The 56,205-nt window shown below is 74.0% G+C and carries 51 protein-coding genes and 1 tRNA gene (1 of these 52 only partly in view); 18 read left to right on the forward strand and 34 right to left on the reverse strand.

The window, feature by feature from the left end; all coding sequences use genetic code 11:
- Window positions 1–239: 239 nt before the first annotated feature.
- The gene (locus ACF1ED_RS22165; RefSeq protein ID WP_391762982.1) at window positions 240–1,574 is read left to right on the forward strand and encodes a UDP-glucose dehydrogenase family protein; all 1,335 of its coding nucleotides are present in this window, start codon (window positions 240–242) and stop codon (window positions 1,572–1,574) included.
- A gap of 67 nt (window positions 1,575–1,641) precedes the next feature.
- Here ACF1ED_RS22165 and ACF1ED_RS22170 read toward each other — a convergent pair whose 3' ends face one another.
- From ACF1ED_RS22170 to ACF1ED_RS22185, 4 genes are all read right to left on the reverse strand, one after another.
- Window positions 1,642–2,562 (reverse strand): membrane dipeptidase, encoded by a 921-nt coding sequence (locus tag ACF1ED_RS22170; protein WP_391762985.1) that lies wholly within the window; start codon window positions 2,560–2,562, stop codon window positions 1,642–1,644.
- 128 nt (window positions 2,563–2,690) lie between these two features.
- Window positions 2,691–3,887 (reverse strand): dipeptidase, encoded by a 1,197-nt coding sequence (locus ACF1ED_RS22175; RefSeq protein ID WP_391762987.1) that lies wholly within the window; start codon window positions 3,885–3,887, stop codon window positions 2,691–2,693.
- Window positions 3,884–4,381 (reverse strand): 5-(carboxyamino)imidazole ribonucleotide mutase, encoded by a 498-nt coding sequence (gene purE, locus ACF1ED_RS22180; protein ID WP_360607843.1) that lies wholly within the window; start codon window positions 4,379–4,381, stop codon window positions 3,884–3,886. The genes ACF1ED_RS22175 and purE overlap by 4 nt, the downstream gene beginning before the upstream one ends.
- 31 nt (window positions 4,382–4,412) lie before the next feature.
- Complete coding sequence (locus tag ACF1ED_RS22185) at window positions 4,413–5,552, reverse strand: 5-(carboxyamino)imidazole ribonucleotide synthase (protein ID WP_391762989.1); 1,140 nt, start codon at window positions 5,550–5,552, stop codon at window positions 4,413–4,415.
- Between the two features lie 184 nt (window positions 5,553–5,736).
- Between ACF1ED_RS22185 and ACF1ED_RS22190 the strand changes: the two genes are divergently transcribed.
- Window positions 5,737–6,267, forward strand: coding sequence for a GtrA family protein (locus ACF1ED_RS22190; RefSeq protein WP_391762991.1), 531 nt, complete (start codon window positions 5,737–5,739; stop codon window positions 6,265–6,267).
- A gap of 21 nt (window positions 6,268–6,288) precedes the next feature.
- On the opposite strand, the gene ACF1ED_RS22195 is transcribed toward ACF1ED_RS22190, so the two are convergent.
- On the reverse strand, window positions 6,289–7,560 hold the full coding sequence (locus ACF1ED_RS22195; RefSeq protein WP_391762993.1) for an ATP-binding protein: 1,272 nt from the start codon (window positions 7,558–7,560) through the stop codon (window positions 6,289–6,291).
- A 283-nt stretch (window positions 7,561–7,843) separates the two neighbouring features.
- A complete protein-coding gene (locus tag ACF1ED_RS22200; protein WP_043232119.1) occupies window positions 7,844–8,521 on the reverse strand; it encodes a response regulator transcription factor in 678 nt (225 codons plus the stop codon).
- Between the two features lie 430 nt (window positions 8,522–8,951).
- Here ACF1ED_RS22200 and ACF1ED_RS22205 point away from each other — a divergent pair, with 430 nt between their 5' ends.
- On the forward strand, window positions 8,952–10,469 hold the full coding sequence (locus ACF1ED_RS22205; protein ID WP_391762995.1) for a peptide MFS transporter: 1,518 nt from the start codon (window positions 8,952–8,954) through the stop codon (window positions 10,467–10,469).
- Window positions 10,470–10,536: 67 nt separating this feature from the next.
- Here ACF1ED_RS22205 and ACF1ED_RS22210 read toward each other — a convergent pair whose 3' ends face one another.
- The 6 genes from ACF1ED_RS22210 to ACF1ED_RS22235 all read right to left on the reverse strand — a co-directional run bounded on the left by ACF1ED_RS22210 (window position 10,537) and on the right by ACF1ED_RS22235 (window position 15,663).
- On the reverse strand, window positions 10,537–11,889 hold the full coding sequence (locus ACF1ED_RS22210) for a hypothetical protein (RefSeq protein ID WP_391763506.1): 1,353 nt from the start codon (window positions 11,887–11,889) through the stop codon (window positions 10,537–10,539).
- 38 nt (window positions 11,890–11,927) lie between these two features.
- Window positions 11,928–12,938, reverse strand: coding sequence for a hypothetical protein (locus ACF1ED_RS22215; protein WP_391762997.1), 1,011 nt, complete (start codon window positions 12,936–12,938; stop codon window positions 11,928–11,930).
- A complete protein-coding gene (locus tag ACF1ED_RS22220) occupies window positions 12,935–13,774 on the reverse strand; it encodes a hypothetical protein (protein ID WP_391762998.1) in 840 nt (279 codons plus the stop codon). Before ACF1ED_RS22220 ends, ACF1ED_RS22215 begins: the two co-directional genes overlap by 4 nt.
- Window positions 13,771–14,451 (reverse strand): peptidase, encoded by a 681-nt coding sequence (locus ACF1ED_RS22225; protein WP_391763000.1) that lies wholly within the window; start codon window positions 14,449–14,451, stop codon window positions 13,771–13,773. The genes ACF1ED_RS22220 and ACF1ED_RS22225 overlap by 4 nt, the downstream gene beginning before the upstream one ends.
- A 343-nt stretch (window positions 14,452–14,794) precedes the next feature.
- Window positions 14,795–15,214 (reverse strand): ATP-binding protein, encoded by a 420-nt coding sequence (locus tag ACF1ED_RS22230; RefSeq protein WP_391763002.1) that lies wholly within the window; start codon window positions 15,212–15,214, stop codon window positions 14,795–14,797.
- 71 nt (window positions 15,215–15,285) lie between these two features.
- Window positions 15,286–15,663 carry an STAS domain-containing protein gene (locus tag ACF1ED_RS22235; RefSeq protein ID WP_391763004.1) on the reverse strand — a complete coding sequence of 126 codons (378 nt, stop codon included), beginning with the start codon at window positions 15,661–15,663 and terminating at the stop codon, window positions 15,286–15,288.
- Between the two features lie 209 nt (window positions 15,664–15,872).
- Between ACF1ED_RS22235 and ACF1ED_RS22240 the strand changes: the two genes are divergently transcribed.
- From ACF1ED_RS22240 to ACF1ED_RS22250, 3 genes are all read left to right on the forward strand, one after another.
- The gene (locus tag ACF1ED_RS22240; protein ID WP_391763006.1) at window positions 15,873–16,766 is read left to right on the forward strand and encodes an RNA polymerase sigma factor SigF; all 894 of its coding nucleotides are present in this window, start codon (window positions 15,873–15,875) and stop codon (window positions 16,764–16,766) included.
- Between the two features lie 230 nt (window positions 16,767–16,996).
- Complete coding sequence (locus ACF1ED_RS22245) at window positions 16,997–18,196, forward strand: DegT/DnrJ/EryC1/StrS family aminotransferase (protein WP_391763008.1); 1,200 nt, start codon at window positions 16,997–16,999, stop codon at window positions 18,194–18,196.
- Complete coding sequence (locus ACF1ED_RS22250; protein ID WP_391763010.1) at window positions 18,193–20,313, forward strand: lipopolysaccharide biosynthesis protein; 2,121 nt, start codon at window positions 18,193–18,195, stop codon at window positions 20,311–20,313. The genes ACF1ED_RS22245 and ACF1ED_RS22250 overlap by 4 nt, the downstream gene beginning before the upstream one ends.
- Here ACF1ED_RS22250 and ACF1ED_RS22255 read toward each other — a convergent pair.
- The 11 genes from ACF1ED_RS22255 to hutU all read right to left on the reverse strand — a co-directional run bounded on the left by ACF1ED_RS22255 (window position 20,310) and on the right by hutU (window position 33,569).
- Window positions 20,310–21,371, reverse strand: a complete 1,062-nt coding sequence (locus ACF1ED_RS22255; protein WP_391763012.1) for a glycoside hydrolase family 26 protein — start codon at window positions 21,369–21,371, stop codon at window positions 20,310–20,312. The genes ACF1ED_RS22250 and ACF1ED_RS22255 overlap by 4 nt on opposite strands.
- Entirely contained in the window at window positions 21,368–21,856 is a 489-nt protein-coding gene (locus tag ACF1ED_RS22260) for a hypothetical protein (RefSeq protein ID WP_391763014.1), read from the reverse strand. The genes ACF1ED_RS22255 and ACF1ED_RS22260 overlap by 4 nt, the downstream gene beginning before the upstream one ends.
- Entirely contained in the window at window positions 21,853–23,775 is a 1,923-nt protein-coding gene (locus ACF1ED_RS22265) for a hypothetical protein (RefSeq protein WP_391763016.1), read from the reverse strand. Before ACF1ED_RS22265 ends, ACF1ED_RS22260 begins: the two co-directional genes overlap by 4 nt.
- Before the next feature lie 133 nt (window positions 23,776–23,908).
- Entirely contained in the window at window positions 23,909–24,700 is a 792-nt protein-coding gene (locus ACF1ED_RS22270; RefSeq protein WP_391763018.1) for a polysaccharide deacetylase family protein, read from the reverse strand.
- Entirely contained in the window at window positions 24,697–25,956 is a 1,260-nt protein-coding gene (locus tag ACF1ED_RS22275; protein ID WP_391763508.1) for a glycosyltransferase, read from the reverse strand. Before ACF1ED_RS22275 ends, ACF1ED_RS22270 begins: the two co-directional genes overlap by 4 nt.
- Before the next feature lie 50 nt (window positions 25,957–26,006).
- Entirely contained in the window at window positions 26,007–27,098 is a 1,092-nt protein-coding gene (locus ACF1ED_RS22280) for a GNAT family N-acetyltransferase (protein WP_391763020.1), read from the reverse strand.
- Window positions 27,099–27,282: 184 nt separating this feature from the next.
- Complete coding sequence (locus ACF1ED_RS22285) at window positions 27,283–28,032, reverse strand: hypothetical protein (protein WP_391763022.1); 750 nt, start codon at window positions 28,030–28,032, stop codon at window positions 27,283–27,285.
- A gap of 84 nt (window positions 28,033–28,116) precedes the next feature.
- Window positions 28,117–29,286 carry an imidazolonepropionase gene (gene hutI, locus ACF1ED_RS22290; RefSeq protein WP_391763024.1) on the reverse strand — a complete coding sequence of 390 codons (1,170 nt, stop codon included), beginning with the start codon at window positions 29,284–29,286 and terminating at the stop codon, window positions 28,117–28,119.
- A 64-nt stretch (window positions 29,287–29,350) separates the two neighbouring features.
- On the reverse strand, window positions 29,351–30,694 hold the full coding sequence (locus tag ACF1ED_RS22295; protein WP_391763026.1) for a formimidoylglutamate deiminase: 1,344 nt from the start codon (window positions 30,692–30,694) through the stop codon (window positions 29,351–29,353).
- The gene (locus tag ACF1ED_RS22300) at window positions 30,685–31,875 is read right to left on the reverse strand and encodes an allantoate amidohydrolase (RefSeq protein ID WP_391763510.1); all 1,191 of its coding nucleotides are present in this window, start codon (window positions 31,873–31,875) and stop codon (window positions 30,685–30,687) included. Before ACF1ED_RS22300 ends, ACF1ED_RS22295 begins: the two co-directional genes overlap by 10 nt.
- Before the next feature lie 17 nt (window positions 31,876–31,892).
- Complete coding sequence (gene hutU, locus ACF1ED_RS22305; RefSeq protein ID WP_391763028.1) at window positions 31,893–33,569, reverse strand: urocanate hydratase; 1,677 nt, start codon at window positions 33,567–33,569, stop codon at window positions 31,893–31,895.
- Between the two features lie 380 nt (window positions 33,570–33,949).
- Here hutU and ACF1ED_RS22310 point away from each other — a divergent pair, with 380 nt between their 5' ends.
- The 6 genes from ACF1ED_RS22310 to ACF1ED_RS22335 all read left to right on the forward strand — a co-directional run bounded on the left by ACF1ED_RS22310 (window position 33,950) and on the right by ACF1ED_RS22335 (window position 38,016).
- Window positions 33,950–35,338 carry a diaminopimelate decarboxylase gene (locus tag ACF1ED_RS22310; RefSeq protein ID WP_391763030.1) on the forward strand — a complete coding sequence of 463 codons (1,389 nt, stop codon included), beginning with the start codon at window positions 33,950–33,952 and terminating at the stop codon, window positions 35,336–35,338.
- Window positions 35,339–35,370: 32 nt separating this feature from the next.
- Window positions 35,371–35,835: an SRPBCC family protein gene (locus ACF1ED_RS22315; RefSeq protein WP_391763032.1), complete on the forward strand. Its 465-nt coding sequence runs from the start codon at window positions 35,371–35,373 to the stop codon at window positions 35,833–35,835.
- Between the two features lie 150 nt (window positions 35,836–35,985).
- Complete coding sequence (locus ACF1ED_RS22320; protein WP_391763034.1) at window positions 35,986–36,393, forward strand: hypothetical protein; 408 nt, start codon at window positions 35,986–35,988, stop codon at window positions 36,391–36,393.
- Window positions 36,390–37,157: a transcriptional regulator gene (locus ACF1ED_RS22325; RefSeq protein WP_391763036.1), complete on the forward strand. Its 768-nt coding sequence runs from the start codon at window positions 36,390–36,392 to the stop codon at window positions 37,155–37,157. The genes ACF1ED_RS22320 and ACF1ED_RS22325 overlap by 4 nt, the downstream gene beginning before the upstream one ends.
- A 41-nt stretch (window positions 37,158–37,198) precedes the next feature.
- Window positions 37,199–37,591 carry a roadblock/LC7 domain-containing protein gene (locus ACF1ED_RS22330; RefSeq protein WP_391763038.1) on the forward strand — a complete coding sequence of 131 codons (393 nt, stop codon included), beginning with the start codon at window positions 37,199–37,201 and terminating at the stop codon, window positions 37,589–37,591.
- A gap of 53 nt (window positions 37,592–37,644) precedes the next feature.
- Window positions 37,645–38,016: a hypothetical protein gene (locus tag ACF1ED_RS22335; protein ID WP_391763040.1), complete on the forward strand. Its 372-nt coding sequence runs from the start codon at window positions 37,645–37,647 to the stop codon at window positions 38,014–38,016.
- Window positions 38,017–38,085: 69 nt separating this feature from the next.
- Here the strand turns inward: ACF1ED_RS22335 and ACF1ED_RS22340 are convergent, their stop codons facing one another.
- Window positions 38,086–38,934, reverse strand: coding sequence for a MurR/RpiR family transcriptional regulator (locus ACF1ED_RS22340; RefSeq protein ID WP_190222519.1), 849 nt, complete (start codon window positions 38,932–38,934; stop codon window positions 38,086–38,088).
- A gap of 233 nt (window positions 38,935–39,167) precedes the next feature.
- Here ACF1ED_RS22340 and ACF1ED_RS22345 point away from each other — a divergent pair, with 233 nt between their 5' ends.
- Window positions 39,168–39,920 carry a DUF4232 domain-containing protein gene (locus ACF1ED_RS22345; protein WP_391763043.1) on the forward strand — a complete coding sequence of 251 codons (753 nt, stop codon included), beginning with the start codon at window positions 39,168–39,170 and terminating at the stop codon, window positions 39,918–39,920.
- A gap of 276 nt (window positions 39,921–40,196) precedes the next feature.
- Here the strand turns inward: ACF1ED_RS22345 and ACF1ED_RS22350 are convergent, their stop codons facing one another.
- Window positions 40,197–41,582 carry a cystathionine beta-synthase gene (locus ACF1ED_RS22350; protein WP_391763045.1) on the reverse strand — a complete coding sequence of 462 codons (1,386 nt, stop codon included), beginning with the start codon at window positions 41,580–41,582 and terminating at the stop codon, window positions 40,197–40,199.
- A 122-nt stretch (window positions 41,583–41,704) separates the two neighbouring features.
- Between ACF1ED_RS22350 and ACF1ED_RS22355 the strand changes: the two genes are divergently transcribed.
- The 3 genes from ACF1ED_RS22355 (at window position 41,705) to ACF1ED_RS22365 (ending at window position 45,406) form a co-directional block, all read left to right on the forward strand.
- On the forward strand, window positions 41,705–42,775 hold the full coding sequence (locus ACF1ED_RS22355) for an SGNH/GDSL hydrolase family protein (protein ID WP_391763047.1): 1,071 nt from the start codon (window positions 41,705–41,707) through the stop codon (window positions 42,773–42,775).
- 111 nt (window positions 42,776–42,886) lie between these two features.
- Window positions 42,887–44,107, forward strand: a complete 1,221-nt coding sequence (locus tag ACF1ED_RS22360; protein ID WP_391763049.1) for an acetyl-CoA C-acetyltransferase — start codon at window positions 42,887–42,889, stop codon at window positions 44,105–44,107.
- Between the two features lie 462 nt (window positions 44,108–44,569).
- On the forward strand, window positions 44,570–45,406 hold the full coding sequence (locus ACF1ED_RS22365) for a hypothetical protein (protein WP_391763051.1): 837 nt from the start codon (window positions 44,570–44,572) through the stop codon (window positions 45,404–45,406).
- Window positions 45,407–45,422: 16 nt separating this feature from the next.
- Here ACF1ED_RS22365 and ACF1ED_RS22370 read toward each other — a convergent pair whose 3' ends face one another.
- The 3 genes from ACF1ED_RS22370 to ACF1ED_RS22380 form a co-directional block, all read right to left on the reverse strand.
- Window positions 45,423–45,752, reverse strand: coding sequence for a hypothetical protein (locus ACF1ED_RS22370; protein ID WP_391763053.1), 330 nt, complete (start codon window positions 45,750–45,752; stop codon window positions 45,423–45,425).
- A gap of 94 nt (window positions 45,753–45,846) precedes the next feature.
- A complete protein-coding gene (locus ACF1ED_RS22375; RefSeq protein WP_391763055.1) occupies window positions 45,847–46,752 on the reverse strand; it encodes a Bax inhibitor-1/YccA family protein in 906 nt (301 codons plus the stop codon).
- A gap of 194 nt (window positions 46,753–46,946) precedes the next feature.
- A tRNA-Leu gene (locus ACF1ED_RS22380) sits at window positions 46,947–47,032 on the reverse strand.
- A gap of 388 nt (window positions 47,033–47,420) precedes the next feature.
- Here ACF1ED_RS22380 and ACF1ED_RS22385 point away from each other — a divergent pair.
- Together ACF1ED_RS22385 and ACF1ED_RS22390 are read left to right on the forward strand one after the other, a co-directional pair.
- Window positions 47,421–48,191, forward strand: a complete 771-nt coding sequence (locus ACF1ED_RS22385; RefSeq protein ID WP_391763057.1) for an ABC transporter ATP-binding protein — start codon at window positions 47,421–47,423, stop codon at window positions 48,189–48,191.
- A 60-nt stretch (window positions 48,192–48,251) separates the two neighbouring features.
- The gene (locus ACF1ED_RS22390) at window positions 48,252–50,783 is read left to right on the forward strand and encodes an ABC transporter permease (RefSeq protein WP_391763059.1); all 2,532 of its coding nucleotides are present in this window, start codon (window positions 48,252–48,254) and stop codon (window positions 50,781–50,783) included.
- Between the two features lie 54 nt (window positions 50,784–50,837).
- Here ACF1ED_RS22390 and ACF1ED_RS22395 read toward each other — a convergent pair whose 3' ends face one another.
- The 6 genes from ACF1ED_RS22395 to eno form a co-directional block, all read right to left on the reverse strand.
- A complete protein-coding gene (locus ACF1ED_RS22395; protein ID WP_391763061.1) occupies window positions 50,838–52,130 on the reverse strand; it encodes a class I SAM-dependent methyltransferase in 1,293 nt (430 codons plus the stop codon).
- Window positions 52,131–52,303: 173 nt separating this feature from the next.
- The gene (locus tag ACF1ED_RS22400; protein ID WP_391763063.1) at window positions 52,304–53,695 is read right to left on the reverse strand and encodes an NAD(P)/FAD-dependent oxidoreductase; all 1,392 of its coding nucleotides are present in this window, start codon (window positions 53,693–53,695) and stop codon (window positions 52,304–52,306) included.
- 370 nt (window positions 53,696–54,065) lie between these two features.
- Window positions 54,066–54,980 carry an exopolyphosphatase gene (locus ACF1ED_RS22405; RefSeq protein ID WP_391763065.1) on the reverse strand — a complete coding sequence of 305 codons (915 nt, stop codon included), beginning with the start codon at window positions 54,978–54,980 and terminating at the stop codon, window positions 54,066–54,068.
- Window positions 54,977–55,513, reverse strand: a complete 537-nt coding sequence (locus ACF1ED_RS22410; protein WP_391763067.1) for a DUF501 domain-containing protein — start codon at window positions 55,511–55,513, stop codon at window positions 54,977–54,979. Before ACF1ED_RS22410 ends, ACF1ED_RS22405 begins: the two co-directional genes overlap by 4 nt.
- A gap of 22 nt (window positions 55,514–55,535) precedes the next feature.
- A complete protein-coding gene (locus ACF1ED_RS22415; RefSeq protein ID WP_351103590.1) occupies window positions 55,536–56,006 on the reverse strand; it encodes a septum formation initiator family protein in 471 nt (156 codons plus the stop codon).
- 102 nt (window positions 56,007–56,108) lie between these two features.
- Window positions 56,109–56,205: the 3' end of a phosphopyruvate hydratase gene (gene eno, locus ACF1ED_RS22420; RefSeq protein WP_351103588.1), read on the reverse strand. Its footprint extends 1,190 nt past the window's final position; 97 of the gene's 1,287 nt are visible here — the last part of the coding sequence; its start codon lies off the right edge, out of view — the gene reads right to left on this strand; it ends in the stop codon at window positions 56,109–56,111.

Raw genomic sequence — 56,205 nt, forward strand, 5'->3', positions numbered from 1 at the left:
ACCGCCGCCGCGAACGGAGCGATCTTCGCCTCCGCCAGCGCACGCACCGACTCCCGGAGCATCTCGTGCTCCTCGGAGGTCCGGTACAGGTCGAATTCAGCCGGTCCCGCCACGTTCATCCACTCCCACGCTTGCTAACTACCGTTAAGTAACCCAAAGGGTAGGGCGTGACCGGGGCCCCTGTCAGGGCCCGACTATGCTCGGGCAGGCAGTTTCGCCCGACGTCCCTGGAGTCCCGCATGGCCCTGAAGATCACCGTGATCGGCACCGGATACCTCGGCGCCACCCACGCCGCGGCCATGGCGGAGATGGGCTTCGAGGTGCTCGGCCTCGACGTGGTGCCCGAGAAGGTCGAACTGCTGGCCTCCGGACGCGTCCCGATGTACGAGCCCGGCCTGGAGGAGCTGCTCGCCCGGCACGTCGCCGGGATCGAGGGCTCCACCGGCCGGCTGCGCTTCACCACCTCCTGGGAGGAGGTCGGCGCCTTCGGCGACGTCCACTTCGTCTGCGTGAACACCCCGCAGAAGCACGGCGAGTACGGCTGCGACATGAGCTACGTCGACGCCGCCTTCGCCTCGCTCGCCGCCGTCGCCCGCCCGGGCTCGCTGGCCGTCGGCAAGTCGACCGTCCCGGTCGGCTCCGCCGAGCGGCTGGCCGGCGTGCTGCCGGAGGGCGTGGAGCTGGCCTGGAACCCCGAGTTCCTGCGCGAGGGCTTCGCCGTCCAGGACACCCTGCGCCCGGACCGGATCGTCGTCGGCGTGCGCGGCGACGACGGCGGGCGGGCCGAGAAGCTGCTCCGCGAGGTCTACGCGGTCCCCGTCGCCGAGGGCTCGCCCTTCGTCCTCACCGACTTCCCGACCGCCGAGCTGGTCAAGACGGCCGCGAACTCCTTCCTCGCCACCAAGATCTCCTTCATCAACGCGATGGCCGAGATCTGCGAGGCGGCCGGCGGCGACGTCGTCCGGCTGGCCGAGGCCATCGGCCACGACGAGCGGATCGGCAACAAGTTCCTGCGGGCCGGCGTGGGCTTCGGCGGCGGCTGCCTGCCCAAGGACATCCGGGCGTTCATGGCCCGGGCGGGCGAGCTCGGCGTCGACCAGGCGCTGACCTTCCTCCGCGAGATCGACTCGATCAACATGCGGCGCCGCGGCCAGATGGTCGAGATGGCCCGCGAGGCGCTCGGCGGCGACTCCTTCCTGGGCCGCCGGGTCGCCGTCCTCGGCGCCACCTTCAAGCCGGACTCGGACGACGTCCGCGACTCCCCCGCGCTCAACGTCGCGGGCCAGATCCACCTGCAGGGCGGCCAGGTGACCGTCTACGACCCCAAGGGCATGGAGAACGCCCGCAAGGTCTTCCCGACCCTCGGCTACGCGGACTCGGCCCTGGAGGCCGTCCGGGACGCGGACGTGGTCCTGCACCTGACGGAGTGGCGCGAGTTCCGCGAGCTGGACCCCGCGGAGCTGGCCGCGGCCGTCTCCTCCCCGGTCCTCCTCGACGGGCGCAACGCCCTGGACGGCGAGCGGTGGCGGGCGGCCGGCTGGACGTACCGGGCGATGGGCCGGCCGCGGGCCTGACGCACGGCGGAAGGGGCGCACCGGACGGATCCGGTGCGCCCCTTCCCCATGGGCGCACGGGGACGGCTCAGGCGGCGACGGGCCTGATCCGGTTCGTCCGGGACAGGAACTCGGTCTCGCGCAGGGCGCGGGTCGTGTTGCCGTGGGCCAGGCCCACCAGGTCCCGGGCCGGCCAGCCGCGCCGCAGCAGCTCCGCGAAGAGCGGTACGTAGCCGGCCGCCGGAGCCGTCAGGTGGGAGAGGCCCGTGCAGGCGGGCCCGGCCCCGTCGCGCACCCGGTCGAGGAGGTCGGCGGCGGCCCCGGGGTCGTCGCCGACGGGGACCATGCAGACCGCGCCGTTCTCGCCGAGGAGCCGCAGCACGTCGTCCGGCAGGGCGTCCGGGGCGGCCCGGGTGAGCAGGGCGGGGGCGCGGGTGACGGCGAGGACCTCGCGGACGGTGTCCTGGTCGGCGCCGGTGAGGTCGACGGCGAGGCCGATGCGGTTCATCTCGCGGACCGCCTCGCGGGCGAAGCGGTCGAAGCGGGTGAGGTTCACGGCCCGCACGCCGAGGGCGTGGTAGGCCCGCAGGGTGGCGGCGGAGCCGCCGAGGGAGGTCCAGCTCACCGGCCCGAGGAGGGCGGCGACCCGGCCGCAGTTGCGGGCGTGGGCCATCTCCGAGGTCGTGTGCGCCAGGCGCAGGTCCTCGGGGCAGGCGGCGACGAGCGTGCGGACGGCGTCGAGGCGGCGCAGGGTGCTGATGACGTCGTCGGAGTCCACGCGCAGCGACCAGAACTGGGCGCCGGCCTCCTCGGCCCGGGCGGGCGGCAGGTCCTCGGGGTCGAGGAGCACGGGGAGTTCGGCGTGGCCCTCGATGACCGGCTGGGCGGCGAGGATCGCCCGGGCGCGGGCGGTCTCGTCGAGCGGCGGGGGCGGTGGCTCCGGGGGTTCCAGCGCGCCGACGGCGCCGGAGGCGGCAGAGAAGGGGGGATGGTCGTCTAGATCTGCCATGGCACTACTCACACTTCCGAACTCGGTGAGGCAGTACTGCCCCGCCGAAGGGGGCGGGGCAGTACCGTCCACCGTGCCGGAGGGGCCCTTCCGGGGCCCGCCGGACTGCGCCGTACGGGTGAGGGCGGTCAGACGCCGTCGAGCTGCGCGATCGTCGCGTGGGAGGCGGGGGTGCGGGCGGTCAGGTCGCGGGCGACGGACTCCGCGTCGCGCAGCGCGCGGAGCGCGTTCGACCAGGTCAGCTTGGTGAGGTCGGTCCGGGACCAGCCGCGGTCGAGGAGTTCGGCGATCAGGCGGGGGTAGCCGGAGACGTCGTCGAGGCCCGCGGGGGTGAAGGCGGTGCCGTCGTAGTCCCCGCCGATGCCGATGTGGTCGACGCCGGCGGCCTCGCGCATGTGGTCGAGGTGGTCGGCGACGGTGGCGGCGGTGGCGACCGGGCGGGGGTCCCCGGCCTCGAAGGCGGCGTGGAGCTCCTTCGCCCTCGGGGTGGTGTCGAGGTGGTGGAGGCCGTGGGCGCGGAGGTTCTCGTCGGCGCGCAGGGTCCACTCGACGGCCGCGGGGAGGATGAACTTCGGGACGAAGGTCGCCATCGCCACGCCGCCGTTGGCGGAGAGCCGCTCCAGGACGTCGTCCGGGACGTTGCGCGGGTGGTCGCAGACCGCGCGGGCGGAGGAGTGCGAGAAGATCACCGGCGCGGTGCTCTCGTCGAGGGCGTCGCGCATGGTCGTCGCGGCCACGTGCGAGAGGTCGACGAGCATGCCGCAGCGGTTCATCTCGCGGACGACGGCGCGGCCGAAGGCGGTGAGGCCGCCGTGCCGGGGCTCGTCGGTGGCGGAGTCCGCCCAGTCGTTGTTCTCGTTGTGCGTGAGGGTCATGTACCGCACGCCGAGGGTGTGGAAGGCGCGCAGGGTGGCCAGCGAGTTGTCGATGGAGTGGCCGCCCTCGGCTCCCTTGAGGGAGGCGATCCGGCCCTCCTCGCGGGCCTTGTCGACGTCGTCGGCGGTCCGGGCGGGCGCGAGGTCGGCCGCGTACCGCTCGACCAGCCGGTCGACGGCGTCGATCTGCTCCAGGGTGGCGCTGACGGCGTGGTCGCCGGTGAGCGCGCCCGGGACGTAGACGGACCAGAACTGGGCACCGACCCCGCCGGCGCGGAGCCGGGCGAGGTCGGTGTGGAGGGAGGCCGAGCGGTCGCCCGCGATGTCGAGCTTGTCGAGGTCGTAGCCGCACTGCTGGCGCAGGGCCCACGGGAGGTCGTTGTGCCCGTCGGCGACGGGGGCCTCCGCGAGGAGGGCGCGGGCCTCGGCGAGCCGCTCGGCCGCGCTCACCGGGCGAACCCGAAGGAGTCCGTGCCCTCGACCTTGGCGCGCAGGCGCTTGCCCTTCTCGGTGGCCTGGGCGTTGAGGTCCTGGAGGAACGCCTCCATCCGGGCCTGGAGCTCCGGGTCGGCGGCGGCGATGATCCGGGCGGCGAGCAGGCCCGCGTTCCGGGCGCCGGCGACGGAGACCGTGGCGACCGGGATGCCGGCGGGCATCTGGACGATCGAGAGCAGCGAGTCCATGCCGTCGAGGTACTTCAGCGGCACGGGGACGCCGATGACCGGCAGGGGGGTGACGGAGGCGAGCATGCCCGGGAGGTGGGCGGCGCCGCCGGCGCCCGCGACGATCGCCCTGAGGCCGCGGCCGGCGGCCTCCTCGCCGTACGCGATCATCTCGCGCGGCATCCGGTGCGCGGAGAGGACGTTCACCTCGTAGGGGATCTCGAACTCGTCCAGCGCCTGGGCGGCGGCCTCCATGACGGTCCAGTCGGAGTCGGACCCCATGGCGATGCCGATGAGCGGGTTGCTCGCCTGGTTACTCAACGATCGTCCCTCGCAGGTAGTCGGCGGCGTGGCGGGCGCGCTCCAGCACCTCGTCCAGGTCGTCGCCATAGGTGTTGACGTGGCCGACCTTACGCCCCGGCTTCACGTCCTTGCCGTACATGTGGATCTTGAGCTGCGGGTCCCGGGCCATGCAGTGCAGGTAGCCCTGGTACATGTCCGGGTAGTCGCCGCCGAGGACGTTGCACATCACGGTCCACGGGGCGCGCGGGCGGGGGTCGCCGAGCGGCAGGTCGAGGACGGCGCGGACGTGGTTGGCGAACTGGCTGGTGATCGCCCCGTCCTGGGTCCAGTGGCCGGAGTTGTGCGGGCGCATCGCCAGTTCGTTGACGAGGATCCGGCCGTCGGCGGTCTGGAAGAGCTCCACCGCGAGGTGGCCGACGACGCCGAGCTCCTTGGCGATCCGCAGGGCCAGCTCCTGGGCCTGTCCGGCCAGCTCCTCGTCGAGGCCGGGGGCGGGCGCGATCACGGTGTCGCAGACGCCGTCGACCTGGCGGGACTCGACCACCGGGTAGGCGACGGCCTGCCCGTGCGGGGAGCGGACGATGTTCGCCGCGAGCTCGCGGACGAAGTCGACCTTCTCCTCGGCGAGGACGGGCACGCCGGCGAGGAAGGGGTCGCGGGCGTCCTCGGCGGTGCGGACGAACCAGACGCCCTTGCCGTCGTAGCCGCCGCGCACGGTCTTCAGGATGATCGGGAAGCCGTCGCCCTCCTCCGCGAAGGCGACCGCGTCGGCCGGGTCGGCCACGAGGCGGTGGCGGGGGCTGGGCGCGCCGATCTCGTCGAGCCTCGCCCGCATCACCCCCTTGTCCTGGGCGTGCACCAGGGCGTCGGGCCCGGGGCGGACGGGGATGCCGTCGGCCTCCAGGGCGCGCAGGTGCTCGGTGGGGACGTGCTCGTGATCGAAGGTGATCACGTCGCAGCCGCGGGCGAACGCGCGAAGCGTGTCCAGGTCGCGGTAGTCGCCGATGACGACCTCGCCGGCCACCTGCGCCGCCGAGTCCTGCGGGGTGTCACTGAGGAGCTTGAACTTGATGCCGAGGGGGATGCCCGCCTCGTGGGTCATACGGGCGAGCTGACCGCCGCCGACCATGCCTACTACCGGGAACGTCACCCTCTTAGGGTATCCGCACCATCGGTGAACACTCTTCCGGCTGTGGATTGACACAAGGCGTGACGGGAGCCGGCCCGGTTTTCCACAGGTTTCGCGGCTACCCGGGCGGGTGACAGGGGAGGCTGGTTAGCATGAGTGGGTTGACGTCGCCCGGACGTCACCCGACGGACGGACCGACCCCACCATGAGCGAACCCGGCGCGCTGCGCATGCGACTCGCCCTGCTCGGCCGAGAGGTCGCCAAGTTCGGCGTGGTCGGCGGCCTCGGTGTCCTGGTCAACCTGGTCGTCTTCAACCTGGTCCGGCACACCACGGAGCTTCCGGTCGTGCGGGCCAGCCTGATCGCCACGATCGTCGCCATCGCCTTCAACTACGTGGGGTTCCGTTACTTCACGTACCGCGACCGCGACAAGTCGGGCCGCACCAAGGAGATGACCCTCTTCCTGCTGTTCAGCCTCGTCGGGCTCGTGATCGAGAACGGCGTGCTGTACGCGGCGACGTACGGCTTCGGCTGGAACGGCTCGCTGGCGAGCAACTTCTTCAAGTTCTTCGGGATCGGCCTCGGGACCCTGTTCCGCTTCTGGTCCTACCGCACCTGGGTGTTCCGGGCGCTGCCGGCGAAGGAGGCCGTGCAGACGGCCGAGTCCTTCCTGGAGCGGGCGGAACCGGTCCCGACGCCCCGGCAGGCGCGGCGGCGGCAGCCCGACCGCGTGTAAGCCCGGCCCGCGTGGGGGGCCTCACCGTACGGGGCGTTCTCCCGGTTCGCCGGTGACGCTGCGGGCCTCCTTGCTCAGGAAGAGCGCGAAGACCGGCGGCTGCTGCTGGAGCAGTTCCAGGCGCCCGCCGTCCGCCTCCGCGAGGTCGCGGGCGACCGCGAGGCCGATGCCGGTGGAGCTGCGGCCGCTGACCGCCCGCTCGAAGATCCGCGCGCCGAGGTCGGCCGGGACGCCGGGGCCCTCGTCGGTGACCTCGATCACGGACTGGTTGCCGGTGACGCGGGTGCGGAGGGCGACCGTGCCGCCGCCGTGCATGAGCGAGTTCTCGATGAGCGCGGCGAGGACCTGGGCGACCGCTCCCGGGGTGCCGATCGCCCGCATGCCCTGCTTGCCGGAGCGGACGATGGCCCGGCCCGCGCTGCGGTAGGCGGGGCGCCACTCCTCGATCTGCTGCTTGACGACCTCGTCGAGGTCGAAGGCGACGGCGGAGCCGGAGCGGGGGTCCCGGGAGTTGGTGAGCAGCCGCTCGACGACGTCGGTGAGCCGCTCGACCTGGGTCAGCGCGATCGTCGCCTCCTCCTTGACCGTGTGCAGGTCGTCGGCGAGGGCGACCTCCTCCAGCCGCATGGAGAGCGCGGTCAGCGGCGTGCGGAGCTGGTGGGAGGCGTCGGCGGCGAGCCGGCGCTCGGCGGTGAGCATCCGGGCGATCCGTTCGGCGGAGGCGTCGAGGACGTCCGCGACCCGGTCCAGCTCGGGGACCCCGTACCGCTTGTGGCGGGGCCGGGGGTCGCCGGAGCCGAGGCGTTCGGCGGTCTCGGCGAGGTCGGTGAGCGGGGAGGCGAGCCGGTTCGCCTGGCGCACGGCGAGGAGGACGGCGGAGAGGACGGCGAGGCCGGCGACGGCGCCGATGATCAGGGCGGTGCTGCCGACCTCGGAGGTGACGGCGGAGCGGGACTCCTCGACGATCACGGTCTCGCCGCGCTCGCCCTCGGCGTAGCCCCGGATGACGCTGCCGGTGGGGCGGGTGCCGATCTCGATGGGCGGGCGGCCGGGGATGGTGACGAGGGCGTACCGCTTCGCGCCGCTCTGCTCCGCGAGGATGCCGGGATTGACGGGCTCGCCGCCGATGAGGCGGCTGTCGACGATCGAGACGATGCGGAGGGCTTCGGCGTCGACGCTCTCCTGGGCGCTGCTCGTGATGGTCCGGGTCTCCACCAGGACCAGGGAGACGCCGAAGACGGCGATCACGACGAGGACGACGGCGAGGGTGCTGGTGATGAGGCGGCGGCGCACGTGCCCTCCCGGGCGGGGTTACGGGGGCCCTGCGGGTGCGGGGCGCGTGGGTGCGGGGCCCTGGGCTCTGCGGGGGTGCGGCGGGACCGGGTGCGGGTTCGGGCGCGGGGCCCGGGCCCGGTGACGGGCGCCGTCCCGTGCGGCCGCCCGCGCCTCCCCCGAGGACCTCGTCCCGGGGGACGCCCAGCGGGACGCCCGCCCGCACACGGGGGGCGGGCGCCTGGCCGTACGGGGCCGGGAGGGCCGGTCGCCGGTCGGGCGGTGGGGCGGTGGGGCGGTGGGGCTAGCTCTTCTCGAAGCGGAAGCCGACGCCCCGGACGGTGGCGATGTAGCGGGGGTTGGCCGCGTCGTCGCCGAGCTTCTTGCGGAGCCAGGAGATGTGCATGTCGAGGGTCTTGGTGGAGGACCACCAGGTGGTGTCCCAGACCTCGCGCATGAGCTGGTCGCGGGTGACGACCCGGCCCGCGTCGCGGACGAGGACGCGCAGGAGGTCGAACTCCTTCGCCGTGAGCTGGAGCTCCTCCTCGCCCATCCAGGCGCGGTGCGACTCGACGTCGATGCGGACGCCGTGGGTGGCGGGCGCGGGGGCGGGCTCGGTGGCGCCGCGCCGGAGGAGGGCCCGGACGCGGGCGAGCAGCTCGGCGAGGCGGAAGGGCTTGGTGACGTAGTCGTCGGCGCCCGCGTCGAGCCCGACGACGGTGTCGACCTCGTCCGCGCGGGCGGTGAGGACCAGGATCGGGACCGTGTGGCCGTCGGCGCGCAGCCGGCGGGCGACCTCCAGGCCGTCCATGCCGGGCAGGCCCAGGTCGAGCACGACCAGGTCGACGCCGCCCTGGAGTCCGGTGTCGAGCGCGGTCGGCCCGTCCTCGCGGACCTCGACCTCGTACCCCTCTCTCCGCAGGGCGCGGGCCAGCGGCTCCGAGATGGATGCGTCGTCCTCGGCGAGCAGTACACGGGTCATGGGGTGATGGTAGTCCGCACGGGTGCCGGGCCGGGGCGGGATCACCAGGCGCCGGGTGACGCCTCCGAAGCAGGGCGCGTAACCTCTACATCACCTTGGAATGGTGCCCGTTGGTTCCTTCGCCACCTGTGATCCATCTCTCAAGTCCTTCCATATCCGGCACTGTCGTGTCGTATGGTGGCGAGACGTCTGTAGCGGTAAACGGGGACCTTTGGCCAGCTTCGTCGGCCAAGGTCCTCTTTTCTGCGCAGGGTTGGCACTGCCAGCCTTGGGACGGTGAACGACCTGTGGGCCGGGTCCCGCGGCGCGAAGACGCGCGGCGGGGCGTGGATCCCGGGCGGGGTGCGAGCCATCCCGGCCGGTGCCGGCCACCCCCCACCGGGCGCATCACGCTCACGAGGCGTCGCGTCCCGACAGAGCAAGGATCGACATGGCGTCCAGCCTGACGACGGCTTCGAACGGAACCTCTGGTTCCGGGAAGACGTTCCTCGGCCACCCCCGCGGCCTGGCCACCCTCTTCTTCACCGAGATGTGGGAGCGCTTCTCCTACTACGGCATGAGGGCCCTCCTCGTCCTGTACCTGGTCTCCGGCGGCGCGGACGCGGCCACCGGCAGCCAGGGCGGCGGTCTCGCCATGACGGCGGCCACGGCCACGGCGATCTACTCCGTGTACGTGTCGATGGTCTACCTGATGGCCATGCCCGGCGGCTGGTTCGGCGACCGCGTCTGGGGCGCCCGCAAGACCGTCACGGTCGCCGGCTTCGTCATCATGGCCGGTCACGCTTCGCTGGCCCTGCCGGGTCAGGCGATGTTCTTCGTCGGCCTGGCGCTCGTCGCCGCCGGTTCCGGTCTGCTCAAGGCCAACATCTCCACGATGGTCGGCCACCTCTACGACGGACCGGACGACCCGCGCCGTGACGGTGGCTTCACCCTCTTCTACGTGGGCATCAACCTCGGCGCGTTCGTGGCGCCGTTCGTCGTCGGCACCGTCGGCGAGAAGGTCAACTGGCACCTCGGCTTCGCCCTCGCCGCCGTGGGCATGGGCATCGGCCTCGCCTGCTTCCTGGCCTTCACCAAGAGCCTGAGCCCCACCAGCAGCCTGGTCCCGAACCCGCTCTCGGCCGAGGAGCGCAAGAGCCTCCTGGTCAAGGTCGCGCTCGTGGTGGTCGCCGCCGCCGTCTTCTACGGCGTCGTCGTGGGCCTGGACCTGTTCACCCTGAACTGGGCCCTGGTGCCGCTGACCCTCGCCGGTCTGATCATCCCGGTCGCCGTCCTGGTCCGCATCAAGCGCGACAAGGACCTGGACCGTTCCGAGCAGTCGAAGATGAACGGCTACATCTGGTTCTTCGTGGCCGCCGCCATCTTCTGGATGATCTACGACCAGGGCGGCTCGACGCTGTCGCTGTTCGCCGACGACAAGACCGGCTCGATCTTCGGCTTCGACCCGTCGGCCACCTGGTACCAGTCGCTCAACCCGATGTTCGTGATGGCGCTGGCCCCGGTCTTCGCGTGGCTCTGGCTGTGGCTGGCCCGCAAGAACCAGGAGCCGAACACCATCGTGAAGTTCTCGATGGGCCTGGTCCTGGTCGGTGCCTCGTTCTTCGTCTTCGTCGTCCCGATGGGCATGGCGGGTGACGGAACCAAGGTCTCCCCGATGTGGCTCGTCTCGATCTACATGATCCAGACCATCGGTGAGCTGTGCCTCTCCCCCGTCGGCCTCTCCGTCACCACGAAGATGGCGCCGAAGAAGTACGCCTCCCAGATGATGGGCGTCTGGTTCCTCGCCGTCACCGCCGGTGACTGCACCACGGGCCTGCTGTCGCTGGCCGGGGTGGACCTCAACGGCACCGGGATCATCGCGCTCCAGGCGGCGCTGGCCGTCGGCGCGGGCTTCGCGGTCTTCATGTACCGCAAGAAGGTCCAGGCCCTCATGGGCGGCGTCCACTGACGCACGTGACACCCGGGGCGGCCCCGGCACACCCCACGGTGTGCCGGGGCCGCCCCGTTCGCGCGTCCTAGCGGTCGCGCCGGGCCAGCCGGCGCCACGGGGTGAAGGTGAAGACGGCGCCGCCGAGGAGGATCACCGTGCCGGCGACCAGGCCGAGGGCGCGCAGGGCGCCGTCGGACTCGGCGCCGGTCTGGGCGAGGCCCTCGCCGGAGCCGCCGTCGCCGCCGCCGGCGGGGCTGCCGCCGTTGCCGGTGCCGCCGTCCTTGCCGGTGCCGCCGTCGTCCGTGCCGCCGTTGTCGCCGGAGCCGGAGGCGCCGCCGGACTGCTTGGCGGTGTCCAGGGTGAGGGACGCCTCGACCGCGCCCTTCACCGTGCAGGGGATCTTGATCGGGTCGGCGCCCGGGGCGAGGACGACGCTGATGGTGAGGGCGCCCGGGGAGAGCGTCGCCTTGCCGGTGGCGCCGGGGCGGTAGGTGCCCTTCATGTCGGTGAGGCTCACCGGGTCGTTCATCTTGAGCGCGGTGGGGTTGGGCGCGCCGGTGACCTTGACGGTGCCGCTGTCGTCCCCGCCGATCTTGATGTCCATGCTGGGCGTGAGGGCGTTCGCGGGCAGCGGCGCGGGGCTGTTCATGACGCCCTTGGCCGTCTTGACCGTGAGGTCGTACGCGCCGCCGTTCTTCCTGGCGTTGATGGTGACCTTGGAGTTGATCGCGTCGGGGCCGGGGGACGTACAGGCGAAGGCCACCTTGACCTCCTTGCCCGGGAAGTCGGTCTGCCCGCCGCCGGAGCCCCCGCTGTCCGAGCCGCCGCCGCTGTCCGAGCCGCCGGAACCGCTGCCCGAACCGGATCCGCCGCCGGAGCCCGAGCCTGAACCGGATCCCGAGCCGGAGCCCGAGCCGCCGCCCGTCCCTCCCCCGCCGTCGGTCACCTTGATCGTGGCGCCGACCGGGACCTGCTCCTTCGGCGCGCACTTGGTGTCGGTGGACATCGGCTTCGACACGTTGATCGTGTACGCGTCGGGCGTCAGGGTGACGTCGCCCGCCTCGGTGAGCTTCAGGGTGCCCTTCATCTCGGGCAGCACCATGTCGGTGTTCTTGGGGATCGGCGGGTTCTGCCGGGGGCCCTCCATGGCGACCGTGCCGCTCTGCGCCCCGGCGACCTTCATGGTGCCGGTCGGTTTGACGGTGTTCGCGTCCAGGTCGAGCATGTCGGGGTTCTTGGAGGCCGGCTTCACGGTCTTCCACACGACCTCGACGGTGTCGCCGACCTCGGCCGTGGCGGGTGCGGTGACGAGCACCGTGGTGGTGCCCCGGACCGGCGGCAGGCCGGAGATCGACGGCGGGACGCACTCCGTCCCGAACGAGATCTGGGCGGCCTGGGCGGGGCCGGCGGAAAGCAGGATCCCCGCGCCGCCGAGCATCAGCGCGACCCCGGCCGCGATCGTCCTCCGTTGCGTGCTCACGAATGTCCCTTCGTCGTCGGACTGTTCTCGGTCGGTGCGGAGTCGGGGAGGAACCACGGCAGCGCCGCGGCCGTCCCGGGGCCGTCCGCGTCCGCCGGTACGGGGACGGGGACGGAGTCGCGGTTCCGGCCGCCGGCCCGGTCGACGAGGACCATGCCGAGCCGGAAGAGGGCGGCGGGCACGACCACGGCGAGCAGCGCCCAGAAGAGGACCACGCCCCAGGGGCGGCCCACCGTCCAGGGCTGCTCGGCCAGGACCTTGCCGCCGTAGGAGACGGAGACCCGGTGGGCGCCGTGGGCGCCGGCGGAGAGCTCGACGTCCAGCTCGATCCGGGCCTTCTGGCCGGGCTTGATGGTGCCGCGCCACTGGTGCTCCTCGTCGCGCGGGGCGAGGACGCCGCGGGCGGTGCCGACGAGGAAGACCGGGTCGCGCACGGGCGCCGTGCCGAGGTTCCCCACGGTGAGGACGACGGTCCGGGCCGGTGGCGCCCCGAACCAGGTGAGGACTCCGCCGGAGCCTTCGAGGCGGGCGGCGGTGAGGACGGCGAGCCGTCCGTCGCCGGAGGCGTCGGGGAGCGGGGCCGTGGGGTGGCCGGTGACGGTGAGGGCGGCGTCGACGACGTCCTGCTGCCCGGTGACGCCGGCGACGTGGACGACGCAGGGGCAGGGCCTGGGCGGGGCGGCGACCGGCAGCTTGACGCTGAAGGCGCCGCGCGGGTCGACGGTGGCGGCCCGGCCGTCGGTGTTGGCGCAGCTGTTGGTGCCGCCGACGACGCCCTCGCCGGGGGTGGCCTGGCCGCAGAGCAGGACCATGAGCAGCGCGCCGGCCTTCCAGCCGGTGCCGCTGACGGTGATCTCGCCGCCCTTGGGCACCTGGCTCTGCGAGACGGCGACGGCGGGGTCGCCGGCGGCGGGGGCGGGGTGCGCGGGGACGGCGGGGAGCAGGGCGAGGGCGAGGGCCGTGAGCAGCGCGGCCAGGGCCGTACGGGCACGGGCGGCCGGTCTCATGCGGGGGCTCCCTTCGTACGGGCCCGGCGCCGGAGCCGGTACGCCGCCGCGCCCGCCGCCGCGAGCGGCGCGGCGGCGGCGGCGAGGGCGGGCGCGGAGGCGAAGACGGTGCCGGTGGCGGCGGTGGCGGGGGCGGCTCCGGGGGCGGAGGCGGTGAGCCGGACGGTGACGGAGTCGAGGGCGGGCGGGTCGGGCCAGGGCTCGGTGCGGGCGGCGCGCTCGCCGGGGCGGAGGGTGACCGGCAGGGCGCGGCCGGGGAGGTCGAGGCGGGTGCCGAGGAGCCCTTCGGCGCGGACGGCGAGGCGGGGCCGGTCGAGGACGGTGCTGCCGCGGTTGACCAGCGTGTAGTGGAGGGTGCCGGTGGCCCGGTCGACGCGGGCGTCCTCGACGGTGAGGGCGGCGAGTGCGGGGCCGCTGACCTTGAGCCGCAGGTCGACGGCGGCGTTCCGGCCCTCGGCCGCGGCCCGTACCGTGCCGCGGTGCTCGCCGGGCGGGGTGGCGGCGGTGACGGTGACGGCGAAGGGCACGTCGGCGCGGGTGCGGGCGGGCACGGTGACGGTGCGGGCGGCGAAGGCGACGGCGGCGGGGCCGTCGCCCGTGAGGGTGACGGTGAGCGGACGCGGACCGGGGTTGGTGACGGAGAGGGTGTCCTCCAGGACGCTGCCGGCCGGGCCTTCGAGGTAGGCGTACGGCCGTCCGGCGGCGGGGGCGGCGGTCCACGGCGGGGCGGCCGGGGGCGCGGCGGCGAGGGTGGAGAGGACCGCGCCGGCGGCGAGGAGGGCGTACCGGGTCCGGGGCGGGACGGCCCGGGCGGCGGGGGACGCGGGCCTGGTCACGGGCGGGCCGGGCGGGGCCGGCGGGTGAGCCAGAGGAGTCCGCCGACGCCGCCGAGGAGGACGGTGCCGCCGAGGGTGCCGAGGGCGGTGGTGGTGGGGAGGCCGCCGGTCCTGGGGAGTTCGCCGCCGGGCAGGGCCTCGTCCTCGGCGGGTTCCTCGGCGGAATCCTCCGCGGGCTCGCCCTCCGGGAGGCCGGTGACGGTGAGGGTGAGGGAGGGGTCGGGCTTGCCGGCGGGCTCGCAGACGGCGGCGTCCATGCCGAGGGCGTGGACGGTGAGCACCCCGGCGGTGAAGGTGACCGTGCCGTTCCGCTCCGGCGTGTAGGTGCCGGTGAGGGTGCCGATGCGGATGGGGGTGAAGGCGGGGACGGCGGCGGAGTTGGGGGCGCCCTTGACCTGGACGGTGCCCCGGGCGTCGCCGCCGAGGACGAGGTCGGCGCGGGGGGTCATGACGCCCTTGGGGAGCTCGACGGGGCTGTCGGAGACGCCCTTGTCGAAGGTCATGGTGATCGCGTAGGCGTCGCCCTTCTTCTCGGCCGTGATGTCCACGGGCGAGACGGCGCCGCGGTCGCCGATCTTCGTGGCGCACTCGTACCTGACGTCGACGACCTCGGCGTGGGCGGCGGGCGCGGCGGCCAGCCCGGCCGGGGCCCAGACCGCGACGGCGGCCGTGAGCACGGCGGCCGCCCTCCTCCGGTTCGGCTTCCTGTCCACCCGTGACCCCTCACCGCATTTTCCTGACGCGCCATCAGATTGGGCGTCAAGGTACGCCCGGGGCCGTACAGAAGGAAGAAGGGCGACGGTGAAAGTCCTGCGGCGGTCGCGGCGGCCGCGGCGGGAGGGAGGCCGGGCGGGACCGGGAGCGGCCGGCCGGGCGCGGGACCGGGAGCGGCCGGCCGGGCGGGACCGGGAGCGGTCAGGCGTCAGGCGTCAGGCGTCAGGCGTCAGGCGTCAGGCGTCAGGCGTCAGGCGTCAGGCGTCAGGCGGGACACAGGAGGCGGGAGGCGGGGTGCGTCAACCGTCAGGCGGGAGCGGCGAGTTCGGCCCAGACGGTCTTTCCGGGGGCTCCCGGCACGCGCTGGACGCCCCAGTCGAGGCAGAGCCGCTGCACGATGAACATGCCGTGTCCGCCGGGGCGTCCGGCCCGGTGCGGGGTGCGGGGCGCGGGCTGGCCGGCGCCCCGGTCGGTGACCTCCAGGCGGATGGTCTCGGCGAGCCGGAGCACCCGGAGCCGCTCGGGCCCCTCGGCGTGCAGGCAGGCGTTGGTGACGAGTTCGGAGACGACGAGCAGGACGTCCTCGGCGGCGGCCCTGCGGTCGGCTCCGACGGCGGGCAGCCAGCCCCACTCGGTCAGCGCGGTGCGGGTGAAGTCGCGGGCGAGCGGGACGGTCCCGCTGGTCTCGCCGAGCGCGAGGGTACGGACGTCGGAAGCCTGGTCCATCAGCACTTCACCTCACCGGTCGACGAGACAGCAGGGGCAGGGACGAGAAGGGGGGCGCGCAGCGGCGGGGGTCAGCCGGAGCCGGGCAGGGCGGTGGCGAGGGTGTCGTGCACGGTGAAGACGGCCTCCGCTCCGGTGATCCGGAAGACCCGGGCCACGGCGGGCCGCATGGCCACCAGGTGGACGGCGCCGCCGGCGGCCTCGGCGCGCAGCCGGGCGCCGAGGAGCACGTTGAGGCCGGTCGAGTCGCAGAAGCCGAGCCCCGCGCAGTCGACGACGAGCAGGACGCGGCCGGCGTCGAGGGCCGCGTCGAGCGGGACGCGCAGGAGTTCGGCGGTGTGGTGATCGAGCTCACCCACCGGCACGAGGAGTTCGGCGCCGCCGTCCACGGTCGTGGCCTCGACCCGCAGGCGCGCGGGCTGCGCGCTGCCGATGTGCTGGCGGTCCATGGCGTGGCCCCCTCCTCGTTCGACTCCGCCGAACCCTACTAGCGGGGCCCCGTTCGGCGCACACGAGCCCACCATAAAACCACCCATAACGGATTATTGCCACTTGCAACGATCGCCGCCGAGCAGGTAGGGCTAGTAGGGAACACCCGATCCAGCCGGCTTTGGAGGCGCCGCACACGCACCCGGACACCCGACCCAGGAGGAGACTCATGTCACCCCGGCTCGACGCCCCGCGCACCCCCACCGCGCCGTCGACACCAGCCCTTCCCCGTCCCACCGACCCCACACCCGCGCTCCCCGCGGCGCTCGACGGCCCGCTCGACAAGGTCGCCCCCGCCGACGCCCGCGCGCTCTCCAAGGACCTCTTCGCCCGGCTCGCCGAGCTGGAGGAGGGCACCCACGAGTACGCGTACGTCCGCAACACCCTCGTCGAGCTCAACCTGGCCCTGGTCCGCTTCGCCGCCTCCCGCTTCGGGACCCGCAGCGAACCCATGGAGGACATCGTCCAGGTCGGCACGATCGGCCTCATCAAGGCCATCGACCGCTTCGAACTCGCCCGCGGGGTCGAGTTCCCCACCTTCGCGATGCCGACCATCATCGGCGAGATCAAGCGCTTCTTCCGCGACACGTCCTGGTCCGTGCACGTCCCCCGGCGCCTCCAGGAGCTCCGGCTCGACCTGGCCCGGGCCGGCGACGCCCTGTCCCAGCGCCTCGACCGGGCGCCCACCGTCGCCGAACTCGCCGCCGAACTCGGCCTGCGCGAGGACGAGGTCGTCGAGGGCATGGCCGCCAGCAACGCCTACACGGCCGCGTCGCTCGACGCCCAGACCGAGGACGACGACCACGGGCAGAACGAGAGCGCCCTCGCCGACCGGCTCGGCTACGAGGACCACGGCCTGACCGGCATCGAGTACATCGCCTCCCTCAAGCCGATGATCGCCTCGCTGCCCGAACGCGAACGGCTCATCCTCTCCCTCCGCTTCGTCACCGGGCTCACCCAGTCGGAGATCGGCACCGAACTCGGCATCTCCCAGATGCACGTGTCCCGGCTGCTCTCCCGCACCCTCGCCCGGCTGCGCCGCGGACTCACCCTGGAGGAATGACCCCCGCGCCGGGCCCCGCCCCGGCCGGCCGCCCCCGCCCGCGGCGATCCGGTGGAATGACCTCCACCGGCCCCCGCGAACCGCCAAGATGGCGACGGAAAGGGCCCGTTCACGGTCTTCGACCCGGACGGGCCCTTCCGCGCGACCACGGAGGGGCGCCGGGCGGGGGCTTGTTGACGGGCCGTCCGGAATGGGCGACATTGAGCCCGGGGACTTGGGGGGAATCTGTCATGGTTTCTGCGTACGCGGACCTGGAGGAAGGCATGCGCGCGCGGCTGGGGGGCCGGGAGTGCCTCTACGTGCCGTCCTGCCGCTTCGGCCTCTACCTCGCGCTCCGCCACTGGTGCCCGCCCGGCGGCCGGGTCCTCATGTCCCCGGTCAACGACGACGTCATCTTCTTCGTGGTGCTCGCCGCCGGCCTCCGGCCCGTCCAGGCGCCGCTCGACCCGCGCGACGGCTCGATCGACCCGGCGGCCGTCCCCGGCTCCGTGTGGTCGGGCCTCTCCGCCGTCCTCACCACCAATCTCTACGGCAACCCCGACCCGGCACCCGCCCTGCGCGAGCGCTGCGACCGGCTCGGCATCCCGCTCCTGGAAGACGCCGCCCACGCCATCGGCTCCACCGTCGGCGGCCGCCCGGTCGGCGCCTGGGGCGACGCCGCCGTCTTCAGCCTCTCCAAGCACACCGGCGCCAAGACCGGCGGCTTCCTCGCCCTCGCCGACCCGGCCCTGCGCGAGGGACTCGCCGCCGAGCGGGACGCGCTGCTCCACCCCTCCCGGGCCACCGGTGAACTCGCCTACCTGGCCCGCCCGTACGCCGAGGCGGCCGCCCGCGCCCTGCGCCTCGCCCGGCCCGCGCACGCCGCCCTGCGCGCCCTCGGACTCCACGAACGGCCCGCCATCCGGATGCCGCTGCGCCCCGACGAACTCGACCGGGCCCTCGGCGCGGCCCCCTCGCTCGACCCCTTCCACTCCTGGGTCCGGGTCGACATGCACGACTACCGGCTCCGCCCCGGCACCGGCCGGCTCGGCCGCACCCGCCGGAAGCTCGCCGCCCTCGACACCGTCCTCGACGCCCACCGCGCCGGCACCGCCCGCCTCCTCGCCAGCGAGTACTCCGCCCAGGGCCTCCCGGCCGACGGCCGGGTCCCGCCGCTGTTCCGGGTGCCGCTCCTCGTCGAGGACCGGGACGCCGCCGTCGCCGCGCTCGCCCGCCGCCGCGTCACCGTCGGCTACCTCTACGACCCGCCGCTCGACGCCTACGCGGGCGAGCGCTTCACCGACCCCTCCCCCGCGCCCGGGCCCGCCGCCTGGTTCGCCCGGCACGCCCTGCCCGCCGACCCGCGCCGCGCCGACGAGGTCCTCGCCGCGCTGCGCGCCTGCGGCGCCCGGCCCGCCGTGCCCTCCCCCGCCCTCGGCGGCGCCCGGTGACCGAGACCGTACGGGCGCGCGGCACCGACCCGGACGCCCCGCCGGCCCCCGGCACCGGGGCCTCCGAGGCGAAGGGCGGCGGCCGGCCCGGCGAGGACTCCGGCGAGGACTCGCTCTTCCGCAACGCCTACGCCCTGATGCTCTCCACCGGCGTCTCCGCCGCCCTCGGCCTCGGCTTCTGGCTGGTCGCCGCCCGCTACTACACGGAGGAGGCCGTCGGCCAGGGCTCCGCCGCCATCGCCGCCCAGCGGATGCTCGCCTCCATCACGGCCACCACCCTCTCCGGCGCGATCGTCCGCTACGTCCCCCGGGCCGGCCGCGCCACCGGACCGCTCGTGGTCCGCCTCTACCTCCTCAGCACGGTCGTGGTGGCCGCCGCCTCCGGGATCTTCCTGCTCACCCTGGACTGGTGGGGACCCTCGTACGCCCCCCTCGGCACCCTCTCCGCCGGGATCTTCTTCACCCTGTCCTCCGTCGGCTGGGCGCTCCTCACCCTCCAGGACGGCGTCCTCACCGGCCTGCGCAAGGCCTTCTGGGTGCCGGTCGGCAACGCCGTCTTCTCCGTCGGCAAGCTGGCGCTGCTCGTCGTCCTCGCCGCCGCCCTGCCCGTCCTCGGCGTCTTCGTCTCCTGGGCGGCGGCCATCGCGCTCTCCACGGTCCCGCTGGCCTGGCTGGTCTTCCGCCGCCTCATCCCCGAGCAGGCCCGCGCCGACGAGGACCGCGAGCCGCCCACGTACCGCGAGATCGGGCGCTTCGTCGCCGGCGACGCCTTCGGCGCCTTCTTCAGCCTGCTCATGATCAGCCTGCTGCCGGTCATGGTCGCCGTCCGCTTCGACGCCGCGTACAACGCCTTCTTCTACACGGCGTACACCGTCGGCGGCACCATGGAGTTCATGGCCATCAACATGGCCTCCTCGCTCACCGCGCACGCCTCCCACAGCCCCGAGTCCCTCGCCGAGGGCGTCCGCGGCGCGCTGCGCCGGATGGTGCTGCTGCTCGTCCCCGTCGTCCTCGTCCTCGTCCTCTTCGCGCCACTGATCCTCGCCCCCTTCGGCCGGGGCTACACCGACAACGGCTCCACGGTGCTGCGGCTGCTCGCCGCCGGGGCGCTGCCCCGGGTCGCCGTCGAGCTGTACATCGGGGTGCTGCGCGTCCAGGGCCGCACCGGGATGCTCGCCGCCGTCCAGGCCGGCATGTGCGTCCTCGTCCTCGGGAGCGCGGCCTTCCTCCTCGGCCCCTTCGGCATCAGCGGCGCCGGGATGGCCGTCCTCGGCGGCATGACCGTGATGGGCCTGGTGTGCGTGCCCGGCCTGCGGGCGGTCCTCAGGGGCCGGGCGAGCGGCGGGCCCGAGCCGACCGCCGCGCGGCCCCCGGCGCCCACCGCCGACAACGACGACGACGGGTACGGCACGCAGTGGGCGCGCCAGTCCGCCTATCTGCGCGGCACGGCGGCGCAGGACACGGTGACCCCGGCGTACGGCATCCCGGTGTACGTCCCCCGGCCGCGCCCGGCCGGGCCCGCCCCCGCCCCGGTGCGCCCCGCCCCGCCGCCGCCTCCCGCCCGCGACCGGTCGGGGCCGGTCCTGTGGGCCCTGCTCGCCGCGGCGGCCGCGGCCTTCTGGCTGCCGCTCGCCGTCGCCGCGCCGCTCGCCACGGCCCGCCTCTCCGGCACGGAGCTGCTCACCGCCCTGCCGGTGCCGACCCTGCTGGCCGCCCTCGTCCTCGTCGCCCTCCAGGGCGTGGCGGTCGCCCCGCGCGCCTTCCGCGGCGGCTACGCGGCGGCCGTGCTCCTCGCCACCTTCCTCGCCCTGCACACCGCCCCGCCGCTCCTGGGCCTGCTCCCGCCGTCCGCCGTCGGCCCCGGCACCGAACTCCTGGGCACGGGACCGGCGCTGTGGGCGGCCCCGATCGTGGCGCAGGCCCTGTGCCTGCTGGTGGCGGCGGCGCTGCTGCGGATCCTGGGGGCCGGCGGCCGGATCACCGCCGGGGCGGTGTGGGTGCTGGTCTGGGCCGGCTGGGCGGCCCAGCAGTCCTTCGCCGCCGCCCCGCTGCCCCTCCTCCTGGGCCTGTCCGGCGTCACGATGGCCGCGTACGCGATCCGGGGGCTGCGTGCCTAGTCCTTCGGCAGCGGCTGGTTGAAGTAGGGGGCCCGGCCGGCGGTGCGGTAGCCGTCGAGGCCCGCGCCGGAGTCGACGGTGAGGTCGCAGCCGGGGCCCGGCACGGGCCGGTTCCAGTGGACGTACGCCTTGGCCTCCGGGAGGGTCGGGGCGACCTCGGGGATCCTCGCGTACCAGTCGCGCTGGCGCTCGGGGTTCTCCGGGTCGGGGGCGGTGGCGAACTCGGCGAGCATGATCGGCTTGCGGTCGGAGACGTTCTCGCGGAGCCAGTCGTAGGTGGGGCGCTGGCTGGCGTCGAAGTCCCGCCAGGTGTCGGTGCCGTGGCAGCGGTAGTAGTTGTACTGGTCCATGCCGATCCAGTCGACGTACCGGTCGCCGGGGTAGAGCCGCTTCATCTCCTCGGCCATGCCGAGGTAGCCGGAGACGGTCCACACCCAGACGACGTTGTCGGCGCCGAGCCTCCGGAAGCGGTCGTGGAGGTGCCGGTAGGCGGCGACGTACTCGGCGGGGGTGCCGGCGCCCTCCTTGATCCGGGCGTCGACCTCCTGGTCGAAGGAGAGGAAGACCTTCTTGCCGTAGGCCTTCACGCGGCGGATCTGCGGGTCGATGATCTCGGCGTCGTACCGTCCGGAGGCGATGTTCCGCCAGCCGAGCTGGGTCTCGGTCCAGCCGGCGTGGTGGGGTTCCTTCCACACGGTGGACTCCCAGGCGAGCATCAGCAGCCGGTCGCGGCCGAGTTCGCGCTCCTCCTCGGTGAGGAGGGTCCCGTCGAGCGCGTTGCCCGACATGTCGTGGTACGTGTACACGAGGTCGAGCCTGCGGCCGGTCTTCCGCTCGAAGGCGTGCACCGGCCGGGTGAGCGAGCCGTCCCGGTCGTAGGGGATGTACGCGCCCCACCAGGCCCCGCAGGGGGCGACGAGGCGGGCGTCGGGGGTGCAGCGGTCGCCGCCCTCGGCGACGGTGGCCCACACCCCTATCCCCGCGGTCAGCGCGCCGACGGCGGCGAGGGCCACCGCGAGCCGGCCGGCGGCCGTGCCCCGGGCGTGCCGCGCGGTCACCGGCCGCCACCGGGCCCTCGTTCACGGGACAGGAAGGACTCGGCGCCCTCGGGCTCGACGGCGCCTCTGGCGGCGGCGGGCAGCGGGAGGCCGGGGAGCAGCGCGGCGACCGTGGTGAACACGGCGAGCGGGAGGAGGAAGGCGGGCACGGAGAATCCTCCGATCAGGAAGAGGAGCGTGGCGGTGAGCGCGGCGAGCGCGAGGCTGAGCGGGGCGGCGAGCGCGAAGGACTCCAGCCGGGCGCCGGGGCGCAGTCCGCGCGGCTGCGGGTGGAGCAGGGCGAGGCCGGGGCCGAGGCAGACGAAGAGGAGGACGGGCGGCCAGCGGAGGACGGAGCCGTCGGGCAGCAGGGTCGCGGCGAGGGCGAGCCAGCCGGAGGCGGCGACGGCCGCTCCGGCCCGGTTCGGGCGGACGGTCCGGAACGGGCGGGCGGCCCGGGGCGCGGCCGGGGCCGGCTCGGGGGGCGTGGTGCGGGGCGTGGTCACGAGGCACCGCCTGCGGTGGTGGGCGACGGGGTGTAGGCGAGGACGATCCCGTAGGGGGACTCCTCGACGGTCTCGAAGAGCGGGGAGGCCGTGAGCCGCTCGCGCAGGAGCGCGAAGCCGCCGGGCGGCAGCAGGCCCTCGCCGGCGGTGTAGACGTCCTGGGTGCGGGTGAGGACGACGTGGGCGGTCACCCCGCGGGGGATGCGGTCGGCGAGGTAGCGCGCGGGATCGGCGAGCATCCGTTCGTTCTCGGGGATCTCCTGCTCGCAGAACCACCAGTGCTCGACCTCGTCGTAGCGGTGCAGGGCCTCCGGGAAGGAGCCGGAGGTGGCGAGGAGCAGCCCGCCGGCCGGCATCCGGTCGATGGCGCGGGTGACGAGCGCGGACTCGGCGGGCGGGGTGTAGTACATGGCGTCCTTGCCGTAGTAGGCGGGCAGGAAGCCGGCGGTGAGGGCGAGCAGGACGGCGGGCAGGGCGACGGCGGTGACGCGGCGGCGGACGACGGCGCCCCGGCTGCGGCGGGCGCCGGCGGCGGCGGGCACGAGCGCGGCGGCGGCGAAGAACGCGGCGCCGGGCAGTCCGAAGAGGTAGACGCGGAAGAGCATCTCGCCGCCGTAGTCGTTGACGGCGAAGAGCGGGAGGGGGGCGGCCGAGGCGAGCAGCAGCGGCAGGGCGCTCCGGGTGAGCCGGCGGCGGGCGAGGACGGCGACCCCGGCGAAGAGGACGACGGCGAGGGCCATGGCGATGCCCGCCTTGCCGGCCAGTTCGGGTCCGGGTCCGGTGAGCTGTCCGGTGTATCCGGCGCGGGAGTTCTGGGTGAGCCGGCCCAGGGAGTCCTTGAGGGTGCCGAGGGTCTCCATGAAGAGCGGGCGGCCCATGGTGAGGTCCCAGGCCAGCATGATCAGGCCGGAGGCGGCGAGCAGGCCGAGGTTGCGGTAGCGGCGGGTGAGGCAGAGGGCCGCCAGGACGACGCAGAGCATCACCGGGGTGAGCTGGTGGACCGCGTTGACCGCCAGGATCAGCGGGGCCAGGACGAGGACGCCGACGGCCCGCTGCCGGGTGCTCGTGGCCGGCGGCACGGCCGCGGCGGCCGGGTCGAGCGCGGCCCGGTCGCGCAGCCGGCCGGCGGTGCCGGGCCGGACGAAGTGGCGCAGGACGACGGCGAGCACGGTCAGGTGGAGGACGTAGGCGAGGCCCTGCGGGGCCAGGTAGTCCTGGCCGACCCAGTTGGCGAGCTGGAAGATCCAGACGGCGGTCCACACCAGCCGCCAGTCCTCGGTGAAGGTGCGGTAGAGCAGCACGAGGACCGGGAGGAGGATCAGGCCGAGGACGATGGGCGCCCAGTTGAGGTAGACGGCCGTGGACTCGACGCCGAAGGCGCGGACGAGCGCGGCGTTGAGGGTGAAGAAGCCGGGCCACTGGTCGTAGGCCGACATGTTCCCGGACAGGGCGGCGTGCGGGCGGAGTTCGCCGGCGCCGAGGAGGGTGTTGACGACGGCGTCGTGCTTGGACGCCCACGGGTAGCGCACCGAGTCGTAGAGCACGGCGGGCGCCGCCTTGAGGGCGACGAGCAGCCCGACGCAGTAGACGAGCGGCCAGCCCGGCGAGGTCCCGGCGCGGCGCAGTGCCACCAGGAAGCCCGCGGTGAGGACGGCGAGGGAGGCGTAGAAGGGGACGGGCAGCCGGTCGAGGAGCCCGTAGTCGTCCATGGAGCGGAAGTCGACCAGCGGCAGCGAGAGCCCCCACAGGCCGAGGCCGAGCACCAGCAGGGCCGGGGGCAGCCAGGTGGGGGCGGCGGTGCGGCGCGGGCGCGCGCCGGCCGGGTCCGCGGGGCCGCCGCCCTCCCGGTCGGGGGCGGCGGGCTGCGCCGGCACGGTCCCCTCGCTCACCGGTGCCGGCTCCTGGTGGTGCTGTCGCACGACGCGTTCTCCCCCCACTGTCCCCTCGACGAGGCAAGGGAACGTACTTCGCTTCTGTTCGGCGGCACAACTCCCGTCTCGCGCACGGGGTTTGTCGATCTTGGCCCGGCTCCGTCCGCCCGGTGCCGGCGGGTCAGCCCGCGAACTCCGGGCCCTTCACCAGGGCGCGGGTCCTGCGGTAGAGCCGCCAGCCGACGGTGGCCGGCGAGTCGGGGTACGGGGCGACGCGGGCGCCCCCGCCGTCCATCCACGCCTCGACGTCGGCGGTGGTGTGGTCGCGGCGGACGATGAGCCGGGCGATCCGGAACGGTTCGTCGGACGCGGAGCTGAGGGCGTGCCGGACGGCGACGGCGGAGGCGTAGCCGGCGGCCCGGGCGGCACGGCGGACGGCCGGGCTGTTGTAGCCGTGCGGGTAGGCGAGGTGGCGGACCTCGTGGCCGAGGACGTCCTCCAGCTCGGCCTTGGGTTCGGTGAGTTCGCGGCGGAGCGCGGCGGGGCGGAGGGTGTCGAGCTGGGGGTGGCTGAGGGTGTGGGCGCCGACCTCCATGCCGTACTCCTCCAGGCGGGGGGCCTGCGCCAGGGTCATCATCGGCGCGGGCGGCAGCAGGCACGGCCGGCCGGGGGCGAGGGCGCCGGTGGTGAGGTAGGCGGTGGCGGGCAGGGAGCGGGCGGCGAGCGCCTCGGCGGTGGGGCCGGCGAGGTCGGCGAAGCCGTCGTCGAAGGTGAGGACGACGGGCCGGGGCGGCAGCGGGGTGCCGGCGGTGAGGTGCCCGACGAGCGCGCCGACGGTGAGCGGGGTGCGGCCGCTGCCGGTGATCACGTCCAGGTGGGCGGCGAACCGCCGGGGCGTGACGGTGAATTCGGCGATCCAGGCGGGCGGGTCGTCCATCACGGGGTGGTAGAGGAGGACGGGTACGCGGGTCATCGGGAGGCCCCCCGGGAGAGTCGCGCCCTGAGGTAGCCGACCGGGCCGTAGAGCATGCCGCGCCGCTCCAGCCGGGAGAGGGAGGCGGGCCACGGGTGGTGCCGGGTGCCGTGCGCTCCGGGCACGCCGTCGCCGCCGCCCGCGCCGCGCTCGGCGGTCATCGTCCGGGCGTGGGCGAGGCCGCGCGGGAGGCGGGCGAGGAGGGCGGGCAGCAGGGCGGGGCGGCGGACCAGGGTGGCGGTGAGGTACGCGGTGAGGCCGGCGCCGTAGCCGTACGCCTGGTTCTCCAGGTCCCGCCAGGTCTCGCGGTGGTGGTGCCAGACGAGGGCGTCGGGCGTGTAGCGGAGCCGGTGCCCGGCGGCGAGGACGGCGACGAAGGCGTACAGGTCGTCGCCGCCCTTCGCCGGGGTGCCGGTGCCGGTGGCCGGGTCGAAGCCGCCCGCGCGGCGGAGCGCGGAGGCCCGGAAGGCCATGTTGGCTCCGGAGCCGAAGCTGCCGGCCGTGAAGGGGAAGAGGGGCTCGTCGGCGGGCGGGCGGGCGGGGTCGTACAGCCGGGGCGCGAAGCCCTTGGCGAAGCCGCCGTGGGATTCGAGGAGGACCTGCGCGGGGGTGGTGAGCCGGGCGGGCAGGATCAGGCCGGTGACGCAGCCGAGGCCGGGGTCGGCGGCGAAGGGCGCGGCGAGGGCGCCCAGCCAGCGCGGGTCGGCGATCACGTCGTCGTCGGTGAAGGCCAGGACCTCGCCCCCGGCGGCGGCGACCCCGGCGTTGTGGGCGGCGGCGAGTCCGGGGCGGTCCTCGCGGACGTAGCGGACGCGGCCCGCGTACGCCCCGGTGACCAGGTCACGGGTGGCGGTGGTGCGGGGGGCGTTGTCGACGACGATCAGTTCGTGGTCGGGGTGGTCCTGGGCGAGGAGGGAGTCGAGCGCGCGGGCGAGGGAGTCGGGGCGCTCGCGGGTGGCGACGACGACGGAGGCGGGGGGCGGGGCGGTCTCCGGGGCCGGGGCCCCGGCCGCCGCGAGCCGTTCGGCGTCGGTCCGGGGAGCGGCGCTGTCCGCCAGGCGCTTCGCCGCGAGCACGGCCAGGACCTCCGCCGGGTCCTCGCCGTCCTCGTAGCGGCCCAGGACGGTGGCGGCGGGCCGGCCGGCCACCCGGACGAGGGCGTAGACGTCGCCGGGGACGGGCGCGGGGGCGCCGGGGGCGGGGCGGAAGGCCACGGGGGTGCCGGACGCGTCGAGGTCCAGCTCCGCTACGGCCATCGGTGACTGCTGGTTCAACGGGGTTCTCCCGGGGGCGTCGCGCTCACGTGCTAGCGGTCGCCGCGCAGGGCGGCGACGGTGTTCAGGGCCTGGCGGGCGCGGGCCGCGAGGGCGGGGCGGGCGCGGACGTAGGCGTGGGCCGCGCGGACCGGCTCGCGCCGCAGCCAGTGCAGGGCGGTGCGCGGGTCGCGGCGGGTGACGGCCCCCTCGTACACGGTGAGTTCGCCGGTCTTGAGGGAGTCCTTGTACTCGGCGGCGCCCCGCCCGAGGTCGAGCATCCCGATGCCGGCCTCCGCCGCGCCCCCGGCCATCCGCAGGTGGAGGACGAGGCCCGGGGAGTACTTGGCGAACTCGGGGTCGTAGGCGGGGAACCAGCAGGACAGCACGGTCGCCGAGCGCAGCCCGAAGTGGGCGGCGACCGGGCGGTCGCCGGCGTACAGCACGGACAGGACGCCGGAGCAGCCGGGCGCGCGCTGGGCGTGCAGGCGGCGGACCAGGCTGCTGATCCACTCCTGGGCGAAGCGGTCGCCGCGGCCGGTCCTGCGGTACTGCGCGGACTTCCACTCCATCAGGGTGCGCAGGGCGGCCGGGTCGCGCTCGTCGAAGACGAAGCGGAGCTCCCCGCCGGTCCGCCGGGCCAGCTTGCGGTCCTTGGCGAGGGTGGTCCTGAGGAACTTGGGCGACTGGACGCGCAGCAGCGCCTCGTACGCCGCGTACCCCTCGCCGACGTCGATGACGGGCGAGGCGAAGGACTCGTCGGCGGCGCCCTCGAAGACCGGCTGCCCGGTCTCCAGGTTGTCGTACTCCCAGAAGACCAGCCCGCAGGCCCGCAGCAGCGCCTGGGGGCCGGGCCGCAGCCCGGGCCGGAAGATCCCGCCCTGGCTGTCGGAGACGCCGAAGCCGATGGCCCGGCCGCGCCCCAGCGGGCCCTTCTCGTACGGGAAGAAGCCGACCGGTTCGCCGTCCTCCCACCACACCGCGACCCGGGAGCGGGGCCGCACGGCCCCGACGGCCAGGGTGAACTCCGGCTCCATGAACGGATTCGCGGGGGCGCCGGACTTGGCCCTCAGCTCCCGCCACGCCTCGATCTCGCGCTCGCCCAGCTCCCCCGGCCGCACGATCCGCACCCGCCACGCACTCACCTAGCCGACCCCCCGGTCGTTCCCGGTCATCCCCCGAGCACTGCCGGGACAGGACGCTACCGGTCCGAACCCCTCCCCTGCAGGCATACTCGCCCTTTCGACCACGGAGGGGAGCTTCGGCACACAAGAGGCTTGTGGGGCGCGGGCGTTCGGCGGCCCGCTCCTCCTGGCGGCGCCGTAGCGGTCAGGCCGTGCCGGTGCGGCGGATCTCGGTGATGTCCGGGCCGCCCGGGAGCGGGGCGCCGAAGGCGTCGACGCGGACGCCGGTGGCGGTGGCGGTGACCTCCAGGGCGAGGTTGTCGTTCGGGGAGAGGTCACGGAGGTCGATCCGGACCCGGAGGGCGCCGCCGCCGGGCATCCGGTGGACGTTCTCCGGCAGGTAGTCGACGCCGGCCAGCGCCTTCCGCAGCGCGGCCTCGTCGGCCGGGGCGCCCCCGGCGAAGGCCCCGCGGACGCGGTCGGCGTGCGCGTCGGCGGCGCACCGGTCGACCTCGTTCAGGGGCACCTCGTCGTACGGGACGGTCGCCTCGGGGCCGGGCGGCGGCGGCAGGTCCGAGGGGAGCTCGACGGGCACGTCGGCGGGGGGCGACGGTACGGGGGGAACCGGGGGCGTCCCCGTCGCCGGCTCCGCGAGGCCGGAGACCTCCGGCAACGGCGGCAGCTCCATCGCGGTGCCGGGGGCGCAGGTGTTCGTGATGCGGACGGCGATCGCCTGGGCCCGCACGATCGGGTCGGGGTGTCTCTCCAGGTCCTTGCCGGAGACCATGCGCGGCGACGGGGTGGCGGTCACGGCCGCGGCGGGCTTCGCCGCGACGGGACCGGCCCCGGCGGGACCGCCGCCGGTGGTCTGCGTGCCGCAGGCGGTCAGGCTCAGCGCGCCGAGGGCGGCGGCGGACAGGGCGAGGGTCTTCAGGAGGCGCTTCGGAGTGGACATGCCGGAATCATGCGGGCGGGCCGGGACCGCCCACATGAGTACGCCTACTCAACGCCCCTTGCGTACCGTCCGGTTGCCCGTGCGTCACACGACGCGGACGCCCCCGCGCCAGACCTCCGTCACCAGCGGCACGCCCGGCCGGTAGGCCAGGTGGACGTGGGAGGGGGCGTCGAGGACGGTGAGGTCCGCGCGGGCGCCGGGCGAGAGGCGGCCGACGTCGGTGCGGCGGAGGGCCGCCGCACCGCCCGCCGTGGCGGACCAGACGGCCTCGTCGGGGGTCATGCCCATGTCCCGGACGGCGAGGGCGACGCAGAAGGGCACGGAGGAGGTGAAGGAGGAGCCCGGGTTGCAGTCCGTGGAGAGGGCGACCGTCACGCCCGCGTCCAGCAGGCGGCGGGCGTCCGGCCACTGCGCGCGGGTGGAGAACTCGGCGCCGGGCAGGAGGGTCGCGACCGTGTTCCCCGAGGCCAGGGCGTCCACGTCGGCGTCGGTGAGGTGGGTGCAGTGGTCGGCGCTCGCCGCGTCCAGTTCGACCGCGAGCTGGACGCCGGGGCCGTACGAGAGCTGGTTGGCGTGGATCCTGGGGAGGAGGCCCTTCGCCTTGCCCGCGGTGAGGATCGCGCGGGCCTGGTCGCCGTCGAAGGCGCCCTCCTCGCAGAAGACGTCCACCCAGCGGGCGTGCGGGGCGCAGGCGTCGAGCATCGGGCCGGTGACCAGGTCGACGTAGGCCGCCGGGTCGTCGGCGTGCTCGGGGGCCACGATGTGGGCGCCGAGGTACGTGACCTCGTCGGTGTGCTCGGCCGCGATCCGCAGGGCGCGGGCCTCGTCCTCGACGGTCAGGCCGTAGCCGGACTTGGTCTCGAAGGTGGTGGTGCCCTGGCGGAGCGCCTCCCGCATGAACCGGGCCACGTTCGCCGACAGCTCGGCGTCCGTCGCGGCGCGGGTGGCGGCGACGGTGGTGCGGATGCCGCCGGCCTTGTAGGGCTGCCCGGACATGCGGGCGTTGAACTCGGCGGTGCGGTCGCCCGCGAAGACGAGGTGCGAGTGGGAGTCGACGAAGCCGGGGAGGACGGCGCGGGCGCCGGCGTCGACGCGGTGGTCGGCGGCCGGCGCCCCGGCGGCCGGGCCCGCCCAGGCGACGCGGTCGCCGTCCAGGACGAGGGCGGCGTTCTCGATCAGGCCGAGGGGCCCGTCGCCGAGCGCGGGGTCGTTGGTGACCAGGCTGCCGATGTTGGTGATGACCGTGGTCGTCATGGGTGCTCTCCGGTAGGGGCGGTTCGGGTGCGGGCCGGACCCGGCGGGGGCGGTCGGACAGGCCCTAGTTCCGCAGGGCGGCGATCGCGTCCGCCAGGGCGCCCGCCACGTCCGGTACGGAGACGTGGGCGCCGTCGCGGACGATCGTCCGGCCGCCGGCCACCACGTTCCGGACGTCCGCCGCGCTCGCCGCGAAGACGGCCGTCTCCGGGGCCAGGCGCGGGACCGGTCCGGCGGTGCGGACGGTGTCGAGCGCGATCGTGGTGAAGTCGGCGAGGGCTCCCGGCTCCAGGGCGCCGGCGTCGGCCCATCCGAGGGCGGCGTGGCCGTCGGCGGAGGCGGCGCGGAGCAGCGCGGCGGCCGTCCAGTGGCCCCGGATGTGGGTGCGCAGCCGCTCGTTCAGCTCCATGGCACGCGCCTCCTCCAGGAGGTCGATGACGGCGTGGCTGTCGCTGCCGAGGGAGAGCGGGGAGCCGGCCTTCTGGAGGGCGACGGCGGGGCCGATGCCGTCGGCGAGGTCGCGTTCCGTCGTGGGGCACATGCAGGTGCCGGTGGAGGTGGAGCCGACGAGCGCGATGTCGGCGTCGGTCATGTGGGTGTTGTGGACGCCGGTGGTGCGCGGGCCGAGGACGCCGTGGTCGGCGAGGAGCCGGGTCGGGGTGACGCCGTGGGCGGCGTGGCACGCCTCGTTCTCGGCGGTCTGCTCGGAGAGGTGGACGTGGAGCGGGGCGCGCCGTTCCTCGGCCCAGCGGGCGACCGTGGACAGCTGGTCGGCGGGGACGGCCCGGACGGAGTGGATCGCGGCCCCGATCCGTACGCCGTCCCGGTCCTTGAGGGCCGAGACGCGCTCCGCCCACTTCTCGGCGGTGCCGTCGGAGAAGCGGAGCTGGTGGTGGTCGGGGGCGGCGCCGAAGCCGGCGGAGAGGTAGGCGGTGTCGAGGAGGGTGATCCGGACGCCCGCCTCGCGGGCGGCGGCGATCAGGGCCTCGCCCATGGCGTTGGGGTCGTCGTAGGGGGTGCCGCCGGGGGCGTGGTGGAGGTAGTGGAACTCGCCGACGGCGGTGATGCCGGCGAGCGCCATCTCCGCGTAGACGGCCCGGGCGAGCGCGAAGTAGCCGTCCGGGGTGAGCCGCTGGGCGACGGCGTACATGACCTCGCGCCAGGTCCAGAAGGTTCCGGAGCCGACCTGGACGGTGCCGCGCAGGGCGCGGTGGAAGGCGTGCGAGTGGGCGTTCGCCAGGCCCGGGACCGTGAAGCCGCGCAGCACGACCGCGCCGGGCGGCGGGGTGTCCGCTCCGGTGCGGACGGCGGCGATCCGGCCGTCGGCGGACACGTCCAGGGCGACGCCCGGCTCGGCGTGGGTGCCGAGCCAGGCGTGTTCCAGCCAGTACGTCGTCGTCAGCGGCACGCCAGGTCCTCCAGTACGTCGGCGAGGGCGCGGACCCCGGCCACGCAGTCGTCCTCGGCCGCGGACTCGGCCGGGGAGTGCGAGACGCCGGTGGGGTTGCGTACGAACAGCATGGCGGTCGGGACCGACGCGGAGAGGATTCCGGCGTCGTGTCCCGCGCCGGTGCCGAGGACGGGCGTCTTCTCCCCGAGGATCCGGACGAGCTCGTCGCGGAGCGCGTGCTCGAACTCGACGACCGGGGTGAAGGACTCGCGGACGACGGCGAGGTCGATGCCGTGCTGCGCCGCGTGGTCGCGGGCGGCGGTCTCGACGCCGGTGACGACCGCGTCCAGGGACTCCTGGTCGGCGGCGCGGGCGTCGAGCCAGCCGCGGACCAGGGACGGGATGGCGTTGACGCCGTTGGGCTCGACCGCGATCTTGCCGAAGGTGGCGACGGCGCCCGCGAGTTCGGCCTCGCGCCGGGCGGCGAGGACGGTCTCGGCGTACGTCAGCATGGGGTCGCGCCGGTCGACGAGCCGGGTGGTGCCCGCGTGGTTGGCCTCGCCCGCGAAGTCGTAGCGCCAGCGGCCGTGCGGCCAGATGGCGGAGGCGATGCCGACGGCGTCGCCGGACAGGTCGAGGGCACGGCCCTGCTCGACGTGGAGCTCGACGAAGGCGCGGACGCGGCCGAGCCGCTCCGGGTCGGCGCCGATCGCGTCCGGGTCGTGTCCCGCCGCCTCCATGGCCCGCGGCAGGGAGACGCCGTCGGCGTCGCGGAGCTCGTACGCCTTCTCCTTGGTCAGCTGACCGGAGGTGAGGCGGGAGCCGACGCAGGCGAGGCCGAAGCGGGCACCCTCCTCGTCGCCGAAGTTGACGATGGCCAGGGGCCGCTTGAACGAGACGCCGCGGGCGCGGAGTTCGTCGAGGGCGGCGAAGGCGGAGACGACGCCGAGGGGGCCGTCGAAGGCGCCGCCGTCGGGGACGGAGTCGAGGTGGGAGCCGGTGACGACGGCGTCGCCCGCGGTGGGGTCGCCGAGCCAGGCCCACTGGTTGCCGTTGCGGTCGGTCTCGACGTCCAGGCGGCGGGCCTCGGCCTGCATCCGGAACCAGAGCCGGCAGTCGGCGTCGGCGTCCGTCCAGGCGTAGCGGCGGTAGCCGCCCGAGGCGGCGCTGCGGCCGAGGGGCCGCAGCGACCGCCACATGGCGTGGAAGCTCTCGCTCACGCGGACGCCTCGTCGCCGGAGCCCTCGCGCATGGGGACGCGGACGCCCTTCTCGTCGGCGACGCGCTCGGCGATGTCGTAGCCGGCGTCGACGTGCCGGATGACGCCCATGCCGGGGTCGTTGGTGAGCACGCGGCGGATCTTCTCGCCGGCGAGCTCGGTGCCGTCGGCGACGGAGACCTGGCCGGCGTGGATGGAGCGGCCCATGCCGACGCCGCCGCCATGGTGGATGGAGACCCAGGAGGCGCCGGAGGCGACGTTGACCATGGCGTTGAGCAGCGGCCAGTCGGCGATGGCGTCGGAGCCGTCGAGCATGGCCTCGGTCTCGCGGTACGGGGAGGCGACCGAGCCGCAGTCGAGGTGGTCGCGGCCGATGGCGAGGGGGGCGGCGAGGGTGCCGTTGCCGACCATGTCGTTGAACATGTCGCCGGCCTTGTCGCGCTCGCCCTGGCCGAGCCAGCAGATGCGGGCGGGCAGGCCCTGGAAGTGGACGCGCTCGCCGGCCATCTTGATCCAGCGGTGCAGGGACTCGTTCTCCGGGAAGAGGTCGAGGATCGCCTTGTCCGTCTTGTGGATGTCGCTCGCCTCGCCGGAGAGGGCGGCCCAGCGGAAGGGGCCCTTGCCCTCGCAGAAGAGGGGGCGGATGTAGGCGGGGACGAAGCCGGGGAAGGCGAAGGCGCGGTCGTAGCCGGCCAGCTGGGCCTCGCCGCGGATCGAGTTGCCGTAGTCGAAGACCTCGGCGCCGGCGTCCATGAAGCCGACCATGGCCTCGACGTGCTTGGCCATCGACTCGCGGGCGCGGGTGGTGAAGCCGGCCGGGTCCTTGGCGGCGGCGTCGGCCATGTCCTCGAAGGCGACGCCGACCGGGAGGTAGGACAGCGGGTCGTGGGCGGAGGTCTGGTCCGTCACGATGTCGATCGGGGCGCCCTCGGCGAGCATCCGCGGGAGCAGCTCGGCGGCGTTGCCGAGGAGGCCGATGGAGAGCGGGCGGCGGGCGTCGCGGGCCTCGACGGCGAGCCGGAGGGCGTGGGCGAGGTCGTCGGCCTTGACGTCCAGGTAGCGGTGCTCGATGCGGCGCTCGATGGCGCGCGGGTCGACGTCGACGCAGATGGCGACGCCGTCGTTCATCGTGACGGCGAGGGGCTGGGCGCCGCCCATGCCGCCGAGGCCGGCGGTGAGGGTGATGGTGCCGGCCAGGGTGCCGCCGAACCTCTTCGCGGCGACGGCGGCGAAGGTCTCGTAGGTGCCCTGGAGGATGCCCTGGGTGCCGATGTAGATCCAGGAGCCGGCGGTCATCTGGCCGTACATGGTGAGGCCGAGGTGCTCCAGGCGGCGGAACTCCTCCCAGTTGGCCCAGTCGCCGACCAGGTTGGAGTTGGCGAGGAGGACGCGGGGGGCCCACTCGTGGGTCCGCATGACGCCGACGGGGCGGCCGGACTGGACGAGCATCGTCTCGTCCTGCTTGAGGGTGCGCAGGGTGCGGACCATGGCGTCGAAGGAGCGCCAGTCGCGGGCGGCCTTGCCGGTGCCGCCGTAGACGACGAGCTTGTCGGGGTGCTCGGCGACCTCGGGGTCCAGGTTGTTCTGGAGCATCCGGAGGGCGGCCTCCTGCTGCCATCCCAGGGCGCTCAGTTCCGTACCGCGGGCCGCTCGCACGGGGCGGGGTCCTGACATGGCGGTGCCTCCTCGAATGTCGTTCAGATATTCACATCCTGACTTGCTGAATAGTTGTAGTCAACAGGGCGCGTCCCCCGACCCGGCGGACGACCCCCTCCCCTACCGCCGAACCGGCCGTACGCCCCACGGGGCCGGGCGTCGGTACGCCCCCGAGCCGGGCGTCGGTACGCCCCGGGGCCCTGGCGTCGGTACGCCCCGGGGGCCCTGGCGTCGGTACACCCCCGGGGCCCGGCCTCGGTACGCCCCCGGACCGAACCGTCCGTACGCCCCCGGGCCGGGCCCCGTACCCCCGGACCGAACCGGGGCCCCCGTGCGCCCCGGACCGAGCCCCCGTACGCCCCCGTGACGCCCCGCGCCCGCGCCGCCAGGATGGGCCCATGGCCTCCTACCGCCGCGATCTCGCCGTCCGAGCCGCCGTCGCCCAGGGACTCCTCGCCACGGGAGCCCCGGAAGCCCCCGGAGCCACGGGAACCCCTGGGGCCCCGGGAACTCCCGGCACCCCCGGCACCCCCGGCGCCCCCGTCGTCGCCCTCCTCGACACCGCCGGCATCCGCGCCTCCGCCGCCGCCCTGACCGGCGCCTTCGCCGCCGTCAGCCGGGGCGAGGTGCTGCACGCCTTCGCCGTGAAGGCGTGCCCGCTCGTGCCCGTCCTGCGCCTCCTCGCCGACGCCGGGATCGGCGCCGAGGTGGCCAGCCCCGGCGAGCTGGCCCTCGCCCGCGCCGCCGGGCTGCCCCCGTCCCGCACCGTCCTCGACTCGCCCGCCAAGACGCCCGCCGAGCTCCGCGAGGCCCTCGCCCTCGGCATCGCGGTCAACGCCGACAACCTCCAGGAACTGGCCCGGATCGACGCCCTGGCCGCCTCCGCGCCCACGTCCTCGCCGCTCGGCCTCCGGGTCAACCCGCAGATCGGCGCCGGGACCATCGGCGCCCTCTCCACCGCCACCGCCAGCTCCAAGTTCGGCGTCGCGCTCCGCGACGAGGGCGCCCGCGAGGCCGTCGTCCAGGCGTACCTGGACCGCCCCCGGCTCACCCGGCTGCACACCCACACCGGCTCCCAGGGCGTGCCGCTCACCCTGATGGCGCAAGGGGTGCGGGCCGCGTACGAACTCGCCGAGGAGATCAACGCCAAGGCGGGCCGCCGGCAGGTCGACACCCTCGACATCGGCGGCGGCCTCCCGGTGAACTTCTCCTCCGACGAGGAGACCCCCACCTACGCCGACTACGCCCGGCTGCTCGCCGCCACCGTCCCCGGCCTCCTCGACGGCCGCTACCGCCTGGTCACCGAGTTCGGGCGCTCCCTGCTCGCCAAGCACGGCACGGTCCTCGCCCGCGTCGAGTACACCAAGACCTCCGGCGGCCGCCCCATCGCCGTCACCCACGCCGGCGTGCAGCTCGCCACCCGCACCGTCTACGCCCCCGAGGCCTGGCCGCTGCGGATCCTCGCGTACGACTCCGAGGGCCGCCCCCGGGCCGGCGGGGTCACCGTCCAGGACGTGGCGGGCCCCGCCTGCTTCGCCGGCGACCTGCTCGCCACCGGCCGCGCGCTGCCGCTGCTCCACCCGGGCGACGTGGTCGCGGTCCCGGACACCGGCGCGTACGCCTTCGCCCACCACTACGCCTACAACAGCCTGCCCCGCCCCGCCGTGCACGGCTTCACCCTCGCCGGCGACGGCACGGTCTCCTTCGTGACCGTCCGCCCCGCGCAGACCCCGCGGGAGATCGTCGCCGAGGCGGGCGGCGCGCACGCCGACGCCCTCGTCCGGTAGCGGCGGACCGGGACAGCCCCTTCGATGGAGCCATGACCACCACCACCGTCGTCGTCGAGCGCCGGGTCGCCGCCTCGCCCGGCCGCGTCTGGGAGTCGATCACCGACCTGCCGGACCTGCCCCGGGTGCTGTCCGGCGTCCAGCGGGTCGAGGTGCTCACCGAGGGCGGCTTCGGCGTGGGCACCCGCTGGCGGGAGACGCGGAGGATGCTGGGCAAGGAGGCCACGGAGGAGATGACCGTCACCGAGTGCGAGCCGCCCGACCGGTACGTGACGGTCGCCGACTCGCACGGCACGCACTACGTCTCCGAGCTCTCGCTGCGCGCCGACGGGCCGGAGGCCAGCGTGCTGCGGATGACCTTCTCCGCCCGGCCGGCGCACGGCCGCCGGCGGAGCCCGGTGGCCCGCCTCCTCGCCCGCTTCGGCGCCAGGGCCGTCTCCAAGGCGCTCGCGAAGGACCTGGACGAGCTCGCGCGGGCGGTCGAGAGCCACTACTGACGGCGTCCGCCGGACGCCTCCCTATCCGATTCCGGTCGCCCGTGGGCATGTTCCGATGGAAAATGCCAGAACTCCCTCCCCGGGGCGCGCCGTTCAGTAACGTCACCGTCACTGCCGTTGCTCGCACGCCGTATCGGGAGGGGAACCCGCGTGCCCGGAATCGACGAGTGCCTCATGGAGGCCATGACCCTGCCGGGTGCTCGCGGTGCCTCCCTGGTCGACTGGAGCAGCGGCCTCGCGCTCGGGACCGCGGGCGAGTCACCGGTCGGCGACCACGAGACGACGGCCGCCGAGACCGCCGAACTGGCCCGAGCCGCCGCCGAGTTCGACTCCTTCACCGCCGCCGCCGAGGACCCGGGGGCGGACGTCGCCGACGGCGTGCCGCCCGTCGAGGACCTGATCGTCACCACCCGCGCCGGCTACCACGTCCTCCGCTTCGTCCGGACCTCCTTCGACAGCAGCGTCTTCCTCCACCTCTGGCTCGACCGCGACACCGGCAACCTCGCCCTCGCCCGCATCCGCCTCGGCGACCTCGCCGAGCGGCTGGTCCTGGGATGAGCGTCTCCCCCATGCTCGTCCGGCTCGCGGCGGAGCGGGCCACCGGCGCCCTGCTGCGCGACCACGGCACCCTCTACCTCGTCGACGGCCGGGTGGTGCACGCCGAGAGCCCCGCCTCCCCCGGCATGGACGTCCTGCTCACCACCGCCGGGCGGCTGCCCCGCGAGGGCTGGGACGAGGCCGTCGACCGGGCCGGCGCCCACCGCGCGGTCGGCCGCTTCCTCGTCGACAGCGGCCGGCTGCGCGACGGCGAGCTGGAGATCTGCCACCTCGGCGCCGTCTTCGACGCCGCCTTCTTCGCCCTCTCCCCCACCAGCGGCCCCACCCGCTTCCGGTACGGCGTCGGCCACTGGTTCGGCACGGTCCGCCCGGTCTCCGCCGAGGCCGTCGAGCGCGAGACCCTGCGCCGCCGCGAGCTCCTCGACGCCGTCTGGCCGTACGCCTCCGTCGACACCGCCCCCGTCGTGCCCCGGCCGGCCGCCCCCGGGCAGGGCGTCGGCGCCCGCCGCCGCGCCCTGCTCGCCGCCGCCGACGGGGTCCGCACCCCCGCCGAGCTGGCCCGGGTCCTGGGCCGCCCCGCCTTCCACACCCTCCTCGACGTCCGCAGGCTCGCCGCCGCCGGGCTCGTCGAGACCCCGCTCGACGCGGCCCCCGACGCCACCCCCGCACCGCCCTCCCCGGCCTTCTCACCGGTCCCGCCGGTGGCCGACCCCGACATCGCCCTGCTGCGCCGGCTCCGTGACGCCCTGGAGGCACACCTGTGATGAGGCGTGCCCTGCGCCTGCGCGCCGAGAGGAGACAGTTGATGACAGCCGAAGCCGAGGTGCTCGGCGAGCTCAGACGCCTGCGCGCCCGGCTGCCCCAGCTCACCGGAGCCCTCGCCGCCAGCGCCGACGGCCTCGTGCTCGCCCACGACACCGTGGACGGCGCCGCGGAGAGCGTGGCCGCGCTGACCGCCGCCGCCCTCGGCGTCGGCCGGCGGCTGACCGAGTCCACCGGCCAGGGCGGCTTCCGCGAACTGCTCGTCCGCGGCGAGACCGGCTACGTGGCCACCTACGCGGCCGGCGGCTCCGCCGTCCTCACCCTCCTCGCCGAGCCCCGCATCAACGTGGGCCGGCTCCACCTGGAGGCGCGCCGCTCCAGCGTCCGCATCGGCGAACTGGTCGACGGCGCGCTGGACCGCCACGCCCCCCACTGACCCAGCCACCCCTCACTCGGAGAAACCGAACCGACCCAGAAGGAAGCGACACCATGGCGAACACCGAGACCTCCCTCAAGGAAGCGGCCGCGATCGAGGGCGCGATCGGCGCGGCCCTCGTCGACTACACCAGCGGCATGGCGCTCGGCACCATCGGCGGCGGCAAGGAGCTCGACCTGACCGTGGCCGCCGCGGGCAACACGGACGTGGTCCGGGCCAAGGTCCGGACGATGGAGATGCTGGGCATCAACGAGGAGATCGAGGACATCCTGATCACCCTCGGCACCCAGTACCACCTCATCCGGCTGCTCAAGTCCCGCGGCAGCAACGGCCTGTTCCTCTACCTGGCCCTGTCCAAGGACCGGGCCAACCTGGCAATGGCCCGCCACCAGCTGAAGAAGATCGAGGCCGAACTGGACATCTGACCCGGTGCCGGACCTCCCGGCACCGGACTCCGGGAACCGGACCCCGGCACCGGGCCTCCCCGGCCCGGGTCACTCCACGAAGAGTCCCCGCTCCGCCGCCTTCGCGTCGAACTGCTCCAGACGCGCCTGCGCGTCCGGCAGCTCGTCCGCCATGGCCTCCAGGAGGACCCGGCCGAGGAGCATCGGCGCGCAGGCGGTGTCGAAGGCCAGACCGGTGCCGACGGCGGCCGGGATGAGCAGGTCGGAGTGGGCGGCGACGGGCGCGAAGGCGGACTCGGCCACGGTCACCACCGTGAGCCCGGCCGCCCGCGCGTACTCCAGCGCCTCCACGACCTCGCGCGGGTGCCGGGGCAGCGCGAAGCAGAGCAGCGCGGTGGCCCCGGCCCGTACGGCCGCGTCGATCCGGTCGGTGAGCATCGAGCCGCCCTCGTCGAGCAGCCGGACGTCCGGGTGCACCTTGGCGGCGAAGTAGGCGAAGCCGCGGGCCTGCGAGGAGGCGGCGCGCAGGCCGAGGACGAGCAGCGGGCGGGAGCCCGCGAGCAGCCGCCCGGCGCGCTCCACGGGCGCGGGATCGGCGAGCAGCCCGGCGAGGTGCCGCAGGTTCTCGATCTCGGCGAGGACGGCCTGCTGGTACTCGTTGTGCCCGGCGTCCTCCCCGGCGGCGGCCGCGGGCCGCTCGGGGGGCGCGACCTCCCGCAGGTGGCGGCGGAGCGCCGGGTAGCCGTCGAAGCCGAGGGCGACCGCGAAGCGGGTCACGGAGGGCTGGCTGACGCCGGCCAGCTCGGCGAGCTCGACGCTGGAGAGGAAGGGCGCGTCGGCGGCGCGCCGGACCATGCAGTGGGCGATCCGCCGCTGCGTGGGCGTGAGCCGGTGCCCCTCGAAGAGCGCCTGGAGCCGCCCGGCCGGGCTGTCGCTCATGCCGTCCCCCTTCATCCATTCATCCCTGACCCTGTCTGCATAAGGATATGCAGAGGGGCCGGCGGGGCGGGCGGGACGGGTGAATCGTCATGGTCACGCCATTACTTCCGGCTCGTCCGGGGGCTGTAACAAACGCGGGACGCCGGTGGCCCCCCACCCCCGCGCGGAAAGAATGACGGCGTCGTTCACAGACGGGCCGGCTCCGGGCCGGCCACGGGGGAAGAGGAAACGCCATGAACTCCAAGACGGTCAGGGCCCGTTCGGTCCACCGCGGCCTGCGCGGCACCGCGCTCGGCGCGGCCGTGGTCGCGGCCCTGCTGACGACCGCCGCCTGCCGGGGCGGCGACGCGGGCACCGCGTCGCCGAGCGCCGCCGCCCCCTCGACCGCCGCCCCCTCGGGCTCCGCGCCGGTCGGCGGGAGCACCCCGGAGACCTCCTCGCCCTCGAACGACTCGGGGACCGGCACCGGCGCCCCGTCGGCCACGGCGACCGGCGACGGCGGCGAGACCGGCGGCGGCAACGGCACGGAGTACGCGGACTGCGAGGCCGACGGGCTCTCCACCGCGGTCGAGCTCCAGGACCCGGCCGGGGAGACCCCCCGCCACTTCCTGCTGACCGTCACCAACGGCTCGAAGACGCCCTGCGTCCTCAACGAGGCGCCGATCCTGCGGCTCAAGGCCGGGAACGACGCCCCGATCGTCGAGACGCTCGGCGAGCCGGACACCGAGCCCGTCGTCGTCGAGGGCGGCGGCAAGGCCTACGCGGGCCTGTACGTCTTCGGGAACGACGAGGGCGGCGAGGCGGAGTACGACCGGTCCGACCGCTTCACCGCCACCCTGGTCGCGGGCGAGGGCACCGAGCTGCGCGGCACGCTCGTCTTCGACCTGCCCGACGGCCTCGACACCGTCTCCGTCGACGAGGCGGCGCGGGTGAACGGCTGGGCCGGCACCGAGGGCCTGGCGATGCGGCCGATCACCCGGCTCTGAGCCGGGGAAGCCGGAGGAAAGCTGGCGCGGGGACCGCCGCACCCCCATCGCTGGGGGGCGGGACGACGGCGGTCCCCGCGGGGGACACGGGCCCGGGTCAGGGCCGGTCTCCGCGTCCGCGGCGTCTTCAGAGGTCCGGGAGCCGCTCCGGAAGTTCTGTGACGCCGACGAGGAAGACTCTGCCGGAGACGTGTTAAGCGGGTGCTGCGCGGACGTGACGTGCTCGTACCGTTTGCGCGAACGCCCGCGCGGGCGCCCGCCGCCCCCGGCGGGGTGCTACTTCGTGCCGCCGTTGGCCAGGAAGGCGAGCAGGTCCTGACGGCTGACGACGCCGGTGGGCTTGCCCTCGACGAGGACGATCGCGGCGTCGGCGTCACCGAGGACCGCCATCAGGTCCGCGACCGGCTCGCCCGAGCCGACCTGCGGCAGCGGGGCGGACATGTGCCCCTCCAGCGGGTCCTCCAGCTTCGCCTTCCGGGTGAAGAGGTGGTCCAGGAGCTCCCGCTCGACGACCGAGCCGATGACCTCGGCGGCCATCACGTCGGGGTGGCCGGCGCCGGGCTTCACGATGGGCATCTGGGAGACGCCGTACTCGCGCAGCACCTCGATGGCCTGGCCGACGGTCTCGTCCGGGTGCATGTGGACGAGCGAGGGCATGACGCCCTCCTTGTGGCGCAGCACGTCGGCGACGGTGGCGGTGGAGGTGTCCTCCAGGAAGCCGTAGTCGGCCATCCACTCGTCGTTGAAGATCTTCGACATGTAGCCGCGGCCGGAGTCCGGCAGCAGGACGACGACGACGTCGTCCGGGCCGAGCTCCCTGGCGACCTCCAGGGCGGCGACCACGGCCATGCCGCAGGAGCCGCCGACCAGGAGGCCCTCCTCCTTGGCGAGGCGGCGGGTCATCTGGAAGGAGTCCTTGTCGGAGACCGCGACGATCCGGTCGGTGACGTTCCGGTCGTAGGCGGTGGGCCAGAAGTCCTCGCCGACGCCCTCGACCAGGTACGGACGGCCGGAGCCGCCGGAGTAGACGGAGCCCTCGGGGTCGGCGCCGATCACCGTGACCCTGCCGCCGCTGGCCTCCTTCAGGTAGTTGCCGGTGCCGGAGATGGTGCCGCCGGTGCCGACGCCCGCGACGAAGTGGGTGATCTTCCCCTCCGTCTGCTCCCACAGCTCGGGACCGGTGGTCTCGTAGTGCGAGCGCGGGTTGTTCGGGTTGGAGTACTGGTCGGGCTTCCAGGCGCCGGGCGTCTCGCGGACGAGGCGGTCCGAGACGTTGTAGTACGAGTCCGGGTGCTCCGGATCGACGGCGGTGGGGCAGACGACGACCTCGGCACCGTAGGCCCGCAGCACGTTGATCTTGTCGAGCGACACCTTGTCCGGGCAGACGAAGATGCACTTGTAGCCCTTCTGCTGGGCCACGATCGCCAGGCCGACGCCGGTGTTCCCGGACGTGGGCTCGACGATGGTGCCGCCGGGCTTGAGCTCGCCGCTCTGCTCGGCCGCCTCGATCATGCGCAGGGCGATGCGGTCCTTGACCGACCCGCCGGGGTTGAAGTACTCCACCTTGGCGAGGACGGTGGCCTGAATGCCGGCCGTCACGTTGTTGAGCTTCACCAGCGGGGTGTTGCCGACGAGGCTGATCATCGAGTCGTGGAATTGCACCGTGTTCTCCGGGGTCTCCGTAATGGTGTGGCCAGCGTATGCGTAGTCGGGACGCCTTTCGGGGCAGTTAGACCCTGAACGGCTTGAAGGACCTGTACGGCTCGAAGGAGGTGACGCCCCCGATGTCCAGGGCGAGGGTGGCACGCCGGATCGCGGCGGGAGCGGCGTACGGCGGCGGGAGCATCGGGCTGATCGGTGTGGCCGCGGTGGGGGTGCTGCTCGCGGAGGCGCAGCTCGCGAAGCGGACGGTGGGCACGGGGACGGCTCCGCTGCCGCCGGCGACGGACGGCCTGTACGGCCGGGCGTTCGGCACGGAGGACCCGCTGCGACTGGCCCTTCTGGGTGATTCCACGGCCGCGGGCCAGGGGGTGCGCCGGGCGGGCCAGACGCCGGGCGCGCTGCTCGCCTCGGGGCTCGCGGCGGTCGCGGAGCGTCCGGTGGCGCTCAAGAACGTGGCGCTGTCGGGAGCCCGCTCGGACGACCTGGAGCGGCAGGTGTCGCTGCTGCTCGCGCAGCCGCTGGGCCCCCCGGACGTCTGCGTGATCATGATCGGTGCGAACGACGTGACGCACCGGACGCCGGCGACGGAGTCGGTGCGGCTCCTGGCGGCGGCGGTGCGGCGGCTGCGGACGGCCGGGGCGGAGGTGGTCGTCGGCACCTGCCCGGACCTGGGCACCATCGAGCCGGTCTACCAGCCGCTGCGCTGGCTGGCCCGCCGGGCCTCCCGGCAGCTGGCGGCGGCGCAGACCATCGTGGTGGTGGAGCAGGGCGGGCGGACGGTGTCGCTGGGCGACCTGCTGGGGCCCGAGTTCGCGGCGAACCCGCGCGAGATGTTCGGGGTGGACCTCTTCCACCCCTCGGCGGAGGGGTACGCCACGGCCGCGATGGCGGTGCTGCCGACCCTGTGCGCCTCGCTCGGCGTGTGGCCGGAACCGGACCGGCCGGAGCCGGACCGCCGCGAGGGCGTGCTGCCGGTGGCGAAGGCGGCGGCCGCGGCGGTGAAGCAGGCCGGTACGGAGGTGACCGGGGCCCGGGCGCCGTGGGCGCTCCTGAAGCACCGGCGCCGGCGGCGCCTGACGGAGGCGGCGGAGGCGGCGGAGCCGGAGGCCGGGGACGCGGCGGGGAGCGGGGCGGCCGGGGGCGTACGGGAGGAGGACGGGGAGCCGCTGCCGCAGGACTCCCCCCACACCTGAGCAAGCGCTTAGAAAAGAGGCCCTCGTCACACGCCGTTGCCGGTGACCCCGCGCGGTACGTGCAGGTAACTTCCCCTTGAGTCCGACCGCCACCAGCCTCCTGGAGCCGTGATGCCCGAAGCCGTGATCGTCTCGACCGCCCGTTCCCCCATCGGCCGGGCCTTCAAGGGCTCCCTGAAGGACCTGCGCCCCGACGACCTCACGGCCACGATCATCCAGGCCGCGCTCGCCAAGGTCCCCGAGCTGGACCCGCGCGACATCGACGACCTGATGCTGGGCTGCGGCCTCCCCGGCGGCGAGCAGGGCAACAACCTGGGCCGGATCGTGGCCGTGCAGATGGGCATGGACCACCTGCCGGGCTGCACGATCACCCGCTACTGCTCCTCCTCGCTCCAGACCTCCCGGATGGCGCTGCACGCGATCAAGGCGGGCGAGGGCGACGTCTTCATCTCGGCGGGCGTCGAGATGGTGTCCTCCTTCGTGAAGGGCAACTCGGACTCGCTGCCGGACACGCACAACCCGTTCTTCGCCGACGCCGAGGCCCGCACCGCCGAGGTCGCCGCGTCCGAGGGCTCCTCCTGGCACGACCCGCGCGAGGACGGCCTCGTCCCCGACGCGTACATCGCCATGGGCCAGACCGCGGAGAACCTCGCCCGGCTGAAGGGCATCAGCCGCCGGGAGATGGACGAGTTCGGCGTCCGCTCGCAGAACCTCGCCGAGCAGGCCATCAAGAACGGCTTCTGGGAGCGCGAGATCACCCCGGTGACGACCCCGGACGGCACCGTCGTCGCCACCGACGACGGCCCGCGCGCCGGCGTCACCCTGGAGGGCGTCTCCGGCCTCAAGCCGGTCTTCCGCCCCGACGGCCTGGTCACCGCCGGCAACTGCTGCCCGCTGAACGACGGCGCCGCCGCGCTCGTCATCATGTCGGACACCAAGGCGCGCGAGCTGGGCCTGACCCCGCTGGCCCGGATCGTCTCCACCGGCGTCTCCGGCCTCTCCCCCGAGATCATGGGCCTCGGCCCGGTCGAGGCGTCGAAGCAGGCCCTCAAGCGCGCCGGCCTGACCATCGGCGACATCGACCTCGCCGAGATCAACGAGGCCTTCGCCGCCCAGGTCATCCCGTCCTACCAGGACCTGGGCCTGGACCTGGACAAGGTGAACGTCAACGGCGGCGCCATCGCCGTCGGCCACCCCTTCGGCATGACGGGCGCCCGCATCACCGGCACCCTGATCAACAGCCTCCAGTTCCACGACAAGCAGTTCGGCCTGGAGACCATGTGCGTGGGCGGCGGCCAGGGCATGGCGATGGTCATCGAGCGGCTGAGCTGAGCCGGAGCGGAGGGCAGGGGTCGCCCGAGGAACGAGGGCGGCACCTGCCCGCAGCGGTGGCGAAGCCCAGCGCGACCGAAGAACCGAGCGGCTGAGCTGAGCCGGAGCGGAGGGTAGGGGCCGCCCGAGGAACGAGGGCGGCACCTGCCCGCAGCGGTGGCGAAGCCCAGCGCGACCGAAGAACCGAGCGGCCGAGCTGGCAGCGGAGGAGGGCGGCACCTGCGTCCGGTCTCCAGTGGCCGAGCGCGTCAACCTCCCCGCGTCCAAGCCGTGACCGAATCTCCCCCAGGATGTGACATACATCCCGGGGGAGTTCGTTTTCCCAGGTCAGAGCGGTTCCGGGACTAAACACCCGGCCAAAATACCTGTCCGTTTCGTGACGTAATGCACTGACAGGGGGTCCCGGGCCACGACAAGCTGATGTAGGAAGTCGGGGGATCGACTCGAACCGGGAGTACGTCAGTGAGCGCCATGTCTCTTGCCCTGCTGCTGACCACCGCCGCTGCCACGGCCGTGGGCGCCGCTGCCCTGCACCACGTGCGGGGTCTCCGCCAGGAGGTCACCGCCCTGCGCACCGAGCTGGCCGCGGGCCGCGGCGTGACGGTCCCCGCGGCCCGCGCCACGCCCGCCGCCGAGATACGGGCCGCGGTCGCGGAGGCGCTGGCCGAGGAGCGCGAGCGCGAGCTCGCCGAGGCGCGGGCCTTCTGGGCCGCGCAGGAGGCCCGGGACGCGGCCGACGCGCCCTCCGCCCTCCTCGGCGGTCCGGGCGGCGAGGAGTCCACCGGCCTCTTCGTGCCGCGCCAGACGGACTTCGTGGGCCTGGAGGCGATGGCGCTGGAGGCCATGGAGGCCGAGGCCGCCGCGCTCGACGGCATCGTCGACCCGGTGGACGACTTCCCCGAGTACCCCGAGGACTCCGCGGAGCTGGCCGCCGCCCGCCGCCGCCACCCCTCGCACCCGGACTTCGTGCCGGTGCAGACGCCGGTGGTCACGGACCACGAGCGCACGGTGGCGCGCCTGGAGGAGCTGGCCGACACGGCCACGGCGCTCACGGACGTCCGCCCCGGCCCGCTCGGCACGCTGGACGTGTACGTCTTCGCCGACGGCACCACGCTCTGCATGACCCCGGGCCACCGGGAGACCGCGGAGCGCCTCGCGGAGGCCCTCCGGGCCGGCCGCACCCCGGTCCTCCTCGGCGGCTCCGGCGTCTCCGGCGCCTTCGCCCTGACCTTCTCGTACGGCGAGTCCGACGAGGAGAACGTCTACATCCTCGCGGACCGCGTCATCGCCTCCCTGTAGGCCCCGAGGGGCCCCTTCACAGCCCCGAGCGCTCCCGCGCCCCCCGTACCAGTGCCACGGCCTCGTCCAGTTCCCGTTCGCGGGAGGGGGACGGGGCCGTTCGCAGTACCTCGGCCAGATCGGCGCCGGCCACGGCGAGCTGGTCGGCGACGGCGAAGACGCCCGCGTCGGGGATGATCCGCGGCTCCCGGTCCGGCTCCTCGGCGCGCTGCGCGCGTACCGCCAGCTCCCTCGCCAGGGCCAGGCCCTCGGCGGCGGCGCCCCGCTGGAGGCGGCTCTGCGGGGCCGCCCGCAGCCGGTCGGCGAAGCGTTCCACGGCGGCGGTCAGTTCACTCGTATCCAGCACCCGGCCGACCCTACCGGGGGGGGCGCCGGGAGGGACGCGGAAGGGCCCGCCCGGCGGGTGCCGGACGGGCCCTTCCCCCGAGTCACGGGGTGCGTCAGTCGTCGCCCTGGAGGATCGACAGCAGACGCAGCATCTCCAGGTAGATCCACACCAGGGTCATGGTCAGACCGAAGGCGGCCAGCCACGCCTCCTCGCGGGGAGCACCGTAGGTGACGCCGTCCTCGACCTGCTTGAAGTCGAGGGCCAGGAAGCAGGCGCCGAGGATGATGCCGATGACGCCGAAGAGGATGCCCAGGCCGCCGCTGCGGAAGCCGAGGCCGTCCCCGCCGCCGATGACGGCGAAGAGCAGGTTGACCACCATGAGCAGCATGAAGCCCATGGCGGCGGCCATCACGAAGCCGGTGAAGCGCCGGTTGACCCGGATCCAGCCCATCTTGTAGGCGGTCAGCACGCCGGCGAAGACCGCCATGGTGCCGAGGACCGCCTGGATGACCACGCCGTCGGCGATGTACGTCGAGACGGCGGCGGAGATCACGCCGAGGAAGACGCCCTCGAAGGCCGCGTAGGCCAGGATGAGCGCCGGCGACGGCTTGCGCTTGAAGGACTGCACGAGCGACAGGACGAGCGCGACCAGGGCGGCGCCGATGGCGATGCCGTAGGACTTGCCGAGGTTCGCGGGGTCGACCGGCAGCAGCAGCCAGGACAGGACGGCGGTGAGCACGACCGTGCCGAGCGTCATGGCCGTACGGCTCACGACGTCGTCGATCGTCATCACGTTGCCGCGCGCCTGCTGCGGGGCGCCCGTCTGGACGTCCTGCGGCGCGTAGGGGTTGGTGGCGTACGGGTTGGCCGTCGCGCCCTCGGCGTACGGGTTACCGGTCGCGTAGGGGTTCGTTCCGACGGCGGGGCCCCCGGCCTGCGGCTGCTGCGCGTTGAAGCCCGCGTAGCCGTTGTCGCGGCTGAACCCCCGTCGCGAGAAGACCGGGTTGCTGCTCCTCATCTCACTCCTCCATGGACGGCCGCACTGCGCGGCCTTGCGTCAAGGGTAATGCGTAGGCAAAAGAAACTCTCTAGTGCTCGGGGAGGATCTTTTGCGACAAGTTTCGATCTTCACCGGCCACCGGGGGCCCGGGAGGGAGGAGAAGGGAGAGAGGGGGCCGTGTGCCGGGCCGCAGGGGGTCACCTGGGCCCGGGTGGTGCCCGGAACCGGACTTGAACCGGTACGGCCCGAAGGCCAGCGAGGTTTAAGCTCGCCGTGTCTGCTATTCCACCATCCGGGCGTTGCCGCGAACCTCCGCGTTGGCACAGGAGCCTATCGGGGCCCTTCCCTCGTTCAGCGGAACGAGCGACCGATGTTGTCTTATTTTATTGACGTCTGAGGGTGCGTCAGCGCAGGTGGGCGGGGTTTTCCCGAACTGTGACGGGGATCGCGGGCGCAAAGCGGCCACCCCTGGATTGACCAGATCTCGCCGCAGGTGTGTCACCTCCGCCGTCAGGGGTGCCGTCATACCAGAGGAGGAGGAACGGGCCTCCCGGTCCGACCCCAGAGGGCCCCCGGAACGGGCACGTGGACGGACGACCGGCGCGAGAACGTTCGAAACGATGGAGTGGTTCCCGGGACACCGGGTTTCCGACCATCCGATCGACCGTCGTGACAGGAGTCCCCTCGTGACCACCACCCCCACCGTGCACCGCGCCACCGCGGTGGCCGCCCGCGCCACGGAGCTCACGAAGGTCTACGGAGAGGGCGAGACCCAGGTCGTCGCGCTCGACCGGGTCAGCGTCGACTTCCGCCAGGGCGAGTTCACCGCGATCATGGGCCCCTCCGGTTCGGGCAAGTCGACGCTCATGCACTGCGTCGCCGGCCTCGACTCCTTCTCCTCCGGTTCGGTCCGGATCGGCGAGACCGAGCTGTCCACCCTCAAGGACAAGCAGCTCACCCAGCTCCGCCGGGACAAGATCGGCTTCATCTTCCAGGCGTTCAACCTGCTGCCCACGCTCACCGCCATGGAGAACATCACGCTCCCCATGGACATCGCCGGCCGCAAGGCCGACCAGGCGTGGGTCCAGAAGGTCATCGACATGCTCGGCCTCTCCGGCCGCCTCAAGCACCGCCCGACCGAGCTCTCCGGCGGCCAGCAGCAGCGCGTCGCCGTCGCCCGCGCCCTCGCCTCCCAGCCGGAGATCATCTTCGGCGACGAGCCCACCGGAAACCTGGACTCCCGCTCCGGCGCCGAGGTCCTCGGCTTCCTCCGGAACTCGGTCCGCGAGCTCGGCCAGACCGTCGTCATGGTCACCCACGACCCCGTCGCCGCCTCCTACGCCGACCGGGTGATCTTCCTGGCCGACGGCCGGATCGTCGACGAGATGCTCCGCCCCACGGCGGACGGCGTGCTCGACCGGATGAAGGCCTTCGACGCCAAGGGCCGTACGAGCTGACGCGCGCGGCGCGCCCCTCGCACCCGATCCCCCGTCACCCGGACCTCCAGGACCTCACCCATGTTCCGTACCGCCCTGCGCAACGTCCTCGCGCACAAGGCGCGGCTGCTGATGACCGTGCTCGCCGTGATGCTCGGCGTCGCCTTCGTCTCCGGCACCCTCGTCTTCACCGACACCCTCTCCCAGGCCTTCCGCGGCCAGTCCGCGAAGAGCTACGACGACGTGGCCGTCGCCGTCAGCATGCGGCCGGACCCGGAGGAGGCCGCCAAGAACCCGGGCCTCTCCCAGGCGACCGTCGACGCGGTCGCGAAGCTCGACGGCGTCACCGGCGTCCAGCCCCGCGTCGACGGCTTCGCCGGCGTGCCGGACGCCAAGGGCAAGCTGATCGGATCCGGCTGGTCCAACAAGGGCGTCAACTTCGCCCCCGGCCCCGACGGGAAGGACCCGGCCCTCGCCTTCACCACCGGCGCCGGCCCGGCCGCGGCGGACCAGATCGCCCTCGACGAGGAGACCGCCGACAAGGGCGGCTACCAGGTCGGCGAGCGCGTCCGCGTCGCCACCAACGGCCCGGTGAAGGAGTACACCCTCTCCGGCGTCTTCACCACGGAGGACGGCGCCGTCAACGCCGGCGGCAGCCTCGTCGTCTTCGACGCCCCGGTCGCCCAGAAGCTGTACCTCAAGCCCGGCTACTACTCCGACCTGAACGTCTCGGCCGCCCCCGGCGCCGACGACGACAAGCTCCGCGACGAGGTCCTGAAGGTCGTCCCGAAGGCCGCCACCGCCCAGACCGGCCAGGCCCTCGCCGACGAGCAGGCCCGGGAGATCGAGTCCGGTCTCGGCACGCTCAACCAGATGCTGCTCGCCTTCGCCGGCATCGCGCTCTTCGTCGGCGTGTTCCTGATCTCCAACACCTTCACCATGCTGGTCGCCCAGCGCACCAAGGAGCTCGCCCTGATGCGGGCCGTGGGCGCCTCGCGCAAGCAGATCACCCGCTCCGTGCTCGCCGAGGCCGGCATCGTCGGCATCGTGGCCTCCGCCGTCGGCTACGTCCTCGGCATCGGGCTCGCCGTGGGCCTGCGCTCCGGCATGGCCGCCTTCGACATGAAGGTCCCGGACGGCGACCTGGTCCTCGGCGCCACCCCGGTGCTCGCCGCCTTCGGCGTCGGCGTCGTCATCACCATGCTGGCCGCCTGGCTGCCCGGCCGCCGCGCCGCGAAGATCCCGCCGGTCGCCGCCATGAACAGCGTCCACGCCACCCCGAACACCAAGTCGCTCGTCGTGCGCAACGCCATCGGCGCCGCGATCACCGCGATCGGCGCCGTCCTGATCGTGCTCGGCGCCAACACCGGCGGCGACGAGGGCCGGATGACCATCGCGGGCGGCGCCTTCGCCACCCTCATCGGCATCATCATCCTGATCCCGTTCCTGTCCCGGCCCGTGATCGCCCTGATCCGCCCCTTCTTCGTGAAGGCCTTCGGGATCTCCGGCAAGCTCGCCGGCCTCAACGCGGTCCGCAACCCGCGCCGCACCGGCGCCACCGCCTCCGCGCTCGCCATCGGCCTCACCCTGGTCACCGGCCTCACCGTGATCGGCGTCAGCGCCGGCCAGGCCCTCGACAAGATGACGGTCGAGCAGATCAAGGCCGACTACATGGTCTCCATGGCCAGCGGCGGCGGCCTGTCCCCCGAGGCCCTGACCGCCCTGGAGAAGGCCCCCGGCGTCACCGCGGTCTCCCCGCAGCAGGCCGGCGCCCTCGACATCAAGGGCTCCTACGTCTCCGCCTCCGGCGTCACCCCCGGCGCCATCGAGAAGGTCCTCAAGGTCGACGTCCTGGAGGGCTCGCTGAGCGGGCTCGCCGACGGGCAGATCGCCGTCGCCGAGAAGACCGCCGCCAAGCGCGGCCTGAAGGTCGGCGCCTCCGTCCCGGTCGAGTACCTGGACAAGAAGAAGGGCGAGCTGAAGGTCACCGCGATCTACGAGGACAGCGAGTTCCTCTCCCCCGTCCTCGTCGACACGAAGGTCCTCGACGCGCACGACCCGGAGAAGTACATCGGGCAGATCTTCGTCTCCACCGAGGGCGGTCCGAGCGGCGCCCACGAGCAGGCCCTGGCCAAGGCCATGGGCGACAACCCCGCCATCTCCGTCATGGACGAGAAGGACATCCGCGACGAGTTCGGCGGCCAGATCAACCTGATGCTGAACATCATGTACGGCCTGCTCGCGATGGCCCTGATCATCGCCGTCCTCGGCGTCGTCAACACCCTCGCGATGTCCGTCTTCGAGCGGCAGCAGGAGATCGGCATGATCCGCGCGATCGGTCTCGACCGGCGCCGGGTGAAGCGCATGGTCCGCCTGGAGGCCGTCGTGATCTCGGTCTTCGGCGCGGTCGTCGGCATCGGCCTCGGCACCTTCCTCGCCTGGGCCATCGGCAAGACCTTCGAGGCGAGCCTGCCGGGCTACGGCCTGGTCGTGCCCTGGGACCGGGTCGGGGTCTTCCTCCTCCTGGCCGCCCTGGTCGGCGTCCTGGCCTCGCTCTGGCCGGCCCGCAGCGCCGCCCGCCTGAACATGCTCGCCGCCATCAAGGCCGAGTAGCCCCACCGGTACGGAACGAGGGCCGGGGTCCCCCAGGGGACCCCGGCCCTTCCGCTACTCCGTCCACTCCCGCGACCTCAGCGGCAGCCCGCTCGTCCCCGACACCGGCGTCCTCACCGCCAGGAACTGGTTCACGCCGATCCGGTTGCGCTCGAAGGAGACCGCAGAGGCCGCCATGTACAGCCGCCAGATCCGGGCCCGGCCCGGGGAGGTCAGCCGGACCGCGCGGTCCCACTCCGCCTCCAGGTTCCCCACCCACCGGCGCAGCGTCAGCGCGTAGTGCTCGCGGAGCGCCTCGACGTCCCGGACCTCGAACCCGGCGTCCTCCAGGGTCGTCAGGGTCCGGCCCATCGGGGCGAGTTCGCCGCCGGGGAAGACGTACGCGTCGATGAAGGGGTCCACGTGGTAGGCCCCCTCGTCCGGTTCCGGGCGGCGCGAGATCTGGTGGTTCAGGAGCCGTCCGCCGGGCTTCAGGAGGCCGTACAGGAGGTCCGCGTACTCCCGGTACCGCACGGCCCCGACGTGCTCGGCCATGCCGATGGAGGAGATCGCGTCGAACGGCCCGTCGGACACGTCCCGGTAGTCCTGGACGCGGATCTCGATCCGGTCGGTCAGCCCCTCCTGGGCGATCCGCTTGCGGGCGAAGGCGGCCTGTTCGCGGGAGAGGGTGATGCCGACGACCCGGGCGCCGTACTCGCGGGCCGCGTGGATCGCCATCGAGCCCCAGCCGCAGCCCACGTCGAGCAGCCGGTCGCCCTCCCCCAGGGCCAGCTTGCGGGCGACGAGGTCCAGCTTGTCCCGCTGGGCCTCCTCCAGCGTCCCGCCGTCCGTCCAGCGGGCGCACGAGTAGACCATCGACGGGCCGAGGACCAGGGCGTAGAAGTCGTTGCCCACGTCGTAGTGGTGACTGATCGCCTGCCGGTCGCTGCGCCTGCTGTGCAGTCCGCCGCCGTGACCGCGGGCCTCCTCGGCCGGCGGCTTGGGCGGCGGCAGCGGGCCGGCCAGCCGCAGCAGCGCACCGGCGGCGGCCCGCAGGCGCGGATCGCGCGCGGAGGCGAGCAGGCCGCCGGGCCCGTCGCGCTCCCAGAGCAGTCCGGAGAGCCGGTCCAGGGCCTCGTAGAGGTCTCCTTCGACGTCGAGCTCGCCGGCCACCCAGGCGCGGGCCAGGCCCAGTTCACCGGGCTTCCAGATCATGCGGCGCAGCGCCCTGCGGTCCCTGACCACCAGTACGGGTCCGCCGTCCGCGGGGCCGGCCTCGCTGCCGTCCCAGGCGCGCAGGCGCAGGGGGAGGGGACTTCCCAGCAGATCCTCGGTGAGATGCGCGAGCCGCGTCGCGGCGTCGGCCATGGTGAAACACCTCCGTGGTCCTTGCCCCAGACTTGTCCGTCACCAGGGGAACACCGACGGTAGGGGTTTCCCATCCCGCCGCGACGCAAGGTCTCGGCAGAACGCGCCGAAAACACGCCGAAGGGCCGCCCGCACCACGGATGACGGACGGCCCTTCGGTACTGCCGGGGGTGTTACGACGCCTTGGCCTTCTCCGGGGCCGGGGCGGCCGCGGCGGGGGCCGGGGCGGGCTTGGCGGCCTCGTAGAACTCCTCGCGCGGCGTCTCCATGGCGCCGAGCGAGACGACCTCGCGCTTGAGGAACATGCCGAGGGTCCAGTCGGCGAAGACGCGGATCTTGCGGTTGAAGGTCGGCATCGCCATGCCGTGGTAGCCACGGTGCATGTACCAGGCGAGACGGCCCTTGAGCTTGATCTTCATCTTGCCCATGACGATCATGGCGACGCCCTTGTGCAGACCGAGTCCGGCCACCGCGCCCTTGTTGGCGTGGCTGTACTCCTTCTGCGGGAAGCCGCGCATGCCGGACACGACGTTGTCGCCGAGGACCTTGGCCTGGCGCAGGGCGTGCTGGGCGTTCGGCGGGCACCAGGCGCGCTCGGCCGGGACGCCGGCCTTGATCGCGGCCATGTCCGGCACCTGGGCGTTGTCGCCCGCGGCCCAGACGTAGTCCATGCCGTTGACCTGGAGCTTCTCGTTGCAGTCCACGTGGCCGCGGGGGCCGAGCGGCAGGCCGAAGCGGGCGAGGGCCGGGTTCGGCTTGACGCCGGCGGTCCACACGATGGTGCTGGAGTCGACCTCCAGGCCGTTCTTGAGCACGACGTGGCCGTCCACGCAGGAGTCCATGGAGGTCTCCAGGTAGATCTCGATGCCCCGGGACTCCAGGTGCTCCTTGCCGTACTGGCCGAGCTTGGGGCCCACCTCGGGGAGGATCTTGTCGGCCGCGTCGACCAGGACGAAGCGCATGTCCTCGCGCGAGACGTTCTGGTAGTACTTCGCGGCGTCGCGGGCCATGTCCTCGACCTCGCCGATCGTCTCGGCGCCGGCGAAGCCGCCACCGACGAAGACGAAGGTCAGGGCCTTGCGGCGGACCTCCTCGTCGGTGGTCGAGTCGGCCTTGTCCAGCTGCTCGAGGACGTGGTTGCGCAGGCCGATGGCCTCCTCGATGCCCTTCATGCCGATGCCCTGCTCGGCGAGGCCGGGGATCGGGAAGGTGCGGGAGACGGCACCCATCGAGATGACCAGGTAGTCGAAGGGCAGCTCGTACGCCTCGCCGACGAGCGGCGCGATCGTGGCGACCTTGCGGTCCTGGTCGATGGTGGTGACCCGGCCGGTGAGCACCTCGGCTCCGCGCACGACGCGTCGCAGCGGGACGACGACGTGGCGCGGCGAGATGCTGCCGGCGGCGGCTTCGGGGAGGAAGGGCTGGTAGGTCATGTACGACCGGGGGTCGACGACCGTGACGGTCGCCTCGGCGTAACGCATCTTCTTGAGGATGCGCCGCGCGGCGTACAGGCCAACGTACCCGCCGCCTACGATGAGGATCCTGGGACGCTCCGTGGTGCTCATGCCATCGAGTATCCACCCACGGACGGGGGGTACCTCGTGCGCCCCTTCACAAGCTCTCCGGGGCGCTCTGCTACACTCCGCCGCCCACGTGATCCACGTCATGGTCCTGCAAAGGAACCGGAGTGCACTGGTGAACGTTGTTCACCGCCGCTGAACTGGTCCGGAGAGCCCCCGGTAACCCTGAACCAGGGGGTGCGTTCACACGATGGAAACTTCGAGCGAAGTGGCCTCCGCACCTGCGAAAGGGCCCTGAGGACCCCCTCGGGGGCCCTGAAGACCTCCCTCGGGTGCCATCAGGACCCTTTTCCTTGTGAAGAACTTCACGAAGCTTCTCGGGAGGGGTGTCGCGGCACCCCTCGATAGCTGCCCGCTATGCCACGGATAGGGCGATCCCATCGAGGATGTCGTGCTCGCTGACCACGACCTCGGCCGCTCCGACCCGCTCGACGATCTCCTGGAGCACCAGCGCGCCGGCCACGATGACGTCCACCCGGCCGGGGTGGACGACGGGGATCGCGGCCCGCTCCTCGTGGGTGGAGGCGAGCAGCCGGGCGACCACCTCGTCGACCTGCGCGCGGGAGACGCGGGAGTGGTGGACCTTCTCGGAGTCGTACTCCGGCAGCCCCAGGGCGATGGCGGCGACCGTGGTCACCGAACCGGCCAGGCCCACCAGGGTCTCCGCCTCGGTGATCGGCACCGTCTCGGCGGCGAGGTCGAGGGCGGCCCGGACGTCGGCGCGGATGGCCGCCGCCTCCTCGGCGGTCACCGGGTCGTGCCGGACGTGCCGCTCGGTGAGCCGGACGCAGCCGATGTCGACGGAGCGGGCGGCCTCGACGTGCCGGTTGCCGACCACGAACTCGGTCGATCCGCCGCCGATGTCCACCACCAGCCGCCGGTCGTCCCCGCGCAGCTCGCCGGTGGCGCCGGTGAAGGAGAACGCGGCCTCCTGGTCGCCGGTGATGACCTCGGGCTCGACGCCCAGGATCGCCACGACCCCGTCGACGAAGTCCTGCCGGTTCTCGGCGTCGCGGGAGGCGGAGGTGGCGACGAAGCGGATCCGCTCCGCGCCGAGCTCCTCGATGACGGCGGCGTACTCGCGGCAGGCGGCGAAGGTCCGCTCCAGCGCCTCGGGGGCGAGCCGGCCGGTCCGGTCGACGCCCTGGCCGAGCCGGACGATCGTCATCCGCCGGTCCAGCTCGATCAGCTCGCCCGTCTCCGGGTGCACGTCGGCGACGAGGAGGCGGATGGAGTTGGTGCCGCAGTCGATTCCGGCGACCCGGGTCACTCGGCGGCCTCCTTGTCGGCGCACGGGTTCACGCACGGGCCCTTGGCCCACCACTCGGGGAGCATCGCGAGGGCCTCGTCGCCGAAGGGGTTGACGCCCGGGCCGGCGACCAGCGAGTGGCCGACGAGGACGTGCAGGCACTTCACGCGGTCGGGCATGCCGCCGGCGCTGGGGAAGCCCTCCAGCACCTCGATGGCGTCGCGGCGGGCGAGGTAGTCCTCGTGCGCGGCGCGGTAGGCGGCGGCCAGCTCGGGGTCGGTGGCGAGCCGGGCCTGCATCTCCTTCATGACCCCGTTGGCCTCCAGGGTGCCGATGGCCGAGGCCGCCCGGGGGCAGGTGAGGTAGTACGTGGTCGGGAAGGGGGTGCCGTCGGGCAGCCGGGGCGCGGTCTCGACGACGTCCGGGTTGCCGCAGGGGCAGCGGTGCGCGATGGCGCGCAGGCCGCGCGGCGGCCGGCCCAGCTGGGCCTCGAAGGCGGCGACGTCCGCCTCGGTGGGCTCGGTGCGTTCGGTCTGCGGAGGGGGCGTTTCCATCGTGGATCCTGAGTCGGGTCGGTCAGTGGCGGTCGGCGTTGTCGACGCCGTCCCAGAGGTTGTCGTACCAGGGCCGGTCGGCCGTGCCCTGGTCGGCGCGGGGGCGGTCGGCCGCCCCGGGGTCGTTCACGGTGAAGCCGGTCTCGCCGGGGAGCACGTAGTGGAGGTGCTCGCGGGCGAGGCGGCGGACGTAGGCCGGGTCCTGGAGGCGGGCCTTCTCGTCCCTCAGCTCCTCGACCCGCCGGGCGGCCTCGGCGGCCCTGCGCTCCTGGTCGGCGATCTCGCCCTGCTGGGAGACGTAGCTCCTTATGGGATAGGCGAGGGCGACGACGAGGGAGCAGACGACCAGGGCGAGGAAGGCGGCGCGGCCGGTGAGCCGGGAGCGCCGGGCCTGGCGGCGGGTCTGGGAGCGGTAGACGCGGGCCGCGGTCTGCTCGCCGAGCAGCCTGATCCGGGTCGCGGTGGAGAACCGGTCCCCGTTCTTCACGGCCATGCGGTGTCGCCTCCCCTGTCACACGTACGTCCCCGCACACGGTACGGGACCGGGTGCGGGGACGGACGGAACTGCGGTGCCGGGGCCGGTCGGCCCCCGCGATCAGCCCTTGAAGCGCGGGAAGGCGCTGCGGCCGGCGTAGACGGCGGCGTCGTCGAGGATCTCCTCGATGCGCAGCAGCTGGTTGTACTTGGCGACG

The sequence above is a fragment of the Streptomyces sp. NPDC014656 genome, assembly GCF_043084305.1.
GTDB lineage: Bacteria > Actinomycetota > Actinomycetes > Streptomycetales > Streptomycetaceae > Streptomyces.

Coding starts and splice junctions, on each gene's coding strand:
- ACF1ED_RS22230 (WP_391763002.1), bottom strand. CDS start 15,214: ATGGACCAGGCTTCCGACGTCCGTACCCTCGCGCTCGGCGAGACCAGC.
- purE (WP_360607843.1), bottom strand. CDS start 4,381: ATGGGGTCCGACTCCGACTGGACCGTCATGGAGGCCGCCGCCCAGGCG.
- ACF1ED_RS22315 (WP_391763032.1), top strand. CDS start 35,371: ATGACCACCACCACCGTCGTCGTCGAGCGCCGGGTCGCCGCCTCGCCC.
- ACF1ED_RS22215 (WP_391762997.1), bottom strand. CDS start 12,938: ATGAGACCGGCCGCCCGTGCCCGTACGGCCCTGGCCGCGCTGCTCACG.
- ACF1ED_RS22415 (WP_351103590.1), bottom strand. CDS start 56,006: ATGGCCGTGAAGAACGGGGACCGGTTCTCCACCGCGACCCGGATCAGG.
- ACF1ED_RS22335 (WP_391763040.1), top strand. CDS start 37,645: ATGGCGAACACCGAGACCTCCCTCAAGGAAGCGGCCGCGATCGAGGGC.
- ACF1ED_RS22330 (WP_391763038.1), top strand. CDS start 37,199: ATGACAGCCGAAGCCGAGGTGCTCGGCGAGCTCAGACGCCTGCGCGCC.
- ACF1ED_RS22170 (WP_391762985.1), bottom strand. CDS start 2,562: ATGGCAGATCTAGACGACCATCCCCCCTTCTCTGCCGCCTCCGGCGCC.
- hutU (WP_391763028.1), bottom strand. CDS start 33,569: ATGTCAGGACCCCGCCCCGTGCGAGCGGCCCGCGGTACGGAACTGAGC.
- ACF1ED_RS22240 (WP_391763006.1), top strand. CDS start 15,873: ATGTCACCCCGGCTCGACGCCCCGCGCACCCCCACCGCGCCGTCGACA.
- ACF1ED_RS22325 (WP_391763036.1), top strand. CDS start 36,390: ATGAGCGTCTCCCCCATGCTCGTCCGGCTCGCGGCGGAGCGGGCCACC.
- ACF1ED_RS22200 (WP_043232119.1), bottom strand. CDS start 8,521: ATGACCCGTGTACTGCTCGCCGAGGACGACGCATCCATCTCGGAGCCG.
- hutI (WP_391763024.1), bottom strand. CDS start 29,286: ATGACGACCACGGTCATCACCAACATCGGCAGCCTGGTCACCAACGAC.
- ACF1ED_RS22355 (WP_391763047.1), top strand. CDS start 41,705: ATGTCCAGGGCGAGGGTGGCACGCCGGATCGCGGCGGGAGCGGCGTAC.
- ACF1ED_RS22210 (WP_391763506.1), bottom strand. CDS start 11,889: ATGCTCGGCGGCGCGGGGATCCTGCTTTCCGCCGGCCCCGCCCAGGCC.
- ACF1ED_RS22375 (WP_391763055.1), bottom strand. CDS start 46,752: ATGAGGAGCAGCAACCCGGTCTTCTCGCGACGGGGGTTCAGCCGCGAC.
- ACF1ED_RS22235 (WP_391763004.1), bottom strand. CDS start 15,663: ATGGACCGCCAGCACATCGGCAGCGCGCAGCCCGCGCGCCTGCGGGTC.
- ACF1ED_RS22360 (WP_391763049.1), top strand. CDS start 42,887: ATGCCCGAAGCCGTGATCGTCTCGACCGCCCGTTCCCCCATCGGCCGG.
- ACF1ED_RS22270 (WP_391763018.1), bottom strand. CDS start 24,700: ATGACCCGCGTACCCGTCCTCCTCTACCACCCCGTGATGGACGACCCG.
- ACF1ED_RS22390 (WP_391763059.1), top strand. CDS start 48,252: ATGTTCCGTACCGCCCTGCGCAACGTCCTCGCGCACAAGGCGCGGCTG.
- ACF1ED_RS22340 (WP_190222519.1), bottom strand. CDS start 38,934: ATGAGCGACAGCCCGGCCGGGCGGCTCCAGGCGCTCTTCGAGGGGCAC.
- ACF1ED_RS22275 (WP_391763508.1), bottom strand. CDS start 25,956: ATGGCCGTAGCGGAGCTGGACCTCGACGCGTCCGGCACCCCCGTGGCC.
- ACF1ED_RS22190 (WP_391762991.1), top strand. CDS start 5,737: ATGAGCGAACCCGGCGCGCTGCGCATGCGACTCGCCCTGCTCGGCCGA.
- ACF1ED_RS22245 (WP_391763008.1), top strand. CDS start 16,997: ATGGTTTCTGCGTACGCGGACCTGGAGGAAGGCATGCGCGCGCGGCTG.
- ACF1ED_RS22205 (WP_391762995.1), top strand. CDS start 8,952: ATGGCGTCCAGCCTGACGACGGCTTCGAACGGAACCTCTGGTTCCGGG.
- ACF1ED_RS22310 (WP_391763030.1), top strand. CDS start 33,950: ATGGCCTCCTACCGCCGCGATCTCGCCGTCCGAGCCGCCGTCGCCCAG.
- ACF1ED_RS22345 (WP_391763043.1), top strand. CDS start 39,168: ATGAACTCCAAGACGGTCAGGGCCCGTTCGGTCCACCGCGGCCTGCGC.
- ACF1ED_RS22395 (WP_391763061.1), bottom strand. CDS start 52,130: ATGGCCGACGCCGCGACGCGGCTCGCGCATCTCACCGAGGATCTGCTG.
- ACF1ED_RS22285 (WP_391763022.1), bottom strand. CDS start 28,032: ATGTCCACTCCGAAGCGCCTCCTGAAGACCCTCGCCCTGTCCGCCGCC.
- ACF1ED_RS22410 (WP_391763067.1), bottom strand. CDS start 55,513: ATGGAAACGCCCCCTCCGCAGACCGAACGCACCGAGCCCACCGAGGCG.
- ACF1ED_RS22400 (WP_391763063.1), bottom strand. CDS start 53,695: ATGAGCACCACGGAGCGTCCCAGGATCCTCATCGTAGGCGGCGGGTAC.
- ACF1ED_RS22300 (WP_391763510.1), bottom strand. CDS start 31,875: ATGTGGCGGTCGCTGCGGCCCCTCGGCCGCAGCGCCGCCTCGGGCGGC.
- ACF1ED_RS22165 (WP_391762982.1), top strand. CDS start 240: ATGGCCCTGAAGATCACCGTGATCGGCACCGGATACCTCGGCGCCACC.